The following is a 57,671-nucleotide window of genomic DNA, read 5'->3' on the forward strand; positions in this document are numbered from 1 at the left end:
CGCTGTTCGAAAGAACAGCGGCTTTTTTCATTTCACGTTTGTTTCACGCCGTTTTCCCCGCTCCTCCGCCAGCCGCGCGAGTTCTTCGCTCCATCGCGCCCGTGCGCCTCTTTTTATTCTTCGATACGCTCGCGCGTCACGCGCAGAAGCGCCGCCATCGCGGCGCGCGCGGCCCCCGCGTCGCCGCGCGCAATCGCCTCGAACACGGTCGTGTGGTCGGGCAAGGCGGCGTTGAACACGTCGGCGCGTTTCGCGTTCACGCGCAACTGCCCTTCGAGCGTGCGCTCGATCAGCGTGCCGAGCGGCACGAGCAATTCGTTGCGGCACGCGGCCAGCACCGCGAGATGAAAGCGCAAATCGGCACGCACCCATTCGTCCACGTTGCGCGCTTCGGCCATCGCGCCATGCGCGCCCGCGATCACGGCGAGCGAATCGGCGTCGTGCGCTTGCGCCGCGAGCCCGGCCGCGAACGGCTCGATCATCTCGCGCATTTCCTGCAACTTGAGCGCGAACGCGAGCGGCGGCGCCACGCGCGCGTACCAGTCGAGCACGTCGGCGTCGAGCAGATTCCATGCGTCGCGCGAACGCACGCGCGTGCCCACGCGCGGGCGCGACTCCACGAGCCCTTTCGAGGTGAGCGTGCGCAGCGCCTCGCGCAGCACGGTGCGACTCACGTCGAAGGCGTCCATCAGCTCGGCCTCGCGCGGCAACACCGTTGCCGGCGCAAAATCGCCGCGCAGGATTGCGCTGCCGAGTTCGAAAGCAACGGTGCCGTGCAGATCGCGCTGAATGCTCATCGTCCGTGGTGGTGGAATGCGTGGATGTGTGAATGCGGGAACGCGTGACGTGCCCAGATATTGGGAAGTCGCGCTAAATAATACTATTAATAGCACTTAAACGCGAATTTTGCAGTAGCATGTGCGCTGCTACGGGCCGCCGCGTTCGCTTTCCTTTGCACGCGCGCCCGCGTTTTTCACGGAGACATCGTATGAAAATCACGAGGATTGAAACCTTCATCGTTCCGCCGCGCTGGTGTTTCGTGAAGATCGAGACCGACGAAGGCATCGTCGGTTGGGGCGAACCCGTCGTCGAAGGCCGCGCGCATACCGTGGCCGCCGCCGTCGACGAACTCGCCGACTATCTGCTCGGCAAAGACCCACGCAACGTCGAGGACCACTGGCAGGTCATGTATCGCGCGGGTTTCTATCGCGGCGGCCCGATTTCCATGAGCGCGATCGCCGGCGTGGATCAGGCGCTCTGGGACATCAAGGGCAAATTCCACGGCGTGCCCGTACACACGCTGCTCGGCGGTCAGGTGCGCGATCGCATCAAGGTGTATTCGTGGATCGGCGGCGACCGCCCGAGCGACGTCGCGAACAACGCGCGCGCCGTGGTCGAGCGCGGCTTCCAGGCCGTGAAGATGAACGGCTCGGAAGAGTTGCAGATCATCGACACCTTCGACAAGGTGCAAGGCGTCATCAACAACGTCGCGGCCGTGCGCGAAGCGGTGGGACCGAACGTCGGCATCGGCGTGGACTTCCACGGCCGCGTCCACAAGCCGATGGCCAAGGTGCTCGCGAAGGAACTCGATCCGTACAAGCTGATGTTCATCGAGGAGCCGGTGCTCTCGGAAAACGTCGAGGCGCTGCGCGACATCGTCAATCAGACCAGCACGCCGATCGCGCTCGGCGAGCGCCTGTATTCGCGCTGGGACTTCAAGCACATTCTCGCGGGCGGTTACGTCGACATCATCCAGCCCGACGCCTCGCACGCGGGCGGCATTACCGAGTGCCGCAAGATCGCCTCGATGGCGGAAGCCTACGACGTCGCGCTCGCGCTGCACTGCCCGCTCGGCCCGATCGCGCTCGCGACCTGCCTGCAAATCGACGCCGTGAGCTACAACGCGTTCATCCAGGAGCAGAGCCTCGGCATTCACTACAACCAGGGCAACGATCTGCTCGACTACATCAAGAATCCGGAAGTCTTCAAGTACGAAGACGGCTTCGTGTCGATTCCGCAAGGCCCCGGCCTCGGCATCGAAGTGAACGAAGAAAAGGTACGCGAAATGGCGAAGGTCGGCCACCGCTGGCGCAATCCGGTGTGGCGTCACGCGGATGGCAGCGTCGCCGAGTGGTGAGTACACGGTGAACGCACGGTGAGCGCACGGTGAGCGCACTGCGATCGTGACGATCGCGGCTGTCGCTGCCCTCGCCGCGATCGCCACGGCTTCCGCGATTCACGTTCGATGATTCAAGTTTGAAGCGCGAACGCGCGGCCGCGAGCGTAACGTGACGCTCGCCGCGCCGCGCGTTTCAGCGGCGTAACGTTTCTGGCCGGTTTCGGGCCGCGTCCGCGCGACCGGGCGCACGATGCCAGCGACCTATGTCGGTTTCGCACACAAGGAACGCGCGCAAACCCGCGCCGCCCAAGGCTCGCGACTTTTTTCGGCCGCCGCGCGAGCGCCCAAGGCCGCGCTGGCCCGCGACTTGCTGAATCCCTTGCAACTCAAACAACAGGGCTGCAAGGGAGATACATGGGCGCGTCGCTTCCCGATTACCTGATTCGCGAACAAGCCGCCGTGGGTGCGCTTGTCGTGTTCGGCGTGCTGCGCGTGATCGCGGCGGCCGTCGCGCTGACGCACGGTTGGCGCATCGTCCGGATCGAGCATGCGGCGATCGGCGCGGCGGTGCTCTGGTGCGCGCCGCAGCTCGTCGAGCTGATGACGCAGGCCACGTCCGTCGCGGCGCTCGCCGAACTCGAAGGCAAGGCCGTGGGCTGCGCCATCGCCCTTTTCTTCGCACCGATCCTGAGTCATCGGCTCGGCTACGAATAGCCGAAGCCGAACCCGAGCCGGGGCGAAACCAAAGCGCAATCGAAGCGGAGCCGAACCGAAGCCGGCGTCCGCTCTCGCCATGTTTCAACCTTGCATCACATAGCCGGGCACGCTGTGCGCGAGCGCCGCGGCAATCACGAGCACGCCGATCATCACGATCGCTTCCAGGTGGATGACGTTGACGAAGCGGCGCGCCGCCGCCGTGGACGCGGCGCGCCGCAGTTCCGGCATCGCCACCATGCGGTTGAAGCCGCCGAGCAATAGCGCGAACACCACGAGCGCGAGCTTGAGCAGCAGCACGCGGCCCCAGGCGCTCCCGACGATGGCGTCGAGGGAGCCGCCGCTGCCGCGCACGGTGTTGAACACGCCCGTGGCGATCACGAAGCCCACGGCGAACATCGCGACGTTCGACACCTGGCCCGCCGTGCGGATCAGCACGCCGCGCGCCGTGGACGTGCCGAGCGCCGGCAGCACCGCCAGCCCGCCCGCCATCACGATGCCGCTCCAGGCGCTCGCGCTCAGCACGTGCAAGGTGTGCAGGCCGAGCGCGGCGGAGGCAAAACCGGCGTCGGCGGCATGGCCGAGACCCGCGCGCCCCGCCGCGATTGCGATGAGCGCGAGCCACAGCACGCCGTCGCGCGCGACGCTCGACGCCGCGAACGCGCAGCCGAGCAGCACGAGCGCGCCCGCGAACGCCACGGCCCATGCGTGGCCGACATGCGTTTGCGCGAGCACGGTGCCGAGCACGCCAAACGCGCCGGGCAGCGATGAACCGCTGATCGACGCGCCTTCGTAGAGCAGCCACATCGCGAGCGCCGCCACGAGCACGCAGGCGGCCGCGCGCAGCGAGCGTTGCGCGCGCAGCCACGCGAGCCGCGCGGGCGCAACCGCCGTGCGGCCGTCCTTGTCGAGCCACGCGCCATAGAACGCCGAGCCGAGCGCGAACGCGTACGCCACGTTCACGAGCGCCGCCATGGCGACCTGTCCGATCCAGAGCCAGTCAGCTTTCATCGGTGCGCGCTCTCGCGTGGGTCGGGAGCGCGGCGGGAACGGGAAGAACGGGTTTGCGGCAACGGTGGGGAAAGAGCAATTGGAGTCATCGAGACGAGTGGCAAGGAAACAACATGAAAACGGAGCGTCGGCGGTGGCGGCGCGAAGGGACTTCTTCGCGCGGGACTTCGTTGCGCGAAGGTGCCTCGTTCGATAACCGGCGCGCACATCGGTTCCATCGGTTCCATCGGCTCCATCGGTTCCACGCGCGCTTCGGAGCAGCACGCGGGCAGCACGCGGGCGGCAATCGGCGGCACGATGCGCACGCATCGGCACAAGACGCAATCGCGCGCAGCCGCACGAAACCCGCAAAGCGCCCGAAATCGCGCGAAGCGTCCCGCGATGCGCGCGGCATGAGCCTCGCGCGAGTGCGGGACAACCCCGTGTCACCGATCGGCGAACAGGTGCAGAATCATAACCGGCGAAGCCGCGACTCCGAGACGCGAACGCGGCGGGCCAGCAACCACGGCGGTTCGCGGCATCCGGCATGGCAAATGCGGCAAATAGTCGCAGCCAGGACCCGATGCTAGAATCGGCTGCGTTGCCGCAGCGCGCCCGGTCTTCTGCTTTCATCGCGCGCAGCCTGGGAGCCGGGCCGTTCGAAGCCTGGTCAGGTCTACGATAAAGATGGAGTCACGCGTGTCCCCAAGACGTATCTTCCGGCCGCTCATTCCGCTCGTCGCGCCTCTGGCAGCAGCACTTTTGCTCGGCACGACCGGTGCGTTCAACGCCGCGCTCGCCCAGAGCGCGAATCCTCCGCAACCTAAAGCTCCCGACACGATCGAAGCGCGCGTGCAGGGCTGCACCGCCTGCCACGGCTCGCACGGCCAGGGCACCGACAACGACTACTTCCCGCGTCTCGCCGGCAAGCCGGCCGAGTATCTCTACAACCAGTTGACGAATTTTCGCGATGGGCGCCGCAAGTACCCTCCGATGAATTATCTGGTCACCTATCTTTCGGACGACTACCTGCACGAGATCGCCACGTATTTCTCGCAGCAGCGGCCGCCCTATCCGCCGCCCGCGAAGCCGTCGGTCGGCGACGCCACGCTCGCGCGCGGCCAGAACATCGTGCTGCACGGCGATCCGGGCAAGCAGATTCCGGCCTGCGCGGCCTGCCACGGCGCGAAGCTCACGGGCATGGAGCCGGCCATTCCGGGCCTGGTCGGGCTGCATTCGGACTACATCAGCGCGCAGATCGGCGCCTGGCGTTCGGGCTCTCGCCATGCGAAGGCGCCCGACTGCATGCACGAGATCGCCACGCGCCTCACCGACGAAGACGTGAGCGCGGTCGCGGCCTGGCTCGCGATGCAAACCGCGCCGCAAAATCCCGTGCCGGCGCCGGCTGGCTCGTTGAAGACGCCGCTCGCGTGCGGCAGCGAACCGCAATAAGGCGCCGGGAGACAGCCAATATGAACCGCAAGTCCCTGTTCGCACTCTCCGCCGTCGTCGTGGCAGCCGCCGCGGCGCTCGTGCCGGTGCTCTGGTCCGGCGCCGACTATCTCCACAACGGCGCGGCGCAAGCCGCCACCACCGCCGATCAGGCGAGCCTCATCAAGAAGGGGGAATACCTCGCCCGCGCCGGCGACTGCATCGCCTGCCACACGGTGCGCGGCGGCAAGCAGTTCGGCGGCGGCCTGCCGATGGCCACGCCGTTCGGCACGCTCTACACGCCCAACATCACGCCCGACGATCAATACGGCATCGGCAAATGGAGCGCCGACGACTTCTATCGCGCGATGCACACGGGCCGCTCGAAGGACGGCAGCCTGCTCTATCCGGCCTTCCCGTTCGCGAGCTACACGAGGGTCTCGCGCGCCGACTCCGACGCGATCTACGCGTATCTGCGCTCGGTGCCGCCCTCGAACGTGCCGAGCCGGCCGCACGAGCTGCGCTTCCCGTTCAACAACCGCAATCTGCTGATCGGCTGGCGCACGCTGTTCTTCCGCGAAGGCGAGTACAAGCCCGATCCCACCAAGTCGGTGGAATGGAACCGCGGCGCGTATCTCGTCGAAGGTCTCGGCCACTGCGGCATGTGCCATACGTCGATCAACGCGGTGGGCGGTCCGGTCAATTCGGCGGCGTTCGCGGGCGGCCTGATCCCGTTGCAGAACTGGTACGCGCCCTCGCTCACCGGCAGCGAAGGCGGACTCGGCGACTGGGAAACGAAGGACATCGCGAGTCTCCTGAAAACGGGCGTATCGCAGCGCGGCGCCGTGTTCGGGCCGATGGCCGACGTGATCCACAACAGCCTGCAATACCTTTCGGACGACGACATCCACGCGATGGCGACGTATCTCAAGACCATCCCGCAGAAGAAGGAAGCGCCCGAAACCATGCAGATGGAGACGTCCGAAGCGTTCGGCGGCGAACTCTTACAGCAAGGTCAGAAGATTTACCATGACCAGTGTGCGAAGTGTCACGCGGAAAACGGTCTCGGCATGCCGCCGAATTTCCCGCCGTTGGCGAACAACCAGTCGATCCAGATGCATTCGGCCGTGAACCCGATCCGCATGGTGCTCAACGGCGGTTATCCGCCGAGTACGGGAGGCAACCCGCGCCCCTACGGCATGCCGCCGTTCGCGCAGTCGTTGTCGAACCAGGAAGTCGCGGCCGTGGTCACGTTCATCCGCATGTCCTGGGGCAACAAGGGCACGCCGGTCTCGCCGCAGCAGGTGGCCGATCTGCGCTCCGCGCCGCTCGATTGATGCGCGCCCCCATGCGCGGTCGCGCCGCCGCAACGGGGGCTTTCGCCCGCAGAGCGGTAGCGGGCCGCGGGTAACTGCTATAGTGACGTTTGCCTGACGAGGGCGCAGTTCGCGGAAAGCGGGCTGCGCCCTTCGCTATTTGGCGGCCCGGCGTGTCCTGCACCCGTCCCGGGCGCGCCGGAACACGAAAGGCGAACGGCGCGAGGCCGCGATGCGCCGAATGCGCGGTTGAATGCGCGGTTGAATGCGCGGCTGAAAGACGCGGTTGAAAGACGCAGTGAAAATCGCTTGAATGCAGTTGCAAGGCAAGGCGCGCGGCTGGCGGAGCCGCGGCGGCGCGCTGCGGGGCAAGAAGAACAAGGAGTGTCGTCATGCACGCCGGTGAGCGTCTGAACAGCATTACTCACCTCGTGGGCGCGATGTTGTCGATCGCGGGGCTCGTCTCGCTCGTGACGCTCGCCGCGTTCGACCACGACGCGTACAAGGTCGTGAGCTTCGCTGTCTACGGCGCGATGCTCTGCGCGCTCTACACGATTTCGACGCTCTATCACGGCGTTCGCGGCCCGCGTCTGAAGGCCGTGCTGCAAAAGTGCGACCACGCCGCCATCTATCTGCTGATTGCGGGCAGCTATACTCCGTTCACGCTCGTGACGCTGCGCGGCCCCTGGGGCTGGTCGCTGTTCGGCGTGAGCTGGGGGCTGGCCGCGCTCGGCATCGTGCAGGAACTCACGCTGGGCAAGCGCACGCGAGTGCTTTCGATGGTGCTCTACGTGGTGATGGGCTGGCTCGCGGTGGTGGCGGTCCGGCCGCTGCTCGAAGCGCTGCCGGCGGCGGGCACCGCGTGGCTTCTGGCCGGCGGCGTCATCTACAGCGCCGGCATTTATTTTTTCGTCAACGACGAACGCATCCGGCACGGACATGGAATCTGGCATCTGTTCGTGCTCGCCGGGAGCGTTTGTCAGTTCGTGAGCGTCGCGCGCTACGTCGCGTGACGCGTCAATGCGAAGCCATCGCGCAGCCGCCCCAGTGTTCGCGGCCGCGCGATGCAACTTAACGCCAGCCGACGGGTCTTGTTAGCTCCGTCCGGTCATGAAATCCGCGGCGCGCGCACTGGCGCGCCGTCCGAACAACGCGAAGGGCGGCCGATGGCCGGGCGCATGGCGTCCGGCAGGACCGTCCCGCCGCCTCGCGCCGCAGCGCGCCCATGGGCCGCGATGCGACGCCGGCGCCACTGCAATACACATAGGTATTTATGTCTTTCGATTCTCTCGGCTTGTCCGAACCGCTGGTCCGCGCTGTCAACGAACTCGGCTACACCACGCCCACGCCCATCCAGGCACAGGCGATTCCCGCAGTGCTCGCCGGCGGCGACCTGCTCGCGGGCGCGCAAACCGGCACGGGCAAGACCGCCGGCTTCACGCTGCCGATCCTCCAGCGCCTCACCGACATGCCGGCCGCCGCAAGCGGCAAGCGCGTCGTGCGCGCGCTGATCCTCACGCCCACGCGCGAACTCGCCGCGCAGGTCGAGGAAAGCGTGCGCGCCTACGGCAAGTACCTGAAGCTCAGATCCACGGTGATGTTCGGCGGCGTCGGCATCAACCCGCAGATCGACGCGCTCCGGCGCGGCGTCGACATCGTCGTGGCCACGCCCGGCCGCCTGCTCGATCACATGCAGCAGAAAACCATCGACCTCTCGCAGCTCGAGATTCTCGTGCTCGACGAAGCCGACCGCATGCTCGACATGGGTTTCATCCACGACATCAAGCGCGTGCTCGCGAAGCTGCCGCCCAAGCGCCAGAACCTGCTCTTTTCGGCCACTTTCGCCGACGAGATCAAGGCGCTCGCCGACAGCCTGCTCGACTCGCCCGCGCTGATCGAAGTCGCGCGCCGCAACACCACGGCCGAAACCGTCGCCCAGAAAATCTATCCCGTCGACCGCGACCGCAAGCGCGACCTGCTCACGCACCTGATCCGCCAGCACAACTGGTTTCAGGTGCTCGTGTTCACGCGCACCAAGCACGGCGCGAACCGTCTCGCCGAACAGCTCACGAAGGACGGCATCAGCGCGCTCGCGATTCACGGCAACAAGAGCCAGTCGGCGCGCACGCGCGCCTTGAGCGAGTTCAAGGACGGCACGCTCCAGGTGCTCGTGGCCACCGACATCGCCGCGCGCGGCATCGACATCGACCAGTTGCCGCACGTCGTCAACTACGATCTGCCGAACGTGCCGGAAGACTACGTACACCGCATCGGCCGCACGGGCCGCGCGGGTGCGACGGGCGAAGCGGTGTCGCTGGTTTGCGTCGACGAACACCAGTTGCTCAAGGACATCGAGAAGCTCATCAAGCGCGCGGTGCCGCAGGAAGTCATTGCAGGCTTCGAGCCGGACCCGAACGCCAGGCCCGAGCCGATCCAGCGCCGCAGCCAGCCGCAAGGCCGCTCGCCGCGCCAGGGTCAGGGGCAAGGTCAGCAAGCGCAAGGACAGGGGCAAGGACAGGGCCAGCGCGCGGGCCGCGAAGCCGCGCAAGGCGGCAAGCCTGGCGGCGCTCGTGCGGGCCAGGCGCGGGATTCCCGCGACTCGCGCGATGCTCGCGAAACACGCGAACCGCGTGAGGCCCGCGAGCCGCGCGGCAACAACGGCGCGCGCGGCGGCCGCACGGGCGGTCACGCCGCCAACGGCAACGGCGCGAACCCCAACGCCAATGCCGCCAACGCGAACGCCGGCCAGCGCCCGGGCAAGCCCGCCAATGGCGGCGCGCGTTCGGCCAAGCCGCAGGTCGCGGCGAACCACGGCGCGCAAGGCGCGCGCGGCGAACATACGCGCCGTGAAAGCCAGCGCGGCGTCTCGCACGAAAGCGCGCTCGGCCGCCCGCAGCAGCGCAAACCGCAGTCGAACCCCGGCGCGCTGCTCGGCGGCGGCCGCCCCGGCTCGCGACGCGACGGCAACGGCCAGCGCGACCGCTGAGCCAAAGATTGGCCGGCGATTTGCCGACGACTGGCCGACGACTGGCCGCCGGTAGACAGAAAGCAAAAAGCCGCGCGAAATGCGCGGCTTTTTTACGTCTGCGGCAAGCGTCGAGAGACGCCGCGCAGAGTCGGCGGAAGAATTAGCGGAAGAACACGTGCTGCGTAATCTTCGCGAGCGGGTAATGGACGCTCGGCTGGATCTTCGCGGGAATGTCGAGCGGCTTGAGCAGCATCTTCACGCACATGTCGGCCGACAGGTTGCGCCGCACGAGCTTGTTGACGCGCGCGGTCAGCTCGCGATTGTAGGCCGCGTCGCGCACGCGATCGGGATAACGCATCGCGAACACATGGCGCAGCGCGATCTCCGAATCCTCGTTCTTGATCTCCATCACGCGGCGCAAGAGCGCACCGAGCACGGCGAAGCGGCCGTGCCCTTCCTTCTGGTTGTACTTCTTGAAGTATCGGAAAAAGTGCTTGTAGTGACGCACTTCGTCGCTGCGTATATTGGCCGTGATTTCCTTGAGCACCGGCTCGTTCGAGCATTCGCCGATGGCGCGGTACAGGGTCGCGGTGCCCGTTTCCACCACGCAGCGCGCCACCATTTCCAGCGCGCGCGTTTTCTCGAACTCCTCGAACGAACACGTTTTGGAGTATTCGTCGATGAAATTCCGAAACGCCGTGTCCCAGTCGAATTCGGGCCAGACGTACTGGATGTAGGTTTTCAGCGCGCGGCCGTGCTGAAGCTCCTCGATTTCCCACTCCCGGTTGAGCCAGTCCGACACTTCCGGGTCGCCGTTGAAGAACGCGCTCAGGTTGCTCGTGTAGATGTCCGAGCCGCTTTCGATAAACGAAGAGGCGCAGAGCAGCAGCATGAGGTCTTCGTTGGCGCGTGCATGCTGAAGATCGATGCGGGTGAGATCGATGTCTTCGATACGCCACGGCATGACGTGGCGAGGCTCATTGTCGTTACGCATGGTCCGAACTCCCAAAGCGGCATCTGTGCTCACGTGGCGCGGAGCGGGCTCCCAGCCCGCGTATTGCACGTGTCACGCGCACACGCTTTCACCCACGGTGAAAGGCACCAGCCATCCCGATTCAATCTTAGCTGTTGTTTCGCGAAGCTGCAGTCATGGAGCACAGACCGATCCCGGCCCCCACAGTTCCAGGAAAAGACGACTTCCTATGATCCATTCGACCTTGCGGGCGGCGCGCCGACGTTTCCTTACAATTTCGGCATGCCGGTCCGATCCTATCGACGGCGCTTCGCTCGCCTCGCCGCGCGCGCCCGCGATTCACTGCGCATTGCGGCGGCGCGGCACGAACCTCAAGTGAATTCGCGAAACCGGCCGCCCCGCTCAACCGCTTTCCGCAAGCGGGAATGTCAAAGGGAATATTTTCGGCATGTGGTTTGTACAACGTAGCGGCGTTGACTACACTCCAGTTCCCCGCTGCCGATCGCGGGCTGAAAGCCGCTTTGCCGCGCTCGCCGCGCACGACGTTCATGCACGGCGCCGCGAGCGGCGCACCGCGCAGCCCCATGATCGACGCGCTTGCATGCTTTCGCTCACACCTACCGCATGACTGTCGCCGCGCCGCCGCACCCTTCGGCCGCGCACGACCTCTGATGCGGCAACACGGAGAGAACGATGCTGAGTCCGCATGAATTCGCCACGCTGCTGCTCGTGAAAGACGCCCCGAACCAGCTCGACATGGAACGGGAAGAACTCGACGCCCTCCTCGAACGGCAGCTTGTCCAACTGGAGCGCCTTGCTTCCGGCCTCCAGCAATGGCGATTGACCGAAATCGGCAACTCCGCCCTGCGCGCCATCAAACGGTGTTCGTAAGGCCGCGCACACCGCGCGGCAGGCTCATCCCAGATTAGCGCAACTCCAAACCTTCGCGGACGCAAGGACGTCCGCCAGCCCGCCGGTATGCGTTCGAACCCACGCGGGCACGTCCCCGATGCAGGCGCAACGCCTCTAACGCATGCGCCTGCAGTGCATGGTCACGCGGACCCGCGCGCTTCACGCCCGCGTGACCATCTTTTTTGCCCAGGGATTCAACCGGCGAGATCGCGCCGGCGAGCCCGTCACGGCCAAGGACGTCGCGGCCAGGACAGCATGCCCCGCCCGGCGGCGCCGTGCCGCCTACCCCGCCCGCAGCGTGGAATCGACGGCTGCGCGCCAGCTCAGCGCATTCGCGCGCTGGTCGTTAAGGAAGCTCACCCATTGATTGCGCGCCGCCGGATCGCTGCTCTGGCCGAATTCCGCATATTGCTTCGCGAGCGCCGCCTGGAAGCCGCAGAACTGCGTCTGCGGCAACTTGCCGTGACGCTGCGCCACCCAGGCGTCGAACACGGCCGAATAAACGGCTTGCGCGTCGTTGCCGTAATCCACCGTCTGGGCGCCGCACATCTGCTGCAACGCGGCGAACGAGGGCGCGCCCCAACCGCCATCGACACTGGTGGGCACCGCGCCCGCGCATCCCGCGAGCAGCGCGGCCGCGCCGATCATCGCCATTCCACGCATGATTGCCTCGTTTCCGGCTGGTTAGCCTGATAGTTTCGAACGCGGCCATTGTCGCACCGAGCGGCGCGCGCCACACCCTGGCCGTTCGGCCGAGGCGACTTGCGCGCGGCTTTCAGGCTATGCTGGCCTGCACCTCATCACCTTCACCCGGAGGAGACCGCACGATGGCCGAGTCGTACATCCTCGCGCTGGACCAGGGCACGACGAGTTCGCGCGCCCTGCTGCTCGATCGCGGCGGCGCCATCGTCGCGCTCGCGCAAAAGGAATTCGCGCAGCACTACCCGCGGCCCGGCTGGGTGGAGCACGATCCGCGCGACATCTGGTCGAGCCAGGCGGGCGTGGCGGCGGAGGCGCTCACGCGCGCGGGCGTGGGCAGCGCAGCGGTGTCGGCCATCGGCATCACGAACCAGCGCGAAACCACCATCGTCTGGGACCGCGAAACGGGTCAGCCCGTTTATAACGCCATCGTCTGGCAGGACCGCCGCACGGCCGGCTTCTGCGACGACCTCAAGCGGCAAGGCCACGAGTCGGCCGTGCGCGCGAAAACGGGCCTGCCGATCGACGCGTATTTTTCGGCCACCAAGATCCGCTGGATTCTCGATCACGTCGAGGGCGCGCGCGAGAAGGCGCGCGCGGGCAAGCTCGCGTTCGGCACCGTCGATAGCTGGCTCATGTGGCATCTCACGCGCGGCGCGCTGCACGCCACCGACGTCACCAACGCCGCACGCACCCTGCTGTTCGACATCCACGCGCTGCAATGGGACGACGACTTGCTCGCGCTGTTCGACATCCCGCGCGCGATGCTGCCGGAAGTGCGTTCGTCGTCGGAAATTTACGCGCGTACGGCGGGCGCGTTGTTCGCCAGCGAAATTCCGCTCGCGGGCGTGGCCGGCGACCAGCATGCGGCGCTGTTCGGGCAGATGTGCCTGCGTCCCGGCATGGCGAAGAACACCTACGGCACCGGCTGCTTTCTCGTGATGAACACCGGCGACGCGCCGATCGAGTCGCGCCACAACCTGGTCACCACCATTGCGTGGCAGGCGCTCGGCAAAACGCAGTACGCGCTCGAAGGCAGTATTTTCATCGCGGGCGCGGTGGTGCAGTGGCTGCGCGACGGCTTGGGCATCATCCGCAGCGTAAGCGAGATCGAAGCGCTCGCGGCCAGCGTGCCGCACAGCGACGGCGTGTATCTCGTGCCCGCGTTCGCGGGCCTCGGCGCGCCGCACTGGAACGCGCATGCGCGCGGCACGCTGTTCGGCGTCACGCGCGGCACGAGCGCGGCGCACATCGCGCGTGCGGCGCTCGACGCCATCGCGTACCAGTCGTACGACGTGCTCGCCGCGATGCAAGCCGATTCGGGCATGCGCGTGAAGGAGCTACGCGTAGACGGCGGCGCGTGCGCGAACAATCTGCTGATGCAGTTCCAGGCCGATCTGCTCGGCGCCGACGTGCTGCGCCCGCGCGCAAGCGAAAGCACGGCGCTTGGCGCGGGCTACCTTGCGGGGCTTGCCGTGGGTTTCTGGCGCGACATCGGCGAATTGCAGCAACAGTGGCAGCTAGACCGCCGCTTCACGCCCGCGCTGCCGCGCGCGGACGTCGCCCGCTCGCTGGCGGGCTGGCAGCGTGCGATCGGCGCGGCGAAGGCATGGGCCGACTCGGGCGAAGCCGCACGCGGCGGCGACGGTTGAATCGCCGGGCGCGCCGGTAAAAGCACGTATCATGTCGGGCTGGCGGCGGCTTGAGGGCTCTTGTGCCTGGTCCCTCGCCTCGCGCTCATTTCGTTTTTTGTCCCTTTCGTTTCACGCATGATCGACCATCTCATCTGCGACTGCGACGGCGTGCTCGTCGACAGCGAAGTCATCGCCGACCGCGTTCTTCTCGACACCCTCACGCAAACGTTTCCCGGCGTCGATTTCCACGCCGCCGTGCAGTCGGCGTTCGGCCAGCAAACCTCGCGCTTTCTCGCCGATCTCGCCGCGCGCATGAATCTCGTCATGCCGGAAGATTTTCTCGGGACGATCGAACACAATTGCGAAGCGGCCATCGCCCAGTCGGTAAGCCCGATCAACGGCGTGCGCGACGCGTTGCGCGGGGTGTCGCTGCCCGTGGCGGTGGTGTCGAACAGCCGGCTCACGCGCGTTCACGCCTCGGTGCGCCGCGCGGGACTCGACACGATCTTCGGCGAACGCGTTTTTAGCGCCGAAATGGTTGCGCGGCCGAAGCCCTATCCCGACGTCTATCTGCACGCGGCAAAAACGCTGGGCGTGGCCCCGGCGCGTTGTCTCGTGGTCGAAGACAGCATCTCGGGATTGAATGCCGCGCGCGCGGCAGGCATGAAAACCATCGCGTTCGTGGGCGCGAGCCACATTCCGTCCGGTTACGCCGACGTGCTGCGCGAGATGGGCATCACACGCATCATGACGCACATGGATGAATTGCCCGCGCTCGTGGAAGCGGGCATGCGCGGCGAATTCGGCGACGTGCAGTCCTGAATTTCACCTTCCACGGCCCGCGCCCAAATGAAAACGGCGCGCGAAATCTCGCGCGCCGTGCTTCGCTCGAACGGTCAAGCGCTCGAACATTTAAGCGCTCGAATGCTCAAGCGCTTGAACGCCGCTTGAACGTCGCTTGAACGCCGCTCGAAACGCAAATCAAGCCGGTTCGGCGCAACGCTCGCGCGCAGCCGCGATCGACTCGCGGAACGCCACGAGTTCGGCGATCGTCAGCATCGGCAGGCCGTGCAGTTTCGCGAAATCGTCGACCTGCTGGCCGCGCGCCATCGTGCCGTCCGGGTTCATCAACTCGCAAAGCACGCCGGCGGGCGCGAGGCCCGCGAGCGAGGCGAGATCGACGGTGCCTTCGGTGTGGCCGCGGCGCGCGAGCACGCCGCCCTTTTGCGCGCGCAGCGGAAACACGTGGCCGGGACGCACAATGTCGGCGGGCTGCGCGTTCGGGGCGATGGCGGCGCGGATCGTCGTCACGCGGTCGGCGGCGCTAACGCCGGTGCTCACGCCGTCGCGCGCCTCGATCGACACCGTGAACGCGGTGCGGTTGCGGCTTTCGTTGTGCGCGACCATTGGCGGCAATTCGAGCGCGCGCACTTTCTCGTCCGAAAGGCAGAGGCAAACAATGCCGCTGCACTCGCGGATAAAGAGCGCCATGGTTTCGGGCGTGAGCCGCTCGGCGGCGACGATCAGATCGGCTTCGTCCTCGCGGTCGTGATCGTCCTGGAGCACGACGGGCCGGCCCTCGCGCATGGCTTGCAGCGCGGCGGCGATGCGCGGCGGCACCGGTTCGGTTTCGAGGTACGGGATATCCGCAACGGCGTCGAGCAAATCGACGGCGGACGGGGCAAACGTGGAACTGGCGGTAACGGACATGTGAAACGCTCCTCGCGAGAGTGGGGCGAAAAACGTTTCAGGGCATTGCAAACAGACAGGCATCCCGGCACGCGCCGTCCGGCAAACGCGCCGCGCTCCGAAAAGAACGCGCGCATCGGCCGAACGCGGCGGCGGATGGACAACCGTGACCATCTGCACATCTTCTTCCATCCGGACTATGACCGTCGGCTCTGGCATCGCACCAGATCTGCTGACCCTCGCGCGGGCAAAAGCTCGCGCGAGGCGCTCGCGGGCTTGCCGGCGTTGCCTTGCGGCGCGGCCGGCATACCGCCGGTGGGGAATTTCACCCCGCCCTGAAGACGCACTGATTGCCGGAAAATCCGGCGGGCAAAGGATACAACAGGCCGCGCGATCGTGCAGCGCGGAAAAACGGCGACTCGGCCCGGACTTCAGCCGGTATCAGTCGATCACCGCCGGCTGCGGCGCCGCAGCTCCGGCGGCTTGCGCGGCGTGCAGCGATGTCGAAGCCGAAGCGGGCACGTCCCAGCGCGGCGGCGTTTCGGCATTGAGCGTGACGCGGAACACGCGCGCCTCGGTGTCGCCGGGATTGCGCAGGCTGTGCGGCTGGTCGGCGTCGAACACGATCGCGTCGCCGGTCGCGAGCAACTGGCGGCGCTCATGGACGCTCACTTCGAGCGTGCCTTCGCTCACGACGAGATTCACCGTGGTGCCGGGCGCGCGAAGCGTGCCGGGCTCGGTGTGCAGCGGCGCGATGCGCAACTCGTGGAATTCGGCGGCGGCCGGCTCGCTTTCCGGATAGAGCGCGCGCGCCGAAAAGCGGCCGTCGGCGGAAACGAGCCGCGTGGCGCGGTCGGCGGGCAAATGCTCGAAGCCGTTCACCGCGTGCTTGCGCAAGAACGCCGACACCGACACCTTGAGCGCCGCCGCGACCTTGCAGAGCACCTTGATCGACGGCACGCTGCGCGCCGATTCGACCTGCGCGAGCATCGCCCGCGAGACGCCCGAGGCGCGCGCGAGCGCATCGAGCGAAAGCTGGCGCTCGGCGCGCAGCCGCGCGAGATTCACGCCCACGAGGTATTCGAGCGCGTCGTACGGTCCTTCGTTGTGCGCAGCGGCGTGCTGGGCGTCGCGCACCAGCGCGAGGGGTGAATGCATGGCTGCCTCCCGGTATTGCCGCATGCGAAGCGGCGCAAGAGCCTGAATGGAGGCAAGACTAGCATCGCGATTTGCCGCGCCCAACGAAGTTATCTTCACACTGATATCAGCATTGCAGAGCGCGATTCCGGGAATGCTTTCGCGGCCTGCGCATAAGGCGCTCACCTGTTCTGCCGCGCCGCCCCACGCGCGGCGCGCCGGCGCGTGGCGCATGTCGAGCCGCACGGCAAGCATCGCGACAATGCCCATGCGAAGGCATCGGCGCGCGGTCCGCGAGTTTGCCGCCGGGCATGTTGCCGAGCATGAGCGGGCCTGCACGGTGCCGCCTGAAGCCGCGCCGGAATCGACGGATGGCGAAGCGGCGCGGCGATGGGCGCTGCGCGGTTATGAACGCACGGTAAAGTCGATGTGCGATGTCGCCGACGATCTTCGCGCCGGGCGGCTAGAGACGGCGATGCCCGAACGACGCTGCCCAACGCGCCGCTGCACGCGCGCTGTCACCGCAACCGTTTTTCCGCGCCGCGCGCAAGGGCGCCGCCGGATTTTCTCAGCCGGGCGTTTCGCCCGGACTTCGAGGGAATTCGAGGCGCCGGCGGCCCGCACCGGCCGCACCGGCCCGGCACGGCACGGCCAAAGCGGACGCAAAGCGCGAAGGCGCAAACGGATATAATGTTGGATTGCGCGCGCAGCGATTAGCACCGGTTTCATGCGCGACGAAAACAAGCCACAAGCAAGGCGGAGCGTCCCGAGCCGCCAAATGTGCATCAGCAGGTGCGCGTCGGCAGATACAGGTTGCCGGGATCGGTTCCGGCCGGTTCACCGCACCCCGATTCGGCCCTCTTAATTCAAAGAACCCGTAGTCCATCACATGCATCCCGTGCTCCGGCACGCGCATCAAGCGGACGACGCCCCCAGGTCAACCACTGTGAACGGCGAAACCCGATGACCAAGAAAGTTTATGTAAAGACCTTTGGCTGCCAGATGAACGAGTACGACTCCGACAAAATGGTCGACGTGCTCGGCGCCGCCGAAGGCCTCGTGAAGACGGACACGCCCGAAGACGCGGACGTCATCCTCTTCAACACCTGCTCGGTGCGCGAAAAGGCGCAGGAAAAGGTCTTTTCCGACCTCGGCCGCGTGCGCGAGCTGAAGGAAGCGAATCCGAACCTGCTGATCGGCGTGGGCGGCTGCGTGGCGAGCCAGGAAGGCGCGGCCATCGTGTCGCGCGCGCCGTATGTGGATCTCGTGTTCGGTCCGCAAACGCTGCACCGCCTGCCGCAGATGATCGACGCGCGCCGCGCCTCGGGCCGCGCGCAGGTCGACATCACCTTCCCCGAAATCGAGAAGTTCGACCATCTGCCGCCGGCGCGCGTGGAAGGCCCGAGCGCGTTCGTCTCGATCATGGAAGGCTGCTCGAAATATTGCAGCTACTGCGTCGTGCCCTATACGCGCGGCGAGGAAGTGTCGCGCCCGCTCGATGACGTGCTCACCGAAATCGCCGGTCTCGCCGACCAGGGCGTGCGCGAAGTCACGCTGCTCGGGCAGAACGTCAACGCTTATCGCGGGAAATTCGGCGGCGCGCTCGCCGACGGCGCTCATGACGTCGCCGATTTCGCCACGCTGATCGAATACGTGGCCGAAGTGCCGGGCATCGAGCGCATTCGCTACACCACGTCGCATCCGAAGGAGTTCACGCAGCGCCTGATCGACGCTTACGCGAAGGTGCCGAAGCTCGTTTCGCATCTGCATCTGCCGGTGCAGCACGGCTCGGACCGCGTGCTGATGGCGATGAAGCGGGGCTACACGGTGCTCGAATACAAGTCGGTGATCCGCAAGCTGCGCGCGATCCGCCCCGACCTGTCGCTGTCGACCGACATCATCGTCGGCTTTCCCGGCGAGACCGAGGACGACTTCGAGAAAACCATGAAGCTCGTCGAGGAGATGAGCTACGACACGAGCTTCTCGTTCATCTACAGCCCGCGCCCCGGCACGCCCGCGGCGAACCTGCACGACGACACGCCGCGCGAAGTGAAGCTCAAGCGTCTGCAACACTTGCAAGCCACGATCGAAGAGAACGTGCAGCGCATCAGCCAGTCGATGGTCGGCCGGGTCGAGCGCATTCTCGTGGAAGGCCCGTCGCGCAAGGACCCGGGCGAACTCGCCGGCCGCACCGAAAACAACCGCGTGGTGAACTTCCCGGCGCCGCTCGCTTCGCACGCGCGCCTGATCGGCCAGATGATCGACGTGAAGATCAATCACGCGTACCCGCACTCGCTGCGCGGCGAACTCGTGCTCGCGCACGAAGACGCCCCGGCGCTCGCACACTGACCGCATCCACGGTATTGAGGAGTTCAGAGACACCTTGAAGCCCAATCAGCAGCATCTGGAATTCACCGCGCCGCGCGACGACAACGCGCGCCTCGCCAACCTCTGCGGGCCGCTCGACGAAAACCTGCGGCAGATCGAGCAGGCGCTCGACGTGACGCTCGCGCGGCGCGGCCATCGCATCGGCATTCGCGGGCGCGGCGCCAAGCTCGCGCTCGCGGCGCTCGAAAACTTCTACAACCAGGCGCGCGATCCGCTTTCCGTCGACGACATCCAGCTCGCGCTCGTGGAGGCGCGTCATCCGGCGAACCTCGTGAGCGATCCGCGCGAGAGCGGCAACGGCGGGCTGCGCGGCAAGGCCGGCGCCGGCAAGGGCGGCGACGGCGACAACGGCGGCGGCGGCGGCGACGACGCGGCGCAAGCCGATCCGCGCTTTCGCGGCGACCCCGATCATCCGTTCGACGAACCCGCCGGCAACGGCATCGACGTCGAAGATCAAGGCCCGAAGCTCTACACGCGCCGCGCCGACCTGCGCGGCCGCACGCCCGCGCAGCGCGACTACCTCAAGCAGATCATTTCGCACGACGTGACCTTCGGCATCGGGCCGGCGGGCACGGGCAAGACCTATCTCGCGGTGGCCTGCGCCGTGGACGCGCTGGAGCGCGATCAGGTCAAGCGCATCGTGCTCACGCGTCCGGCGGTGGAAGCCGGCGAGCGCCTCGGCTTTCTGCCCGGCGATCTCGCGCAGAAGGTCGACCCGTATCTGCGCCCGCTTTACGACGCGCTCTACGATCTGCTCGGTTTCGACAAGACGGCGAAGATGTTCGAGCGCCAGATGATCGAAATCGCGCCGCTCGCGTACATGCGCGGCCGCACGCTCAATCACGCGTTCATCATTCTCGACGAGGCGCAGAACACCACGCCCGAGCAGATGAAGATGTTCCTCACGCGCATCGGCTTCGGCTCGAAGGCGGTCGTGACCGGCGACACCACGCAGGTCGACTTGCCGCGCGGCCACAAGAGCGGCCTGATCGAAGCGCAGCAGGTGTTGAAGAACGTGCGCGGCATCGCGCTCACGCACTTCACGAGCGCCGACGTGGTGCGCCATCCGCTCGTCGCGCGCATCGTCGAGGCTTACGACGCGCACGCGAAGAAGGACGAAGGCAACGGCGACAGCCGCTGACCCGCACGCAAGACACTCATGGCCCGCGCACCCAAACTCAAGCTGACCGTTCAGTTCCCGGCCGCGAAGGCGTTTCCCGAGCACAAGGCCGCGCTGCCGCGCGCGACCGTGGCGACGTGGCTCAAGGCCGCCCTCTTCGCCGACGCGGAACTGGCGGTGCGCTTCGTCGACGCCGAGGAAGGCCGCGCGCTCAACCGCGGCTATCGCGGCAAGGACTACGCGACCAACGTGCTCACCTTCGCCTACGCGGAAAGCGAGGACGACCCCGTGACCGGCGACTTGATCCTCTGCTGCCCCGTGGTCGAAAAGGAAGCCGCCGAGCAAGGCAAGACGCTCGCCGCGCATTACGCGCATTTGCTCGTCCACGGCGCGCTGCACGCGCAAGGCTACGATCACGAGAACGACGCCGAAGCCGAGGAAATGGAAGGCATCGAAACCGAGGTGCTCAATTCGCTCGGTTTTGCCGATCCGTACCAGTGATCCCGCGACCGACGTAGCGATCCCATGAACGACACGCGCACGCCCGACCCAAACGATCCGCCGCCAACGTTCGAAACGACCGAAACGCACGAGCAGCGCGTCGCGCAAACGCCGCCCGGCGCGCCGTGCCCCGGCTATCCGCCCACGCTGGGCGAATCGCGTCTGTTGAGCGAAGACGAGCTGCGCGCCTCGCTCGCCTGCATGCTCGCAAACTGGGACGGCCAAACCGATCTCTGGCTGTTCGGCTATGGCTCGCTGATCTGGAACCCCGGCCTGCCGACGGTCGAAAGCGTGCGCTCGCGCGTGCATGGCTACCATCGCGGGCTTTACCTGTGGTCGCGCGTGAATCGCGGCACGCCCGAGCAGCCCGGCCTCGTGCTCGCGCTCGATCGCGGCGGCTCGTGCGCCGGCGTGGCGTTCCGGCTCGCGGCCGAAGGCGTGATGCCGCATCTCGAAGCGCTCTGGCGCCGCGAGATGCCGATGGGTTCGTATCGCCCCGCGTGGCTGCCCTGCACGCTCGCCGACGGCCGCCGCGTGGCCGCGCTCGCGTTCGTCATGCGGCGCGACGTGGCGTCGTACACGGGCAAGCTTTCCGAAGCGACCGTGCGCACGGTGTTCGGCTGCGCGAGCGGCCGATATGGCACCACGCTCGACTACGTGCGCCGCACGGTGGAAGCGCTGCGCGAAAGCGGCATGCCGGATCGCGCGCTGGAGCGGTTGCTCGCGCGCTGCGCGTGATCTCGCGCGAGGGTGCGCGATGGTGCGCGATCACGCGCCATTTTCGCCGCGCGGCGGCGCTTTTTCTTCGGCCACGCGGCGCTGCCGCATCTGCGTTAGGATTGATCTGACGGCGACCCTACACGGACGCGCCACGGCCATGTTGTATCCTTAACGCTCCGCAACAGCGCGCCCCGCCAGCACACGGCGAAGGGCGCACCACCATGAACGACTCCTATCCCAGTCGACGCCAGACCGACAAACCGCAGGAAAAGCGCTCGCTGCTCGAGCGGCTGACCGACTTCATCTCGCCCGAGCCCGACTCGCGCAGCGAGCTTCTCGAAATTCTTCAGGATGCGCACGCACGCAACCTGATCGACGCCGATTCGCTTTCGATGATCGAAGGCGTGTTCCAGGTGTCGGATCTGAGCGCGCGCGACATCATGGTGCCGCGCGCCCAGATGGACGCGATCAACATCGCCGAAAGCCCGGACGCGTTCATCCCGTTCGTGCTGGAAAAGGCCCACTCGCGATATCCCGTCTACGAAGGCAACCGCGACAACGTGATCGGCGTGCTGCTCGCGAAAGACCTGCTGCGCTACTACGCCGAAGAGGAATTCGACGTGCGCGGCATGCTGCGCCCGGCCGTGTTCATTCCCGAATCGAAACGCCTGAACGTGCTGCTGCACGACTTTCGCGTGAATCGCAATCACATCGCCATCGTCGTCGACGAATATGGCGGCGTGGCGGGCCTCATCACGATCGAGGACGTGCTGGAGCAGATCGTCGGCGACATCGAGGACGAATACGACTTCGACGAGGAAAGCGGCAACATCATCGCCTCGCCCGACGGCCGCTACCGCGTGCGCGCGCTCACCGAAATCGAGCAGTTCAATGAGACGTTCGGCACCCATTTCTCCGACGAGGAAGTCGACACGATCGGCGGCTTCGTCACGCATCACTTCGGCCACGTGCCGCATCGCGGCGAAAAGGTGCGCATCGGCGACCTGATCTTCGAAGTGCTGCGCGCCGACGCGCGTCAGATGCACATGCTGCTCGTGCGCCGCGACCCGCTCGCGGGCCAGCGCGAGGCGGCCTTGCAGCCGCCGGCCTGATCGCGCGACGCTTCGGCGATTCGCATGGGACGCCAGCCTTCGGGCTGGCGTTTGCGTTTGCGGCGGTTTCGTTTGCGGCGATTTCGTTTGCGGCGTTTGCGCCGTTTCATCGCCGGACCGCGCGTGCGCGCCCTGACCTCGCACGGCCGCGACGCATGAAAATGCTATCGTTGCGCTCGCTCGCCCCTTCGCCGCCGTCCTTGCCCACTTAGCCGCCGTCACACCGCATCCCATGGCCGAACCGATCAATACCCGCGCGCCAGCCGCCACGCCCCCGCACCCGGCCGAACCCGCCGATACGGCGCGACGCCGCGCGCTGCCGTTCTGGCACTATCTCGCCGCGATCGCCCTCGGCGCGCTCAACACGCTTTCGTTCGCGCCGACGCCGCACGGCGGCTGGCTGGAAATCGCCCTGTTCGCGGCGTTTTACTTCTGGCTCACGCGCACGACGGGCTGGAAAAGCGCGCTGTTCACGGGCTGGGCGTTCGGCTTCGGCAATTTCGTCACGGGCGTCTGGTGGCTCTACGTGAGCATGCATTTTTACGGCGGCATGCCCGCGCCGCTCGCGGGCGCGGCGCTCGCGCTGTTTTCTGTCTATCTGGGCGTGTATCCGGCGCTCGCGGCGCTCGTCTGGTCGTTTTGCGCGGGACACGCGCGCCATGCCCGCGTGGGTCCGTTGCCGTTCGCGCCGACCTGGCACGGCGCGTTCGCGTTCGCGAGCGCCTGGGCGCTCGGCGAGTGGGCGCGCGGCTACGTGTTCACGGGCTTTCCGTGGCTTTCCAGCGGCTACGCGCAGGTGGACGGCCCGCTCGCCGGATTCGCGCCGGTCGCGGGCGTGTACGGCGTGGGCTGGGCGCTGGCACTCGTCGCGGCGCTGGTCGTGCAGGCCGGCGTGCGTGCGCGTGCAATCGAACCGGTGCCGGGCGTTGCGGCGGATTATGAGCCCGCTGCCCGGCGCGCGGCCGTGGCGATGCCCGCGCTGCTTGCCATCGCCGTGATCGCCGCCGGGCTCGTGCTGCCGCTCGTGCCGTGGACGCAGCCCTCGGGCGCGCCGTTGAACGTGCGCCTGCTGCAAGGCAACGTGAAGCAGGAAATGAAGTTTTCCGAATCCGGGACGATGGACGCGCTCGCCGAATTCCAGAAGCTCATCACCGAAAAGCCCGCCGATCTCGTCGTCACGCCCGAAACCGCGATTCCGGTCCTCGTGCAGGAAGTGCCGCAGAAGTTCGGCCGCGACATCCGCGATTTCGCGGACGCCACGCACACCGCGATCCTGTTCGGCGCCGTCGGCGGCACGATCACGCCGGAAGGCCGCGTCGTCGATTACACCAACAGCCTCTTCGGCGTGACGCCGGGCCAGCCGGGGCTGTATCGCTACGACAAGCATCACCTCGTGCCGTTCGGCGAGTTCGTGCCGTGGGGCTTCCGCTGGTTCGTGAACCTCATGAACATTCCGCTCGGCGACTTCGCGCGGGGCGCGCCCGTGCAGCCGCCGTTTCTCGTGCACGGCCAGCCCGTGGCCGCCGACATCTGCTACGAGGACATCTTCGGCGAGGAAATCGCGCGCACGGTGCGCGAGAACCCGGTATCGCCCGGCATTCTGATCAATTCGACGAATCTCGCATGGTTCGGCGACACCATCGCGCTCGACCAGCACTTGCAGATCGCGCGCATGCGCTCGCTCGAAACCGGCCGGCCGATGCTGCGCGCAACCAACACGGGCGCGACGGCGGCCATCGACGGCCACGGCCGCGTAATCGCGCGCCTGCCGACCTTCACGACGGGCTCGCTCGACGTGCGCGTGGAAGGCACGAGCGGCTTCACGCCCTACGTGACGAGCGGCAACAACACGGTGATCGCGGTTTCGCTCTTGCTGCTCGCATTCGGCTTTGCGTTCGGGCCCGCGTTCAAAAGCCGCAAGCCCCGCGCGCCATGACGCCGGAGCGCGCTTCGTGCGCGCTCGCGGCTGCGCGCATGGCTTTAGGCCTGGATCGCGGCTGAGTTGCGGCTGAATTGCGCCTCGGTTGCGGCTGAGTTGCGTCTCGATTGCGGCTGAGTTGCGCCTCAGTTGCGTCCCGATTGCAGCTAAATCGCGGCTGAATTGCGAATGCGCCGCGCTTGCGCCCCTTGAGCCGTGCCGAAGCGAAAACCCGTAAAGCGAGGCCGCGCCCAGGCGCCCGAGACCGGCCCAGGTCTCAAGGCATCGGCAATCCGGTAAAATTCAAGGTTTTAGCACCCGGCCGCCTTTCGGGCCCGTCACGTCGGCCCGCGTCGCGGCACGGCGGCCAACCGCCGCCTCCACGCGCGGCGGGCCCGCGTTTCGCCCGGAAAGATCGCCCCGAAGCTCCGAAAGACCGCACGACACTGCAGGCACACATGCTCACGTTTCAGCAAATCATCCTGACGCTCCAGTCTTACTGGGACAAGCAGGGCTGCGCGCTGCTCCAGCCGATCGACATGGAAGTCGGCGCCGGCACCTCGCACGTCCACACCTTCCTGCGCGCGATCGGCCCCGAGCCCTGGCGCGCGGCCTACGTGCAGCCGTCGCGCCGCCCGAAGGACGGCCGCTACGGCGAGAACCCGAACCGCCTTCAGCACTACTACCAGTACCAGGTGGTGCTCAAGCCCGCGCCCGAAAACATCCTGGAGCTGTATCTCGGCTCGCTCGAGGCGCTCGGCTTCGACCTGAAGCAGAACGACGTGCGCTTCGTCGAAGACGACTGGGAAAACCCCACGCTCGGCGCGTGGGGGCTCGGCTGGGAAGTGTGGCTCAACGGCATGGAAGTCACGCAGTTCACCTACTTCCAGCAAGTGGGCGGTCTCGACTGCAAGCCGGTGCTCGGCGAAATCACCTACGGTCTCGAGCGTCTCGCCATGTATCTGCAAAAGGTCGAGAACATCTACGACCTCGTGTGGACCGAGTGGGAAGAACAAGGCCCGAACGGCCCCGAGATGCGCCGCCTCACCTATGGCGACGTCTATCACCAGAACGAAGTCGAGCAATCGACCTACAACTTCGAGCACGCGAACGTCGACCTGCTGTTCACGTTCTTCAATGCGTACGAAAGCGAAGCGAAGCGCATGATGGAGCAGCAGCTCGCGCTGCCCGCCTACGAACTCGTGCTCAAGGCGGCGCACACCTTCAACCTGCTCGACGCGCGCGGCGCGATTTCCGTGACCGAGCGCGCGGCGTATATCGGCCGCATTCGCGCGCTCTCGCGCAGCGTCGCGCAGTCGTACTACGAGTCGCGCGAAAAGCTCGGCTTCCCGATGCTCGGCAATCCCGTACACGGCGTGCCGGGCCTGACCACCGACGAACAGGACGCCGCGATGCCCGCCTGGGCGCCGCCGTTGAAGGTCGAACGCAAGTTCGGCGAGGCATGACCGGATCTCCAGAACAATGACGCAAGCTCATCACGCCACTCTCCTCGTCGAACTGCTGACCGAGGAACTGCCGCCGAAAGCCCTCGCGCGCCTCGGCGACGCCTTTGCCGAAGGCATCGCGCAGCGCCTCGCCGCGCGCGACCTGATCGAAGGCGACCTGTCGTTCGAACGCTTCGCCACGCCGCGCCGCCTCGCGGTGACGATCAAGAACGTGCGCGGCGTCGCGCCCGAAAAGCAGGTGCGCGAAAAAGTGCTGCCGGTTTCGGTCGCGCTCGACGCCAACGGCCAGCCCACCGCGCCGCTCGCGAAGAAGCTCGCGGCGCTGGGCTTCCCCGAATTCCCGGTGAGCGATCTCGAACGCGCGAGCGACGGCAAGAACGAAGCGTTCTTCCTGCGCTATTCCGCGCCCGGCGCGACCCTCGCCGACGGCCTCCAGGCCGTGCTCGACGAAGCACTCACGAAACTGCCGATCCCGAAGGTCATGACGTATCAGCGCCCGGACGGCAGCAACGTGCAGTTCGTGCGCCCCGTGCATCGCCTCACCGCGCTGCACGGCGACCAGATCGTGCCCGTCACCGCCTTCGGCATCGACGCCGACGACACCACGCGCGGCCATCGCTTTCTCTCCGAAGGCCTGATCGCCATCACCCATGCCGACGACTACGCCCACACGCTCCAGCACAAGGGCTTCGTGATCGCGAGCTACGCCGATCGCCGCGAGTCGATTCGCGCGCAACTGATCGAAGCGGCGGGCGGCAACCAGGTGGTGATGCCCGACGCGCTGCTCGACGAAGTGAATTCGCTGGTCGAATGGCCAGTGGTCTATGCGTGCAAGTTCGAGGACGAATTCCTGCAAGTGCCGCAGGAATGCCTGATCCTCACGATGCAGACGAACCAAAAGTATTTCGCGCTCACCGACGCGCAAGGCCGCCTGCGCTCGCGCTTCCTGATCGTCTCGAACCTTGCCACGCCCACGCCCGAAGAAATCATCGAAGGCAACGAGCGCGTGGTGCGTCCGCGTCTTGCCGACGCGAAATTCTTCTTCGAGCAGGACAAGAAGAAGCCGCTCGCCGAGCGCGTGCCGCTGCTTGCGAACGTCGTTTATCACAACAAGCTCGGCTCGCAATTGCAGCGCGTGGAGCGCCTCGAAGCGCTCGCCGGTCTGATCGCCGAACGCGCGGGCGCCGACGTCGCGCTCGCGAAGCGCGGCGCGCGGCTCGCGAAGGCCGACCTGCTCACCGACATGGTGGGCGAATTCCCCGAGCTGCAAGGCACGATGGGCACCTACTACGCGCGCCACGACGGCGAAGCGGAGGAAGTGGCGATCGCGTGCTCGGAGCACTATCAGCCGCGCTTTTCCGGTGACGCGCTGCCGGCTACGGCAACGGGCACGATCGTCGCGCTCGCGGACAAGCTGGAAACGCTCGTCGGCATCTGGGGCATCGGCCTCGCGCCGACGGGCGAGAAAGACCCGTTCGCGCTGCGCCGTCACGCGCTGGGCGTGCTGCGCATTCTCGTCGAGAAACAGTTGCCGCTCGATCTCGTCGATCTGCTGCGCGCGGCTCACGCGCAATTCGCGGGCAACGCGGCCGTGACGGAGTCGACGCAAGCGATCTACGAATTCTGCCTCGACCGTTTGCGCGGCATGCTGCGCGAGCGCGGCTTTGCAGCGCAGGAAATCGACGCGGTGCTCGCGCTGAACCCCACGCGCCTCGACGACATCGTCGCGCGCCTCGACGCCGTGCGCGAATTCGCGGCGCTCAACGAAGCGGCATCGCTCGCGGCGGCCAACAAGCGCATTTCGAACATCCTCAAGAAGTCCGAGGGCACGGAAGACGCCGGCGTGCAAATCGCGCTGTTCGTGGAAGCGGCCGAGAAGGCGCTCTACGCGCAACTCGAACAGGTGGCGCCGCGCGTGGAAACGCAGCTCGCCGCGCGCGAATACACGGGCGCGCTCACGGCGCTCGCGGCGCTGCGCGAAACCGTCGACACGTTCTTCAACGACGTGATGGTCAACGCCGAAGACCCGGCGCTGCGCGCGAACCGCCTGGCGTTGCTCAAGGCGCTGCATCGCCAGATGAACCGCGTCGCCGACATCTCGCGGCTCGCCGCCTAACGCCCGCCACGAACGCCTCATGCCGACCAACACTCCCCGCAAGCTCGTGGTTCTCGACCGCGACGGCGTGATCAACCTCGACTCCGACACGTACATCAAGTCGCCGGACGAATGGGTTGCGATTCCCGGCAGCCTCGAAGCGATCGCGCGCCTGAACCAGGCGGGCTATCGCGTCGCGGTGGCGACCAACCAGTCGGGCATCGGGCGCGGCTTGTTCGACATGGCGGCGCTCAACGCGATGCACATGAAGATGCACCGGCTCGCGGCCTCCGTGGGCGGACGTATCGACGGCGTGTTTTTCTGCCCGCACACGGCGCAGGATCATTGCGATTGCCGCAAGCCCAAGCCCGGCATGCTCAAGATGATTGCGGAGCGCTTCGAGATCGAACCGGCGGATACGCCTATCGTCGGCGACGCGCTGCGCGACCTGCAAGCCGGCGTGGCGCTCGGGTTTCGCCCGCATCTCGTGCGCACGGGCAAGGGCGAAAAAACGCTCGCGGCCGGCGGCCTGCCCGAAGGCACGAAGGTACACGACGATCTGCGCGCCTTCGTGTTCGACTTTCTCGCCAACGAACCCGCTTGAAAACGATCCCGCTCGAGAACGATCCGCTTACGAACGAACCTGCATGAGCGCGGCGAACCGGCCGACGGTTTTTCGCGCATTCCCCTAACCCGCTCGCCGCTCCTCCGATGCGCTTCCTTCGCTCCCTGCTGCTGTTCATCTACTTCATCGTCTACACGATGCCGTACGCAACGGCGTGCTTCATCGCGTTTCCGTTCCTGAACGCGACGCGGCGCTACTGGATGGCCGTGGGCTGGTGCCGTTCGACGCTGTTCGCCGCACGCGTGCTCACCGGCATTCGCTATCGCATCGAAGGCATGGAGAATCTGCCGAATGGGCCGGCCGTGCTGCTTTCGAAGCATCAATCGGCGTGGGAAACACTGGCGTTTCCGGCGCTCATGCCGCGGCCGCTGTGCTACGTGTTCAAGCGCGAACTGCTGTATGTGCCGTTCTTCGGCTGGGCGCTCGGCATGCTGAAGATGGTCCACATCAACCGCAAGGAAGGCAAGAACGCGTTCAGCTCGGTCACGCGCCAGGGCAAGGCGCGCATGGCCGAAGGCGCGTGGGTCATCATGTTCCCCGAAGGCACGCGCACGCCCACGGGCAAGCAGGGCAAGTACAAGACCGGCGGGCCGCGCTTCGCGATCGAAACGGGTGCGCCCGTGGTGCCGATCGCGCACAACGCGGGCCGCGTCTGGCCCCGAAACTCGTTCATCAAATATCCGGGTATAGTCACGGTGTCGATCGGCACGCCGATCGACACGGCGGGACTCACGCCCGACGAAGTGAACATGCGCGTGCAAACGTGGATCGAAGCGGAAATGCGCCGGATCGACCCCGATGCGTACCGGGACGCGGGCGATGCCGCAGCACAAAGCGCGACGCAAGGCTGACACGCCGACTTTGCCGCGTTCGCCGCTTAAGCCGCTTACCTCGCTTATGCCGGTTCGGCGGTTGTGGGCGCGGGCTGTGCGAGCAGGCGCGCTGCTTATGGCGTTTCTCGCACCCGACACCGCCGCGCGCCGCACACCTACTGCGCCGAACGACGAGCGCCCACGCCGCGCGCGCCGAACCGCACCAGGCTTGACGATGCAGAAGTCCACCACGCCGCGCCCCAACGCGGCACTCGACAACCGACAACTCGATCTGCCGCTCTTTGCCGAGCCGGCGCCCTCGTCTCGCCTCGATCCTGCTTCGCCCGCTTTGCCCGATTCGCCCGATACGCCGCGTACGCCCGGCAAGGCACCGCTCGCGCCGGACGGCACGCGGCTGCGCACCCTCGTGCTTGGCGCCCAGACGCTGCATTACCGGCTCAAGCGGTCGTCGCGCAAGTCGATTGGGTTTGTTATCGACGGAAGCGGGCTTTCGATCACCGCGCCGCGCTGGGTGACGATCGCCGATATTGAAACGGCCATCGGCGAGAAGCAACGCTGGATTTTTGCGAAGCTGGCCGAGTGGCAGACGCGCGTGGAACAGCGCGCTTTGCCCCGTGTGAAATGGGGCGATGGCGCGGAGTTGCCGTATCTAGGTAAGCCGATCACGTTGAAGCTGGGCGCCGGCTCGCTCGCCTTCGATGACGAGACGCGTGTGCTGGCGCTACCGCTGCCGCCGCATGCGGATTCGCAGCAGATCAAGGATCGCGTAACGGGATGGTTGCAGGGCGAGGCGAAGCGGATTTTTGGCGAGCGGCTTGCGGTGTATGCGCCGAAGCTGGGCGTCACGTTCCGGTCTTATGCGCTTTCTTCGGCGGCTACGCGCTGGGGCAGTTGTTCAAGCGAAGGGCGAATTCGCTTGAACTGGCGGTTGGTGCATTTTCCTCTTTCCGTGGTGGACTATGTGGTCGCGCATGAGCTTTCGCATCTGCGCGAGATGAATCACAGTCCGCGGTTTTGGGAGACGGTGGAATCGGTGTTTCCGGAGTTTCGGGAAGCGCGGAAGCAGCTTAAGGAGCATCCGCCGGAGATGTGAAGGGGATGTTATTCGTTGGGTTTACAAATTCTCGCCGGAACGCCCACTGCGATTGAACCAGCCGGTACATCGGCGAGCACGACGGCATTCGCTCCTATCTTCGCGCCGCGTCCAATGCGAATTGGCCCCAACACCGAAGCACCCGCTCCGATCAATACATCGTCTTCGATTAGGGGAGCCCCAGCTTTCCCGCTCCTCCCACCGATGACAACATTCGGTGAAATAATGACATTGTTACCGATAACCGCGTGACGATGTACCACAATACCCAAACCTTGGTAACCGAAGATCACGTTCCTTCCAACTTTTGCGGAGGGCGGAACCGATACCGAAAAAAGAATCCGATTTACGACCTTAAGAACCCATGGTACAAACGGAATATGAAGTAAATAGAAAAATCTCGAAATTCTATAGAAGTAAAGCATATATCTTCTGTGAAAGCCGTTAAACGGCAAATTATTCATTGCTTGTCAAAAGCAATTTCCGGCTTATTGCGGCGTTCAAACCAACCGAACGTCGCGTTAAGTGAAACCCAACTAACGTGCTTGGCTACGCGACGTGCGCAAAATGGTCTTGAGCAGCAAGCCAGCAAATTGCAGATTTGTAGTTAGATATCTGCGCCACATACGGCCCGGCTCCTGGATCACACGATAGAACCATTCCAAGCCGTAGCGCTGCATCCAAACCGGCGCTCTGCGCACCTTCCCCGCAACGACATCAAACGTGCCACCCACGCCCATGACAAAGTCCACGCCAAGTTGCGCCTGCCAGCGATTGATGAAGTTCTCCTTCTTGGGCGACGTAATCGCAACAAACAAGAGCCGTGCGCCTGACGAGCCGATCTTCTCGACTACCGCACGCTCGTCTTCCCAGAAATAACCATGGTGATAGCCCGCTACGATTAGGCGCGGATGGCGTTTGCCAATTATTTCCGCAGTCGCCTGCACGACTTCAGGCGTTGCTCCAAGCAGAAAGACGGGAAAGCCGCGCTCGGCCGCCATCACGAGCAGGTCTTCAAAGAGATCAACGCCAGCAACTCGTTCGGGCACGTCGATGCCAAGCATACGTGCCGCCCATACGACGCCCATGCCGTCGATATTGATTATATGGCACGCACGGATCGAGGCAGCAAGCAGGCTATCGCGCTGCATATGCACGATCTTTGCTACGTTGATGACCACGTGTTGGGTGAACTGTCTGGCCATCACCCGCCTACCGATCAGTTCGACAGTCTCACGCGCCGTCGCCACATCCATCGGACAGGAAAACAACTCTACTCTTTCCATTGGGAATCTCGTGTTCGCCGATTTTTTCGACACAGTAGAAAATCGAGGCAGAAAGATCACCACGCTGCCATTCACCAAAAATTAAGGAAATTTCGATTTTCTTAATTTTCGATCATTTAAGTCCCGTCATCGCCTTGATATTGAGACAGGCCCATAGAGCAAGGTTTGAACTTCCGCATCAGACGGTTCTTTCTTCCAACCTGCTTTATATAAGCCGATTTTCAGATAAGCATGTTGATCGCCGACATAGGCGTTGGCAACGTGATCGGAGCGAAAAACTGACCTCCCATTCTTCCAAAGTTGCGTAAGTGACCGCCGGCCAGTGTCATCGGGAATATAACGAAGTGTCCAGTTGACCCACTTCCCTTGGTCGCTATCGGCACAGCATAGCTTCGCTCCCGCGGTTGTTTTTTGCACATTTACACCACCGCGCGTCGAGATGTAATAGTCGGTTCCAAGCAAAGTGAGCGCGACCGTCGGTCCGTGCCCCCCCACCGTCGCCGACGTTAGGATCTGCGAGACGATCACCATTTGCTTACTATCAAATTCGAAGTCGCGAGGAATGAACGTGCTCCATTTCACAAGGTAGTCAACGCCTTGAGCGAATGTCGCCGGCTCGTGAAACAGTACCTCGGCCCGCGGAACACCATTTGCGACGTGGGTGTAGTCTTCTCCGCGCGCAATTGTTACCCGAAGAACCTGGCGCGACGAGTCGATCGGATCGGAGACAAACGTAATGCTTCCCGGATTCGCCTGCGGTGACACCATCCTGTCCAACCCATCGCGCCAGTTCGCTTCAACCATACTCGTCCCGAACGAGTTGTCCGACGGTGCTCCCTGCTGCCCGGCATTCGCTAAAAGCGGCGTCATCAATGCAGTAACGGCCAGCATCAAGCCACCCACGTAGGAAGGAAACAATTTCAGCCATACAGAGTTCATAACTTTCCTGATTAGCAGGAGATCTGATCGCTCACGATCGCAATTCGCGATAGCACTTTACGTACTGATCGCACACACTTTCTACGGAATAGCGTTCCAGCCCATACCGGCGCCCCGCCTCACCCATTTGCCAAGCTAGGCCAGAATCCTCGCAAACTCGCTCGATTGCGTCAGCAAGTTGGTCTGCGTCACACGGGTCAACCAGATATCCCGTTTCTCCTTGCTTAACAAGATCCAGGAATCCGCCATTTCTCGTGCCGATAACCGCAAGTCCGCAAAACATTGCCTCCAGGGTAGCGATACCAAAGGGCTCTCGATAACTGGGCAAGCAGAACGCCTGAGCATTGCGGTAAAAATCCATCAGTTCATCGCCGCGCAGCCAGCCAGTGAAAGTAATGCAATCCGTTATGTCAAACTTCGCGGCAAGTCCGCGCCAGGCGTCCGTGTTGCCCGTGCCCGCGAGCTTTACGTGAACATGGCATTGCCTCTTCTTAAGAATTGCAATCGCGGCAAATAGCTCAGACAAGCCCTTTTCCTCAACGAACCGACCAGAGAATGCGATGTATGGCTTCGAAGCGCGCATGTTCATCGCCCTCGCCGGTCCAAGCGACGCGACACGCTCCGCGCGGAGTGCACAATTTCCAATGACGCGAACATCCGCCCCGTTCCGAAACTGGCGAATATCCGCAGCCATTTCCGTAGATACACCGATCGCGGCACTAGACGACTCGATAAATTCCAGAAACGCAGATCTGATCCAGACTGTTTGTTCCTCAATGCAATCAGCGAGATTGTTCGAGTGCCAGTGAAAAATCACCTTGCGACCCAGCACACGCGTCGCACGATAAAGCATCAGCTTTCTGAGCGCCGAACCACGCGCCGATACGTGAAAATGAATTACATCAACATCGGTCAATACACGCAGAAAAAATCGCGGCAGATCCAACACGAAGAACGAGAGCCTGTCCCTTACAGTCTTGAATCCACGTGTCTCAAAGAAATCGAATCTAACCGCACGCTCCTCGAACGATGATTTCGCGGATCGCAATTCGTCAAGCACGGAAGCGACGCCCCCGCGTTGGCCGAATCCCGGTCCCACGTGGAGCACGCGGAGTGTTTTACCCATGATGTCGGAACTCGTTTCCATAAATTCATTGCCCACTCTCAATCTTCCTACGCTCCTCTTGGGACCATCGTCGCACTAGCTCCGAGATCACAGCAAGATAGGGTGCAACGATCGCGGACGTCAGCACATGTCCTGCCGTGCAGGCAATGAAAATTAGCAGGATGAAGAAGTATTTCCCGTAATTCGTGATGCGCCCTTTACCCGGTTGCGCGTACAACCGAAAGAGAGCCCGCAGGTACAAACACGACACGGGAATTCCCATAATCAACGTGAGATCGGGGCCGTCCATCTCAACGGGATAGCGAACTGTCGGATAACCACCAATTAACAGAGGCAGGAAGTCGCGACGAACAAGCTCGTCCCATACGTTCGAAAACTTCACATTTCGACCGGACATAAGCACCGTGGCAACCCTTTCACTGCCAGCGCGATCGCCTTGGTAACTGAAGTACTGGATGCTGAGATCAACCGCCTGACGTATGGTCGGCACAAAAAAATAAACGGCAATGGCAACCGCCGACATCACCGCGATAACACTACCAAGGCGGACACTCGCCTTGATGACGCCGTATCGTGCATAGGAGTACGCCGCGATAACGCCAAAACCGGCAACCAACGCGCCCTTGGTGCCCAACAGGAATGCCGCCGTGAATAGTGTTACGACTAGCCCAACATGCGTGGCGCGCCAGCCGCTCCGAGCGACATGCAGATAGACGAGCGCCAAGGCCGAAAGTAGCAACGCCGACGCCTCGTTCTGAGCATAGATGATGCCTTTGTAGCCAGCGCGGATCTGCGTGTCTCCACGATAGCTTCGGAAGATATCGATAGAGAAAGCAGCTCCCACGAGAATTGCAATCGCATAGACGAACAACGTCATGCGTATAAGCGCTTCAACTCTTTCCAGCTGACCGTCCTTAAGCTCGGAGAATGCCGCAACATACACGAACAGCGAAAAGACTTTCGCAATGGCGATGACTTCCTCGACAAATTCCCCGCTGGTCATCCCATCGAATGCCAACGAGGCGCACGACATGGCGACCGCGGCAACAGCCAGAAGGCCGATGCACAAGCTAGAGAGCCGCACCCGTCCACGAAAAGACAGCGCGGTAACCAGACCAAAGACCATCACGCCTCGAACAAACAGCGAATAGCGCGCGCCCATGTCACCGCCCGCCTGCCCTTTCAACGCATAAACGGAGAGAAAATCCGCGAGCGGCGACAGTGCGATGCCCCCGAGAAGCACGAACCAAACCATCGCACCGAACGAATTGTCCCATTTGCTCCGACGCGACACCCGCACCTGGGCGGCCAAGTCAATCATTACGCACAGTCCTTCTGCTTCTGGTTGCTCCCGCCGACCATTCCGCAACGCGAATCACGGCCGCGATGCTCCAGCGGACAACCAGCCGTCCGACCCGAATGGGCTCAAGCAGGTAGTCGCGCCAAGGAACTCGTGCTGGTGCATGTTGGCTGCGTTCGCCTTCAAGGTCGCTGGCCAAGGATTCAAATGCCTCCCACACCACATAGGGCCGCAGTTCCTTAATGATCATTCCACCGTCATCGCGATGCCATGGCCAGTCGTCAAGCAGTGCTCGGACAGGTCCTTCCGTGTGCTCCAGTGCGAGCTTCGCGCCGCGGGGGGAAATCCAGTAACCGACGGCACCCGACGTCCATTGCTTGAACGGCGTGCCGATGCGCATGCCATCGATGCAATCAAAGCGCTTAAGCGGCTCATATAGGTACTCCCGAGCTTCCCTCGAGCGGCTCAGTTTCGACTGCCCTAGCAGTACGACGTCAGCGAAGTGTGCCAGCACATCTTCGCGCCAAGTCAGCGCCTTCGCGAAGAACTCACGATCCAGCAACGCGTCGTCTTCGAGCACGATCACGCTCCTGCCACCACTCACGACGCGCTGCCATAGCAGCCTGTGACTGAGAAAGCACGCGACCTCGCCCTTCGTCAGCGACCGCCCGTAGCGCGCGCGCACTGCCGAGTCATCATAGAGACGAACCAGTTCGCCACTATCGATACCTTGTGCGTCGATTGCATCAATGAACGAGAAATCCACATCGTTTTTCGACATCACCTCTGCGATGCGCTCGCGCCGCCCCGAGCGCACGAGCGAAACGATCATTACCGGAAATCTTGTTGACATTCATGCCCTCAGCAATTGGGTGAAATGCGCTCGCATGCGAGGCGATCCCCAAACGACCGCAACGAACACAGTAAAAATCACTACTTCCGCGACCAGGAACGACCATGCGGCACCGCGCGCACCGAAATGCGGAATCAATACGAACGACAATCCAATGTTGAGAAAACCCGCGACCAGCATGACGATCGACCTCAGCCGTCCGTTCTTGAACGGCACCAGCACCTGGAGACCGAGCAGATAAGCGAGATTGCCGAACACCGTCGCGAGGCATAGCAACGTCAACACCGGCGCAGCCTCGCCGAAGCCGCGCCCGAGAATGACGTTCGTCACGTAGCCAGAAAGCATTGAGACGACCAAAACGCCCACGCCTGTGATGGCGAGCGTTGCGACGGCTCCCAGTGCAGTAAGTTTCGCCCCGGCCCTCGGCCTGTCCAGCATTAGCGCCGACACCCGCGGATAAAGGACAGTATTGATCTGGGCGGGGACCATATTTCCCACGGTCTTAATGCGATCGGCGGCTACATACAATCCCACCTGATAAGGATTGCCAAGCGCTGCTAGTAGCACCGTATTGGTCACGCCAAACAGGCTGACCGAGATCGTGGACAAGAACATGTCGACACCCTGCCTGAGACGCCGCCACGCCTGGCGCCACGCTAACGTCGGACGACCCAGCAAGCCAAGCTTGCGTACCATCAAGAGCGAAAAAAAGCCCGTTAGGAACGGCGCGGAAGCCTGGATCGCTGCTGCGATCGCGATGTCGTCAACAGACTTTACGAACACAAAGATCAGCGGTAGCGTCGCGAGGCGTCCGAGCAGCGACACCGTCGCGAACAGCGAGAATCGCTCGAGCCCCTGTAGTACCCAGTTGAGCGTGAATACATTGCTGACAACGGCGATCCACGACGTCAGTACAACAGGTAGCACCGCGGCAGCATGTTTGTCGAAGCGAATCGTAACGCCCAACGCCAGCAGCGAAACAAGACAAAGCAGCGCCTTCGCGAACATGACGGACCAGATCAGTTCGTTAATGGCGGTCTTGTCACCCCGGCATTCGACGACTGCGCGCGGCCCACTCAGATTAAATCCCCAGTCCGTCCACATCACACCATAAACAGCAATGGCTGATGCGTAGCCGAGGATGCCGAAATTCGTCGGCCCAAGCATGCGCGTGAGGTAGGGGAACGTCGCCAGCGGCACGAGATAATTGCCGATCTGCCAGGCGATCATTGCGAATAAGTTGCGCCCCAGGCGTGGCGCTTGCACCATCTGGCTAGCCGTCCCTGCAATTCGCTGCGACCTCTGAGCCTTATTCATGAAAAGCCCAAACGCGTGGAAAGCACTGCCGCTCCGATCAAGCTAAAACCCCTCGCGTATCAATCACCACCTTCGTCTGCATCCGAATCGGATCAACCTGCTTGAATTGTGCGTGATCCACGAGAATCACAATCACGTCGGCCTCAGCCAACGCCGTACGCAAATCGCAAAGGTGCAGCGCGCCTTGCAGCCCCGCCGGCAATTCACGAATATTCGGCTCAACGGCCACCACCTGCCCCGCGAAACGCTGAGCCAGTTCCTTCGCGATCTCCACCGCCGGGCTCTCACGAAGATCATCGATATTTGCCTTGAACGCGAGACCCAGACACGCGATCACCGGCTCGCGGAAGCGCTTCGCGGCCCGCTCCACACGCTCGACCACCCAATTTGGCTTTTCGTCGTTCACGTTGCGAGCGGCACGAATCAAACGTGCCTGCTCCGGCGCGGAATCGACAATGAACCACGGGTCCACCGCGATGCAGTGACCGCCCACGCCCGGGCCAGGCTGCAAAATGTTCACGCGTGGGTGGCGATTTGCCAGCTTGATCAGTTCCCACACATTGATGTCGAGGCGGTCGCATATCAGCGAAAGTTCGTTGGCGAACGCGATGTTCACATCGCGGAATGAGTTCTCGGTGAGCTTGCACATCTCAGCCGTGCGCGCGTCCGTGATGATGCATTCCCCGCGCACGAACACCTGATAGAGTTCTCGCGCGGCTTCACTGCAACGGCTCGTCATTCCGCCGATCACCCGGTCGTTCTCGACCAGTTCGCGAATGACGTGGCCGGGCAGCACGCGCTCCGGGCAATGCGCCACGCGAATGTCCGACGCCTCGCCCATCTGCTGCGGGAACGTGAGGTCGGGGCGCATTTCCGCCATCCACTCGGCCATCTTCGCAGTCGCCCCCACCGGCGAGGTCGATTCAAGCACGATCAAATCGCCTTTCTTGAGTACCGGTGCCACCGCGCGGCTAGCCGCTTCGATATAGGAAAGGTCAGGCTTGTGCCCTTCGGAGAACGGTGTCGGGACAGCAATCAGGAAAGCATCAGCGGGTTCCGGCACAGTCGTCGCGCGCAGGTAACCTTGGGTCACTGCCGCATGCACCAGCATGTCCAGTTCGGGTTCGACGATATGGATAGCACCGCGATTGATGGTTTCCACCGCATGCTGATTCACGTCCACGCCGACCACTTTCCTGCGGCGCGCCGCAAATGCCGCCGCCGTAGGCAAGCCGATGTAGCCAAGCCCAACCACCGAGATCGTTTCGAAGTTCATGATATTGATGCCTTGAGAGTCGTTGGCTTCACGCTGCGCGCAAAGCGGATTTCCAGCGCGCATTCAGCACGTCAGCAATGTGGTCGCAAGCATGGCCGTCGCCGTAAGGGTTATCGCCGCGGCTCATCGTGGTGTACAAGGCGTCGTTTTCCAGCAACTGCGAAACGCCATCCACAATCGCGCGCACATCGGTGCCGACCAGTTTTACGACGCCGGCATCAATTGCCTCCTGTCGCTCCGTTGTGTCGCGCATCACGAGCACGGGCTTGCGCAGCGACGGCGCTTCTTCCTGAATGCCCCCCGAATCGGTCAAAATCAGGTGTGCGCGATCCATCAGGCTCACGAACGGCAAGTAGTCGAGCGGCTCGATCAAATAAATGTTGGCAATACCGGTAAGCAGGCGATTTACCGGTTCGCGCACGCTGGGGTTCAGATGCACGGGGTAGACGATGTCGACATTGGGATACGCATGGGCAAGCTGAGCCAATGCCGTGCAAATGCGCTCAAAGCCATCGCCAAAGCTCTCTCGCCGATGGCCCGTGACCAGCACGATACGTCGGTCTGAGGCGAAATCGGGCAGCAGGCGCTGCGCCTCCTCGCGCAGGGTCGAGTCGCTGGCAAGGCGCTCGCGCACGTGCAATAGCGCATCGATAACCGTGTTGCCCGTCACCACAATCGAGGCGTCGCTCACACCTTCCGCGAGCAGATTCTCACGTGCGCGCTCCGTGGGCGCGAAATGCAACGTTGCAAGCGCACCCGTGAGTTTTCGATTCGCTTCTTCGGGCCACGGCGAAAGCAGGTTGCCGGTGCGCAGCCCCGCTTCCACGTGACCGACGGGAATACGCTTGTAGAACGCCGCAAGCGTCGCTGCCATGGTGGTGGTCGTATCGCCATGCACGAGCACCATGTCCGACTTCGCTTCATCGAGTACCGCGCGCATGCCGGACAAAATCGATGTCGTCACATCGTAAAGATCCTGACCGTGCTTCATGATGTTCAGATCGAAGTCCGGCGCAATATCAAAAAGCGCGAGTACCTGGTCCAGCATTTCCCGGTGTTGCCCGGTCACGCATACCTTGCAGTCGATACCCGGATCGGATTTCAGGCGCCGGACGAGCGGCGCCATCTTGATCGCCTCGGGACGTGTTCCGAACGTTAGTAGTACTTTTTGTTTCATCGTCGTGAGCTTTCGCGGACAAGCCGCATAGTTCCAGATCCCGCGTCAGTCGACTTTCTTTCGGTAGTCGGAGTAAGCGCCGTACGCAGCGCCCCGCTGCGGAACATCCGTCAGCAGCACGCCATCCACACCAACGCCCGCATTGGAAAGATGACGGGTCGTCTCGCGCAGTTCGGCGGCGGAGTGGCGGCCATAACGCACGACCATCAGCGTCGCGCCCGCAAGCTTGCCGATCAGCATCGGATCGGTCACTGCGAGGACTGGCGGCGAATCGACGATCACCATGTCATAGGACGTGGCAAGCGACGTGAGCATCGCGGAAAAACGCTCGCGCAACAGCAGCTCCGATGGTCGATCAGGCGCCGCGCCGGCCATCATCACGTCGAGGTTCGGCAGCGCCTGGCGATGAATCACGGAATCGGGCTCGCGTCCCATCAGCACGTCGGAGAGACCGGGTTTGCCGTTGATCGAAAAGTACGCGTGAACATCGCCGCGCCGCATGTCGGCATCAATCAGCAGGATTCGCTTGCCGGTCGCCGCGAGCACCGTCGCGAGGTTCACGGAGACGAACGATTTGCCTACACCGGGACGTGGCCCGGTGATCATCACAATGTTGTTCTCAGGCTTGAGTACGCCGAACTGAAGGGCTGTGCGCAAGCTGCGCAGCCCTTCGACCGCAACGTCGTCCGGGAACACTGCGGCAAGCACGCCCGGTTTGGTCGGATTGCGGCGCGCCGATTGTTCGAGTGCGATCTGCTTTTCGCTGTGCGAGATGATGGCGTAGACCGGCACTTCGACGGCATGCTCGATTTCAGCCGGGCTTTCCAGACCACGGTGTAGCATGCGTCGGCCGAGTGCGACGACGCAACCGATCAGCAGTCCGAACGCAGCGGCAAGCGGAATCACCAGCACCTTCTTCGGTCGTACCGGCTCCTCAGGCACGACCGCAAAGTCCACCGTGCGCACGTTGCCGAGCTGGCCAGCCTTCAGCACGCGCAACTGTTGCGTGCTGTCGAGCAGCTTCATGTAGAGGTCGGTATTGACCTTCACGTCGCGCATCAAGCGCAACGCTTCCTGCTGTGTCTGCGGCAGGTCGGTCACCTGACGCTCGTATAGGTCCTGTTGGTGTTCCAGCTCGGCAATGCGTGCGTCGATGGCCGCGACCATCGGATGAGAAGGGGTGTAGCGCTGAACCAGCTCGGCACGCTGCTGTTGCAAATCGACAAGATGAGATTTGGCATCGACAACGGATTGGAGCAGAAGCTTGCCCTGTGCATCCAGGTCGATGGCGCCAGATTTTTCTCTGAATGCGTTGTAGCGCGCCTCCGACTGATCAAGATCCGAGCGGAGTTGCGGAAGCTGGTCGCCGAGAAAGCCGAGCATCTGTTGCGCCTGCGCCGACTTTCGATCAACGTTACGCTGCACATACAGGCTCGCGATCATGTTGATCGTGGCCGTGATTCGTTGCGCGTCCTCGCCATCGAGCTTGACGCCAATGATTCCAGACTGTTTGGTTTTCTCCGCAATATCGAGCTTATTTTGCAACTCTTCCACGGTTTGCTGCGTCGAATAACGCATCAAGTCAAAGTGCGTTCCGGGTCGCGCCACGAGCGACGACACCGCTATGCGCACAGCACCTTTCGCCATCATGCCGGTTGCGACTTCGCCAACCTTCGCTCGAATAAAGACGTCGCCGTCGGGATCGGATAACTCATAGCGCTGATCGTCGAGCGCGCGCAGCTTGAAGCGCTTCTGGTAAGAATCGGCCGGCACGTCGAATACCGAAACGCCAATGCGCTCGCCACCCCATGCATAGCTACCCAAACCCAGCAAAGGCTTGGCCAGACCGCTTTCTCCCTGCGAGCGCCGTGCAATCGCGGCGCCGATCAACGGAAAATAATGAGGTTTTGCGCTGATATCCAGATGCAGGCGACTGACGGTCTCGCTCACCACCAGACGCGAGCGAATCAATTCGATTTCCGCGTCTGCCGTGGCTTTGCTCTGAAACAACGATGCAAGATCGCCCAACTTGTCGTTGATCGACCCAGTGCCCGAATCGTCATCCACCTGAATCATCGCGTCGGCGCGATAGACCGGTGTACCCAACACTGCGTAAATCGCACCGAGCAGCAGCACGCAAACCATCACGATGGCGATCTGCTTCCAACTTTCGCGCAACGCGCCAAAGATCTCGGAAAGGTCGATTTCATCGTCGTCCGCCTGCTCGGCCGAACGGTTTTGCTTAAGAAGAGTCATGATTCAGTGAGCCAGTCCTGCCAATACACCGCGCCAATGCGCAACGCCGTGCTCGATTTGCGCAAACGCCAGTTCGAATGCCGCGCGGTGCCGGCGATACGGGTCCACGACGTCGATGCCTTCGTTTTCGCCTAACCGATAGACCTTTCCACGCGCGTACGGCCATGCCATTTCGATCTGCTCACGTTGCGCCTTCGTCATCGTGAGGATGAAATCGGCGCTGCGTACCCGCTCCGCCGTAAGCGCCGTGGCGACATGATCCTTGAGTGGTACGCCGCGCTCCTGCGCCATTTCGAGCACGAGCGGGTCCGCACCCTCTCCCACCAACGCATGCGTGCCGGCCGAACTGAAACCGATATCCGGCAACTCTTTTGCCAGCATCGCGCAAGCCAGAGGGCTGCGGCAGATGTTGCCTTCACACACCACCAGAACGCGGTCGATCATTTCGCCAGTACCCCAGCGGTCAAGCCTGCGTTAATGGCGGGAATGAGCAACGACAGCACGCGATTGAAGCGGACAAGACCATTGCCGTCGACATAAACGACATCCTTCGGCTGCAAGTCGAATTCTTTCGCCACCAGCATTGCCACCGGCGAGCGGCCATCGAGATGGAACACCTGCGGCGAGCCGCTCAGAGAGCCGCGAATTACAAACATCTGCGCCGCGTCTGCCGTCGAGGCGTTCACGCTGCCGGCCTGCGCAATGGCGTCGGCCAGCGTGATTCGGCCCGTGCGACGCGGAATTGCCGAAATAGGCTTGTTGACCTCGCCCATCACATAGACATCGTTCTCGTCACGCGCAACCACGCGCAGAAGATCGCCGGGGCGCAGGTAGAGCCGCGAGGGGCTCACGCCGTTCGCCAGCATCTGCGTGAGGTCGATGCGATGCGAAGCGCCGTCGCGGACCAGCACGACGTCGCTCTGGTCCGCGGTATCCGCGAATCCGCCGGCGCGTGCAACTGCTTCGTACAGCGACATCGGAACATCGTTCACCGCGACGACGCCGGGACTGCGCACCTCGCCGTCAACGTACACTTCGTGCGCGCGGTACGACGCCATGCGGACCGTGACCTGTGGCTTGACGAAATACTTGCCAAGCGCCGCGGTCAGCCGTCGCTGCACTTCTTCCGGGCGCAGACCCGCCACGTGCAGGGCGCCGGCATAGGGAAACTGCAAATCGCCGGTCTGGTCGACGGTGAAGCCGGAAAACGGATCGCCGGGACGCGACGAGGCCTGCGAACCGCCCGTGCCCATGGCGGCGGCGATCTCCGGGTGATCCCATACGACGATCTGCAACACGTCGCCGGCACCAATCGCGTATGGCTTCGGCGCGCCGGAAAGCAGCTTGACCTGTTCCTGCTGCTTCGCGAGACGCTCGGCCTGCATGCGTTGCACGGCCGCGACGTCGAGTTCCGTGATGGGAATTTCGGGCGTTGCACCAGTGGCACTCGCCACCTTGGCGGAGGCTGCGCCATCGGTTGCCGTTGCGGAGGCGGAGGTGGACGTCGTCATGCGCATGCCGGGCGCAATCGCGCATGCGCCCATCGTCAAGCAAAGGACGAGCGTAGCGCTCAAAGTCGACATCCGATGGACGCTTTCGCGGCTCTGACTTCGCGAAGGGGGGCGGGACAGCACTCTCGTTCGTTTCAACACTTCTGCGTTCCAGCTGATCAATAGGCGTTGCTGTGTACCAGTCCTTTGAACACCGTTGCGACAACGATGCGCATGTCGAACGCAAAGGACCAGTTGCTTAGATAAAAAAGATCGTGTTCGACACGTCCCTGCATCTTTTCGATGCGATCGGTCTCGCCACGAAAGCCGTTGACCTGCGCCCAACCGGTAATGCCCGGCTTGATGCGATAACGGTGGATATAGTTATCAACGATGTTCTGATAGAGCCTGTCGTGCTCGATGGCATGCGGGCGCGGCCCCACGACCGACATTTCGCCGCGTAGCACGTTGAAGAACTGCGGAAGCTCGTCGAGACTCGTGCGGCGCAAAAAGGCGCCGACGCGCGTGATGCGCGGATCGTTGCGCGTGGCCTGCTTGACGACACCTTCGGCGGCGTCATGTACCCGCATGCTGCGGAATTTGTAGATGTCGAAAACCTTGCCGTTCGCGCCCTTGCGCTTTTGTGTGAAAAGCACCGGCCCGCGCGACGACAGCTTTACCGCGAGCGCAATGGCGGCGAGCAATGGCGAGAGCGCCACGACCGCGCAAAACGCGAAAATGCGGTCGAAGATTTCTTTCGCCGCCAGCGCGTCCGAAGACAACGGCGAGCCGACAAGATTGATCGCCGAGGTGCCGGCCAGATCGACCATCTCGCCGTCGAAAAGCGCCATTCCGCTGACGTCGGGGATAAAGCGAATATCCACGAGGTCGGTACGGAACAACTCGATGAATTCGAGGATTGTCTTTTCTTCCGACAGCGGCAGCGCAAGCCAGACTTCCTTCACCTGGTAACGGCGCACATAGTCGGCGAATGCCAGTCGGTCGCGGAATGCGGGCGTTGAACCCGTAGCGCTCTCTTCGGCGACACCGGTATCGAAGGTCGTCGAGACGAGATACATCGAACCGGGTGTGGACTCGACCTTGTACAAGAGTTGCCGGCAGCGCTCCCCGCTGCCGACAATCGCCACCGCGCGCGTTCCCTGCTCCGCGCGGCGGCGCGCCAGTTCGGCGCAAACGTGCCGCCGCACCGTGATGCCGATGCCGGAGAGCAACGCCCAGCGCAACATCCAGCCGGTGTCGGGCCGGTATGGCTCGCAGACGAAGAGTGCGGCCAGCAGCGCGCCGGCCAGCGCAAACACCCATGCGAACACGGGCGCCAGAACGCAGCGCAGCAAATACGGCCTGTACACAGCCTGATACAAACCGAACGCGGGGAACAGCAGCACAGAAAGAAGCAAAGCAAAAGCGACGAGTGCATTGTCGTAACCCGGACTCACCGCCGTCGCTGCCGCGCGCGCACTGATCAGTGCGCTCAGCGCGATCAGGAAGATATCCGATGCGCGCGCCAATGCGTTGCCATGACGAGGCGACGTATTGGCGTAGCTCTGTGCAGGCAGGTGCATGAAATTCCCCATGAATGAATCGTTGCTTGCGTCGTTGCGAGCCCGCTTCCTCACCGTTGGCACTCCGAAGGCCCTCTTTCCCGAAGGATTCGTTCGCAAAGAATCGGCCTCGCGGCGTGATCGGGAAAATGAAACGGGAAGCGGTAAATATCAGCCGGGGAAAGCAAGCATGTGTACGCCCACGCTATTTCTGCTACGCGCGAGGCTGCCACGCAACGGTTCCGGTAACCGTTTTTCCCGCTGCGGACGCCGAGCCGATCGTCTTTCATAAGCGGCTTTTACGACTAAAGACTAAGGGAGAAAGTCTCGTCGGCGCGGTCACTCCCGTATATAGGAAGAGTCCGAAATAGCTAGTCCTGCTAATCACACCTTCGCCATTTCTCCATGGAAATGGGCCGCTAATCCCGTAATACATTGAAATATACGTGCGTCATTTAGATTAATTTCGCACTACGAATTAAATTTTTCACGAACCTGCCTTGCTGAGAAGGCACTTGCTCATGGCCCCTTTAAAGAAGGGGTTTCGAAAAATTGGAAAGCGGGGGATTCGAAATTATTAGATGCCCAGCGCAAATTTACAACGGACTTTTAAATTTAATTGACCAGATTTGCTATTTTATTAATCTTTGATAAATCTAGTTAAATCACAATATAGATTTTCATTCGAAACACCAGCATCAGAATATTCTGATGCTGGACAAGATAACTCCTACTTACTTCCGCTGAATAAACTCAATCTTGTACCCATCCGGGTCCGTCACGAACGCGATCACCGTCGTGCCGTGCTTCATCGGGCCGGCTTCGCGCACCACCGTCCCGCCCTGCTCCTTGATCTTCGCGCAGGCCGCATACGCGTCATCCACTTCAACCGCCAGGTGCCCGAAGCCGGTGCCGAGATCGTAGGAAGGCGTATCCCAGTTGTGCGTGAGTTCGATCACCGTGCCGTCGCGCTCGTCCGTGTAGCCGACGAAAGCCAGCGTGAACTTGCCGTCCGGGTAGTCTTCGCGGCGCAGCAGTTTCATGCCGAGCAACTCGGTGTAGAACTGGATCGAGCGGTCGAGGTCGCCGACCCGAATCATCGTGTGCAAGAGGCGCATGGGGAACTCCGTTATGCCATCGTGAAAAGCGCGACTGTACCAAAATCCCGTTGCGCCTGTCGTGGCGGCAAAATCCGCCGATTTGCACTAGCATGATCGCCATCCCGAAATGGCCGCGACACCCATCGAGGCCATTTCGCTGACTGAACGTAAGCAACAAGCAAGGAGCGAGACATGCGGATTCTGGTTGTCGGTGCGGGCGCGACAGGCGGCTACTTTGGCGGTCGCCTCGCCGCTGCCGGGCGGAACGTGACGTTTCTGGTGCGCGAGGCGCGCGCCGCGCAGTTGCGCGACAACGGCCTCGTGATCCGCAGCAAGGCCGGCGGCGATCTCACCCTGCGCGACGTCAAGACTGTTACCGAAGCCACGCTCCAAACCCCGTTCGACCTGATCCTGCTCAGTTGCAAGGCCTACGACCTCGAGAACGCCATCGACTCGTTCGCGTCCGCCGTCGGTCCCGGCACGCTGATCCTGCCGCTGCTCAACGGCATGCGTCATCTCGAAGTCCTGCAAGCGCGTTTCGGCACCCAAGCCGTGCTCGGCGGCGTGTGCCTGATCGCGTCGACGCTCAACGAACAGCGCGAAATCGTGCATCTGAACGATTCCCAGGCGATTACCTTCGGCGAACTCGGCGGCGGCATCTCGCCGCGCGTGGCAGCCGTGGCCGACGCGTTCGGCAACGCCGGCTTCACCATCAAGGCGAGCGAGCACATCCTGCTGGACATGTGGGAAAAGTGGGTGTTTCTCGCAACGCTCGCGGGCAGCACGTGCCTCTTTCGCGCGCCCGTCGGCGCGATTCTGGCGACCCCCGACGGCGCCGCGACCATCGAGCGCCTGTTCGCCGAATGCCGTGCAATCGCGGCCGAACACGGCCACGCGGTGCGCGACAGCTTCCTCGAACGCTCGCGCGCGATGCTGTTCGCAACGGGCTCGCCGCTCACGGCTTCGATGCTGCGCGACGTGCAGAACGGTTCGCGCATCGAGGCCGATCACGTGCTCGGCGACCTGATCCGTCGCGGCGGCGCGGCGCAGCGCTCGGCGAGCGAGCTTTCGGTGCTGCGTATCGTCTATAGCCAGCTCAAGGCGTACGAAGCGCTGCGCGATAGCGCCGGCTAACGCCGCATTCCGTTCTCGCGCGCGCGAGCGGCGTGGGGATTTTCGTCGGCCGGCAGTAAGGTTTTTGCTATCGTTACGCTCCAGCCTTCTTCGCCGAGCGTCCTTCGATGAGCACCGTCGCCTTGCCCGCGCGCCGCGCGCCCGACACCCAGGCCGTCGTCCTCATGGTCGCGTTGTGCGCGATCTGGGGCTTTCAGCAAGTCGCGATCAAAAGCGCGAACGCTTCGGTGCCGCCGGTGCTCCAGGCGGGCGTGCGCTCCGCCATCGCCGCATTGCTCGTGTGGGGTTGGACGCGCGCTCGCGGCGTGCCGCTCTTTCGCGCCGACGGCACGCTGGCCGCGGGCCTTCTCGCAGGCGGCCTGTTCGCGGCGGAATTCGTCTGCATCTTCGTCGGGCTGACGATGACGAGCGCCACGCGCATGGCCGTGTTTCTCTACACCGCGCCCTGTTTCACCGCACTCGGCCTGCACTGGTTCGCGCCCGGCGAGCGCATGCGCCGCACGCAATGGCTTGGCATCTCGGTCGCTTTCGCGGGCATGGCGCTCGCCTTCGCCGACGGTTTCTCGCACCGCGGTCCTGCCGCCGATACGCACGCGATGCTCGTCGGTCTTGCCGGGGACGCGCTCGGCGTGCTGGGCGGCGTGGCGTGGGCCGCGACCACGGTCGTCGTGCGTTCGAGCACGCTTGCGCACGTCAGTGCGAGCAAGGCGCTCTTTTATCAGCTTGCGGTGTCGGCGGTCGTGCTGCTCGCGCTCGCGGCAGGTATCGGCCAGATCGGCCAGTTGGAGCTACGCGCGATCACGCCGCTCGCGGTGATGAGTCTCGGCTATCAGGCCGTGGTGGTCGCGTTCGTGAGCTATCTGACGTGGTTCTGGCTGCTCACGCGCTATATGGCGTCGCGGCTTTCGGTGTTTTCGTTTCTCACGCCGCTCTTTGGCGTGACCTTCGGCGTGCTGCTTCTCGGCGAATCGTTCAGCAGCCGCTTTCTGGCGGCCGCCTTGCTCGTGCTCGCGGGCATCGCGCTCGTGAACGCGCCGGCCAAACGTCGCGTTTGAGCGTTTCGAGCGCGGTTCAGGCGGCCCGATTCAAGCGATTCAAGCGATTCAAGCGATTCAAGCAATCGACGCAATCGGTGCAATCCAATCGGCGAGGATCAACCCCGGCGATCAACCCGCGCTTTCGAGCGCCTGCGCAAGACGCACATATTCGTCGACGGGCACTTCCTCGGCGCGGCGCGCGAGATCGAAGCCCAGCGCGTCGAAATCGAGCCGATCGCGGTAATCGCCGAGCGTATTGCGCAGCATCTTGCGCCGCTGAGAGAACGCCGCCGTCACGAGTTCGCCGAGCACGGCGCCGTTCACCTTCGGCAGTTCGTGCGGCGCATACGGGATCATGCGCACGATCGCCGAATCCACCTTGGGTGGCGGCTGGAACGACTCGGGCGGCACGTCGATCAACTTGTCGATCACGTAGCGATACTGGAGCATCACCGTGAGCCGCCCGAACGCCTTGCTGCCCGGCTCGGCCACCATGCGCTCGACCACTTCGTTTTGCAGCATGAAATGCTGGTCGATCACGCGCTCCGCGAACGTCACGAGATGAAACAGCAGCGGACTCGAAATGTTGTACGGCAAATTGCCGACGATGCGCAGCGACGGCTTCTCGCCCTCGGCCGCCAGCGCGCCGAAGTCGAACGCGAGCGCATCGCCCGCGTGCAGTTCGAGCAGCGCGCCGAACTTCTTCTTCAGCCGCGCGATGAGATCGCGGTCGAGTTCCACCGCATGCAGCGGCGCTTCGGGCGTGGCGAGGCGTTCGATCAGCGGCTCGGTGAGCGCGCCCAGACCCGGCCCGATCTCGACCATGCGTTCGCCGCGCTGCGGCCGAATGACGTCGACGATCGAGTCGATCACGCCCGTGTCGACGAGGAAGTTCTGGCCGAAGCGCTTGCGCGCGAAGTGGCCCTGGTGCTGTCTGCTGCTATTGGACATCGTTTCTGGATCTGTCAGAGGCCGCGCCGGTGACGCGCCATTGATACTGCCGTGTCGAGGGCTGCGACCAGGCTGCCCGCGTCGGCACGTCCGGTGCCGGCGAGGTCGAGCGCGGTGCCGTGGTCGACCGAGGTGCGCACGATCGGCAAGCCGAGCGTCACGTTGATGCCCTCGCCGAACGTCGCGTATTTGAGGACCGGCAAGCCCTGGTCGTGGAACATGGCCAGCACGCAGTCGGCGTCCTTGAGGTAACGCGGCTGGAACAGCGTGTCGGCGGGATAGGGGCCGCGCGCGTCGATGCCTTCGGCCGTGGCCCTGGCAAGCGCGGGCGCGATGGTGTCGATTTCCTCGCGGCCGAGATAGCCGTTCTCGCCCGCGTGCGGATTGAGGCCGGTGACGAGAATGCGCGGCAGCGGCACGCCGAAGTGCTGACGCAAGTCCTGATGAACGATGCGCAGCGTTTCGACGAGGCTGTCGACGGTAATGGCCGCCGACACGTCCCTGAGCGGCAGGTGCGTGGTCGCGAGCGCCACGCGCAGCGGTCGCGCGCCGGTGCCCGAGAGCATCATCACGACACGCGGCGTGCGCGTGCGCTCGGCGAGGTATTCGGTGTGGCCGGTGAACGGTACGCCGGCGTCGTTGATCGTGCTCTTTTGCAGCGGCGCGGTGACGATGGCGTCGAACTCGCCCGCCATCGCGCCGTCGATCGCGCGATCGAGCAGCGCGAGCACATAGCGGCCGTTGGCGGCGTCGAGCTTGCCGGCCTGAACCGGCACGCCCAGCGCGACGTGTTCGATTTCGACGGGCTGGTTCGCGAGCAGCGCGGCCCAGTCGACGCTCACCGCTTTCGCGCGCGCTTCGAGCAGCGCCCGGTCGCCGAGCACGACGAACTGCGCGTTCGGCCAGTGCGCGGCCGCGCCCGCGAGCGCGGCGGCGGTGAGTTCGGGGCCGACGCCGGCCGGCTCGCCCGTGGTGACGGCAATGCGGATCGGGCCCGCCTTCCGCGGAGCCGGAGCCGGCGAGATTGCGGAGGCGTTCATGGCTCGATTTCCTCGTTCCGTTAGTTGTGCGGCGGCGCCATGCCCGGGATCTTGTAATCCACGTAGGCCGTGTCGCGCAACTGGCGCAGCCAGTCGGCGTAAGCCTGCTCCGCCTTGCGCTGGCCGATGGCCTGGCGCGCGAGATCCATCTGCTGCGACACCGAGCCTTCCGCGTCGCGGCGGCCCAGCACCTGGATCAGGTGATAACCGTACTCCGTGCGCACCGGCTCGCTCAGTTGCCCGTCCTGGAGCGTGTTCATGGCGCGCTCGAACTCGGGCACGGTTTCGCCGGGGCTGATCCAGCCGAGGTCGCCGCCCTGCGAGGCCGAGCCGTCCTGCGAATAGGTGCGCGCGAATTTCGCGAAGTCGCCGCCCTGCGCGATTTCCTGACGGATTTCCAGCAGCTTCTGGCGCGCCTGCGGCTCGGACATGCCGTCGCCGACGCGCAGCAGGATGTGGCGCACGTGCGTTTGCACGAGCTTCGGCGCATCGGCGCTCGTGCCCTGGCCTTGACGGCGGTCAACGAGACGCACGATTTGAAAGCCGTCGCTGGTGCGGATCAGCGTGGGATTCACCTCGCCCGGACGCAGCGTGGACGAAGCCGTCACGAACTCGGGCGGCAGCTTCGACGGCGGCAGGTAGCCCATGTCGCCGCCCTTGCTGGCGTCGCTGGCCTGCGAATTCGACTTCGCGAGGCTCGAGAACTTGCTGCCCGACTGCGCTTCCTTGAGCAGCGCGTTGGCCTTCGCCTGCGCGGCTTCGATGTCGGTTTCCGAGGCGTTCAGCGGCGCCTTGATGAAAATGTGCTCGAAGTGCAGGTCGTTGGTCTGGCCCGCGTTCGGCCCGCGCTGGCTCGCGATGTAGTTCGCGACTTCGGCGTCCGACACGGAAATCTTGCTGTCGACTTCCTTCTCGCGCAGGCGCGAGAGCGTGAGTTCGGTGCGCGCGTCGCTCGTGAACGTGCTCCACGGCACGCCGGCCGCCTCGATGCGCCCGCGGTAGGTGGCGAGATCCATGCCGTTCGCCTGTGCGAGGCGTTCGAGCGTGCGGTTCACGGCGGCGTCGTCGATCGTGATGCCGTCTTCCTTGGCCTTCTGGAGCTGGATGCGCTCGAGCACCATCTGGTTGAGCACCTGCGCGCGCAACTGGTCGCTCGGCGGCACCGGCGCGTTTTGCTGCTGGAGGCGGCGCGCGATGAGATTCACGCGCTCGTCGAGTTCGCGCTGCGTGATCACGCCGTCGTTGACGATGGCCGCGATCGTGTCGACGGTTTGACCGCTCGTGCCCGGGAGCCCCTGAGCTTGCGCCGGCGCGGCCGGCAGGATGCCTGCGATGGCGAAGAGACTCGCAGCGTACGCTGCCAGGCGAAGCTTTTTCATGATTCCCACAGATACTCCAAAGTTGGCGGGCACGCTTCGCCCGTCTCTATGCAACCGACATCGCGTTGCCCCAAGGCGCTTTCGCGTGAAAAGCGCGCCGGATCACGCGTTATTGATAATCCGTGAAACGCGACGGCAACGGTCCCGAGCTTGGCACCGGGACATAGCCCGGCACGCTGGCCTTGAACGCGGCAACGAGCCCGTTGTCGACGTTCGAGAAGCCCTTGAGCGTGAGCTGCGCGAGAAAACGCGTGGCCGAATTCTGGCCGCCCGTGGTGTTGATGCCGTTGGCGTAACGTTGCAGGCCCACGCCGAGCACCCAGCAATCCGCGTCGTACTGCATGCCCACGAGGCCGTCGACGACCCGGTGACCGCTGAGATCGTAATTGAAGCGCCCCACGGCGAACACCCGGTGCGAGAACGGCCATTGAGCCGAGACCAGGATCTGGTTGATCGGCTGATTGTCGAGCGTGGTGTTCGCGCGCGTGTAGCGGTAAGCGATGTTCAGCACGCGGCTCGGTCCCGGGCTGTAGCCAAAGCCGACGCTCGCCTTCGTGAGCTGGTTGTTGTCGGCATTATATTGGAACGCCGTTTCCGAAGCGAAACCGCGCCCGATCTTGAGCGACGCGCCCGCGATGAGGTCCGAATGGGTCGCGTCGGTGGTCGAGACCGCCGCGCCGTTGCCCTCGTTCAGCGTGACGCGCTGATCCTGGAAGTAATACTGCTGCGCGAGCACGAAGCGCGCGCGTTCGTCGCCGGAAGCCGGGTCGATGAAGCGCGTGGTGATCGCGGCGGTCAGGCGGTTCGCGTCGGCGATGCGGTCGTTGCCGACGAACGTGTTCGGCGTGAAGATTTCGGCGAGACCGAAGTCCGATTCGGCCGTGTCGAAAAGGGGCGCGAACTGCTGGTTGCGATACGGCGTGTACACGTAGTACAGGCGCGGCTCGAGCGTCTGGATGTAATCCTGGCCGAACAGATGCACCGAGCGGTCGAACACGAGGCCCGTGTCGAAGCTGAAGGTGGGAACCGACTCGGTGAAGCTCTTGGGCGCGCCCACGTCGTCCGTGCCGATATTGCTCAGGTTGTAGTCGGCGAAGTGCCACTGCACCTTCGGCGTGACGAAGTAGCCCGGCCCGGTGAGCGAATACGACACATACGGATTGAAGACGACGCGGTCGCCCTCGGTCGCGTCGGCGGTGGTAATGCGAAAACGCGAGTAGTCGGCTTCCATGCCGTAGTCGAAGCCGCCCACGTTGTACTTGGCGTACTTCACGTTCAGCTCCGGCTCGCGGCCGTATGGCGCGATGGAAGGCGCGAGCGTCTGCCAGTGCTGCCAGCGCGTGAGCACGGACCACGGACCGTTGCTGTACGTGAGGCCGGCTTCCTGCTGATACAAGGTCTGCGTGCCATTCAGGAACTGGTTGGCCGCCGACTGGAGGTCTTCGGGATAGGTGTTGTCCGAGACCTTGTTGTAGTAGATGTAGCCGCCGAACCCGTTGCCGAAGTTCTGGTTGTGCTGCACGAACAGCGCGTAGCGGTTCGTCTTGGTGATCGCGTCGTCGGGCAGGAAAGTGCCGGTGATCGAGCCCGAGTAATTGGTCGAAAGATACCGGTAGTTGCCTTGCAGGAACACGCCGCGCTTCGAGATGATCTCGGGCGTGAACGTGAAGTCGCGGTTCGGCGCGATGTTGAAGTAGTACGGCAGCGAGACTTCGTAGCCGTTGGTCGAGCTGATCGAGAACGTGGGCGGCAACAGGCCGCTCTTGCGGTCGCCCGAAAGCGGGAACGAGAGCCACGGGCTCGCGAAGATCGGCACGTTCTGGAAGAACAGCACGGCGTTGTGCGCGACGCCTTCCTCGCTGCCGGTGTCGAAGTCGAACTCGCTGCCCTTGATGTACCAGGCCGGGTTGGTGGCGCACTGGCACGCGGTGTAGGTGCCGCTCGTGAGCACCGAGCGCTCGCTGTCGAGCAGGTCGGCGCGCGCGGCGCTGCCGGAGCCGCCCGTGACCGAGAAGTGATACTTCGGCGTGGGCATGAAGCCTTCGTTCGCCTCGACCTTCAGGTGCGCCTCCGGCCCCGCGAACGACGTGCCGTTCTGCACGACCACCACGTTGCCGTATGCGTCGGCCGTGTCGGTGTCCTGGTCGTAGTGCAGCGCGTCGGCCTTGACGACGTTCGTGCCCTGGCGCAGCTCGGCCGCGCCCTTGACGGCGAGGTCGGTGTCGGTCGTGCCCGTGGTGGAATCGCCGAGCACGAAGGTGGCCGGATGCCGGCCCTGCACGTTGGGATGATCTTCGAGCTGCGGCGCGAGACGCAGGCTCCACGGGCCGTCCAGCGGCACGGGCTGGGCGGCGTCGCCCGCCAGCTGCGCGTGCGCGAACGCCGGCATCAGACCGGGCACGGCCATGAGCGCCGCGATGAGCCGCCGCTTGACCGGCACGCCGTCGTCACTGTTTGAGATCGTCTGAAAAAACTGTCTGGGCGGCATGTATGGTTTTGGCGTATCGGCCCGGCCGCCTGCCCGCTTTCGGTGGTGGCCCGCCGGCGCGGCCAGCCTCCCGGCGAACGGTTCGAGGCTGGACTGCATGCAATTGTTTACATTTCATCGGACGAAGAAACCGGCGACGAATGCGGCGAGCGAACCGTCATGCGGGCTTTGGCGCGAGTCGCGTCAAAAAAGTCGTGGGGTATTATATGGCAAGACGTTGTTCCACTGATTTTGCCTCCGGTTTTCATGACCTCCACCGCCGCGCCCTCCTCCCCCAACGCCCCCGCCGACCGTCGCCGCGACCTGCTTGCCGCCTGGCTCGGCGGCCATGCCGGCCGCTACGCGCTCGACCTCGCCACGCTCGTCCCGGCCTCGGCCGACGCAAGCTTTCGCCGCTATTTCCGCCTCGCGAGCGCCGGTGCGCACGGCGCGACGCTCGTCGCCGTGGACGCCCCGCCGCCGGAAAAATGCCGCGAGTTCGCGCAGATCGCCGCTTTGCTCGAAGCGGCCGGCGTACACGTGCCGCGCGTGCTGGAAGTCGACTTCGACGCGGGCTTCATGCTCGTCACGGATCTGGGCACCGCGCCGTACCTGCAAGCGCTCGAGGAAGCCGGCCCCGGCCCGCGCTCGCGCGAACTGATGCGCGACGCGCTCGACGCGCTGGTGCGCTGGCAGCTTGCCTCGCGCGAGGACGTGCTGCCCGAGTTCGACGAGGCGTTCCTGCGCCGCGAAATGGAGCTGATGCCCGAGTGGTATCTGGAGCGCCATCTCGGCCGCAAGGTGGACGACGCCACGCGCGGCGTGCTCGATCGCACCTTCGCACTGCTTGTCGCGAGCGCGCGCGCGCAGCCGCAAGGCTTCATGCTGCGCGACTTCATGCCCCGCAACCTGATGATCGCCACGCCGAACCCCGGCGTGCTCGACTTCCAGGACGCCGTGTACGGCCCGCTCACCTACGACGTCGTCTCGCTGCTGCGCGACGCCTTCCTGAGCTGGGACGAGGAATTCGAGCTGGATTGCTTCGCCTACTACTGGGAGCGTGCAAAAAAGGCCGGCCTGCCCGTCGATGCCGATTTCGGCGAGTTCTACCGTCAGCTCGAATGGATGGGCCTGCAACGCCACATCAAGGTGCTGGGCCTTTTCTGCCGCATCCACTACCGCGATGACAAGCCGCACTACATGAACGACCTGCCGCGCTTTCTCGGCTATGCGAGCAAGGTCGCGCACCGCTACCGCCCGCTCGCACCGTTCGCGCGGCTCATCGACGAACTGCAAGGCACCGCGGTCGAAACCGGCTACACGTTCTGAGCGGCGCGCCATGACCGAATCGACCTCCACGGCAACGCGCACCGCGATGATCTTCGCCGCCGGTCGCGGCGAGCGCATGCGCCCGCTCACCGACACCTGCCCTAAACCGCTGCTCGAAGCGGGCGGCAAGCCGCTCATCGTCTGGCAGATCGAGCGCCTCGCGGCGGCGGGCTATACGCGCATCGTCGTCAATCACGCATGGCTTGGCGCGCGGATCGAAAGCGCGCTCGGCGACGGTTCGCGCTTCGGCGTCACGCTTCTTTATTCGCCCGAGAACGAGGCGCTCGAAACCGCGGGCGGCATTGCCCAGGCGCTGCCGCTGATCGAAGCGAACGGCGCGCCCACCGTGTTTCTCGCGGTGAGCGGCGACGTGTACAGCGACTTCGACTTCACGACGCTCGATGCGCACGCGAAAGCGCTGGCCGCGCGCCGCGAGCCCGGCCTGCATCTCGTGATGGTGCCGAACCCGCCGTTTCATCCGGACGGCGACTTCGCGTTGACGGCCGAAGGCGCGCTCGCGCTCGAAGGCGCGCCGCGCTACACGTTCGGCAATATCGGCCTTTACGATACGCGCATGTTCCGCGACCTCGCGCACGGCACGAAGCGCGCGCTCGGGCCGTACTATCGCGCAGCCATCGCGCAAGGGCGTGCGAGCGGCGAGCTTTACGAAGGCGTGTGGGAGAACGTCGGCACGCCCGCGCAGCTTGCGGCGCTCGACGCGCATTTGCGGGCCCGAGTTTGAGTTGAGTGCCTGATTTGCGGGCTTAGTTGAGCGCCTGATTTGCGCGCCTGGTTCGTGCCTGGTTCGTGCCTGGTTCGTGCGCAAAATTGCGCGCTCAGGCAACGTGCCCGATCGCATCGCGAATCGAGCGGTGAATCGCGGCCCGATCGCGGTGCGAATCACGCATCGAATCGCCACTCCAAGCCGCCGTTTTCAAGCCGCTATTTTCAAGCCGATCAGCGCCGCGCGCGCTTCAACGCGCGACCGGCGCTTCCGAAGGCGGCGGCGCCGCAACCTCGCCGGAATCGCTCGCGCGCTGCTGCTGCAACGCCCACATCTGCGCATAAAGGCCGCCCGCGCGCAGCAGCTCCGCGTGCGTGCCGCGCTCGACGATGCGCCCGTGATCCATCACGATGATCTGCTCCGCATGCACCACGGTCGACAGCCGGTGCGCGATCACGAGCGTCGTGCGCTCGCGCGCGATCTGCTCCAGTTCGTGCTGGATCGCGCGCTCCGAGCGCGAATCGAGCGCCGAAGTCGCTTCGTCGAACAGCAGGATGGGCGGATTCTTCAGCACCGTGCGCGCAATCGCCACGCGTTGTTTCTCGCCGCCCGAAAGCTTGAGCCCGCGCTCGCCCACGGGCGTGTCGTAGCCCTTGGGCAAGCTCTCGATGAACGCGTGAATGTGCGCCGCGCGCGCCGCCGCGATCACTTCCTCGCGCGTGGCCGCGGGCCGCCCGTAGGCGATGTTGTAGTAGATCGAATCGTTGAACAGCACCGTGTCCTGCGGCACGATGCCGATCGCCGCGCGCAGCGAAGCCTGCTTGACCTCGCGAATGTCCTGGCCGTCGATGGTGATCGCGCCGCCCGCCGTTTTATCCAGATCGTAGAAGCGGAACAGGAGCCGCGCGAGCGTCGACTTGCCCGAGCCGCTGTGCCCCACCACCGCCGTGGTCGTGCCCGCCGCGATCGTGAAGCTCACGTCGTGCAGGATCTGCCGCGAAGGCTCGTAAGCGAAATTCACGTGCGAGAACCGCACTTCGCCGCCGCGCACCGCGAGCGGCGGCGCGTTAGGCGCGTCGGCCACTTCGCGCTCGACGTTCATCAGCGTGAACATGCGGTCCATGTCGGTGAGGCTTTGCTTCAGCTCGCGATACACCACGCCCAGAAAGTTGAGCGGAATGTAGAGCTGCAACATGAACGTGTTGATGAGCACCAGATCGCCGAGCGTGAGCCGCCCCGCCATCACGCCTTCCGTCGCGCGCCACAGAATGAACACGAGACCCGTGCCGATGATCGCCTGCTGCCCGAAATTGAGCGCCGAAAGCGAGTGCTGCGACTTGATCGCGGCTTGCCGGTAACGATGCAGGTTTTCGTCGTAACGCTGCGTCTCCCACTCTTCGTTGCCGAAATACTTCACCGTTTCGTAGTTGAGCAGCGAGTCGATCGCGCGCGAATTGGCGCGCGAATCGAGGTCG

Annotated in this window: 50 protein-coding genes and 1 riboswitch (1 of these 51 running past the window's edge); of the genes, 25 read left to right on the top strand and 25 right to left on the bottom strand. The window is 64.1% G+C overall.

The genetic code is table 11. The annotated features are described in order from the left end of the window. Window positions 1-113: 113 nt before the first annotated feature. Window positions 114-797 carry a FadR/GntR family transcriptional regulator gene (locus tag U5805_RS22290; RefSeq protein WP_322105668.1) on the bottom strand — a complete coding sequence of 228 codons (684 nt, stop codon included), beginning with the start codon at window positions 795-797 and terminating at the stop codon, window positions 114-116. 191 nt (window positions 798-988) lie between these two features. Here U5805_RS22290 and dgoD point away from each other — a divergent pair, with 191 nt between their 5' ends. Both dgoD and U5805_RS22300 read left to right on the top strand, forming a co-directional pair. Then, window positions 989-2,137: a galactonate dehydratase gene (dgoD, locus tag U5805_RS22295; protein WP_322105669.1), complete on the top strand. Its 1,149-nt coding sequence runs from the start codon at window positions 989-991 to the stop codon at window positions 2,135-2,137. Between the two features lie 396 nt (window positions 2,138-2,533). Continuing rightward, window positions 2,534-2,833 (top strand): hypothetical protein, encoded by a 300-nt coding sequence (locus U5805_RS22300; protein ID WP_322105670.1) that lies wholly within the window; start codon window positions 2,534-2,536, stop codon window positions 2,831-2,833. Window positions 2,834-2,917: 84 nt separating this feature from the next. On the opposite strand, the gene U5805_RS22305 is transcribed toward U5805_RS22300, so the two are convergent. After that, the gene (locus U5805_RS22305; protein WP_322105671.1) at window positions 2,918-3,844 is read right to left on the bottom strand and encodes a CopD family protein; all 927 of its coding nucleotides are present in this window, start codon (window positions 3,842-3,844) and stop codon (window positions 2,918-2,920) included. Between the two features lie 666 nt (window positions 3,845-4,510). On the opposite strand from U5805_RS22305, the gene U5805_RS22310 reads away from it, so the two are divergent. From U5805_RS22310 to U5805_RS22325, 4 genes are all read left to right on the top strand, one after another. Further along, a complete protein-coding gene (locus U5805_RS22310; RefSeq protein ID WP_322105672.1) occupies window positions 4,511-5,275 on the top strand; it encodes a c-type cytochrome in 765 nt (254 codons plus the stop codon). Window positions 5,276-5,295: 20 nt separating this feature from the next. Then, a complete protein-coding gene (locus tag U5805_RS22315) occupies window positions 5,296-6,591 on the top strand; it encodes a cytochrome c (RefSeq protein ID WP_322105673.1) in 1,296 nt (431 codons plus the stop codon). A gap of 371 nt (window positions 6,592-6,962) precedes the next feature. Next, window positions 6,963-7,583: a PAQR family membrane homeostasis protein TrhA gene (trhA, locus tag U5805_RS22320; protein ID WP_322105674.1), complete on the top strand. Its 621-nt coding sequence runs from the start codon at window positions 6,963-6,965 to the stop codon at window positions 7,581-7,583. A 260-nt stretch (window positions 7,584-7,843) separates the two neighbouring features. Continuing rightward, on the top strand, window positions 7,844-9,556 hold the full coding sequence (locus tag U5805_RS22325) for a DEAD/DEAH box helicase (protein ID WP_322105675.1): 1,713 nt from the start codon (window positions 7,844-7,846) through the stop codon (window positions 9,554-9,556). 142 nt (window positions 9,557-9,698) lie between these two features. Here the strand turns inward: U5805_RS22325 and U5805_RS22330 are convergent, their stop codons facing one another. Next, a complete protein-coding gene (locus U5805_RS22330) occupies window positions 9,699-10,532 on the bottom strand; it encodes a ferritin-like domain-containing protein (RefSeq protein WP_322105676.1) in 834 nt (277 codons plus the stop codon). Window positions 10,533-11,204: 672 nt separating this feature from the next. Here U5805_RS22330 and U5805_RS22335 point away from each other — a divergent pair. Next, complete coding sequence (locus tag U5805_RS22335) at window positions 11,205-11,402, top strand: hypothetical protein (RefSeq protein ID WP_322105677.1); 198 nt, start codon at window positions 11,205-11,207, stop codon at window positions 11,400-11,402. A gap of 303 nt (window positions 11,403-11,705) precedes the next feature. Here the strand turns inward: U5805_RS22335 and U5805_RS22340 are convergent, their stop codons facing one another. Next, window positions 11,706-12,086, bottom strand: a complete 381-nt coding sequence (locus U5805_RS22340; protein ID WP_322105678.1) for a hypothetical protein — start codon at window positions 12,084-12,086, stop codon at window positions 11,706-11,708. 164 nt (window positions 12,087-12,250) lie between these two features. Here U5805_RS22340 and glpK point away from each other — a divergent pair, with 164 nt between their 5' ends. Together glpK and U5805_RS22350 are read left to right on the top strand one after the other, a co-directional pair. Then, window positions 12,251-13,774 (top strand): glycerol kinase GlpK, encoded by a 1,524-nt coding sequence (gene glpK, locus U5805_RS22345; RefSeq protein WP_322105679.1) that lies wholly within the window; start codon window positions 12,251-12,253, stop codon window positions 13,772-13,774. A gap of 117 nt (window positions 13,775-13,891) precedes the next feature. Beyond that, on the top strand, window positions 13,892-14,578 hold the full coding sequence (locus tag U5805_RS22350) for an HAD family hydrolase (RefSeq protein WP_322105680.1): 687 nt from the start codon (window positions 13,892-13,894) through the stop codon (window positions 14,576-14,578). A 159-nt stretch (window positions 14,579-14,737) separates the two neighbouring features. Here the strand turns inward: U5805_RS22350 and ribB are convergent, their stop codons facing one another. Together ribB and U5805_RS22360 are read right to left on the bottom strand one after the other, a co-directional pair. Continuing rightward, complete coding sequence (gene ribB / locus U5805_RS22355; protein ID WP_322105681.1) at window positions 14,738-15,466, bottom strand: 3,4-dihydroxy-2-butanone-4-phosphate synthase; 729 nt, start codon at window positions 15,464-15,466, stop codon at window positions 14,738-14,740. A 155-nt stretch (window positions 15,467-15,621) separates the two neighbouring features. Continuing rightward, window positions 15,622-15,792, bottom strand: a riboswitch (FMN riboswitch). Between the two features lie 94 nt (window positions 15,793-15,886). Further along, window positions 15,887-16,603, bottom strand: a complete 717-nt coding sequence (locus U5805_RS22360) for an XRE family transcriptional regulator (RefSeq protein WP_322105682.1) — start codon at window positions 16,601-16,603, stop codon at window positions 15,887-15,889. A 46-nt stretch (window positions 16,604-16,649) separates the two neighbouring features. On the opposite strand from U5805_RS22360, the gene U5805_RS22365 reads away from it, so the two are divergent. From U5805_RS22365 to U5805_RS22420, 12 genes are all read left to right on the top strand, one after another. Beyond that, window positions 16,650-17,273 carry a hypothetical protein gene (locus tag U5805_RS22365; protein WP_322105683.1) on the top strand — a complete coding sequence of 208 codons (624 nt, stop codon included), beginning with the start codon at window positions 16,650-16,652 and terminating at the stop codon, window positions 17,271-17,273. Between the two features lie 272 nt (window positions 17,274-17,545). Then, entirely contained in the window at window positions 17,546-18,931 is a 1,386-nt protein-coding gene (gene miaB / locus U5805_RS22370) for a tRNA (N6-isopentenyl adenosine(37)-C2)-methylthiotransferase MiaB (protein ID WP_322105684.1), read from the top strand. 34 nt (window positions 18,932-18,965) lie between these two features. Continuing rightward, a complete protein-coding gene (locus tag U5805_RS22375) occupies window positions 18,966-20,111 on the top strand; it encodes a PhoH family protein (protein WP_322105685.1) in 1,146 nt (381 codons plus the stop codon). Window positions 20,112-20,129: 18 nt separating this feature from the next. Beyond that, window positions 20,130-20,591, top strand: a complete 462-nt coding sequence (gene ybeY, locus U5805_RS22380) for an rRNA maturation RNase YbeY (RefSeq protein ID WP_322105686.1) — start codon at window positions 20,130-20,132, stop codon at window positions 20,589-20,591. Window positions 20,592-20,615: 24 nt separating this feature from the next. Further along, window positions 20,616-21,329 (top strand): gamma-glutamylcyclotransferase, encoded by a 714-nt coding sequence (locus U5805_RS22385; RefSeq protein WP_322105687.1) that lies wholly within the window; start codon window positions 20,616-20,618, stop codon window positions 21,327-21,329. A gap of 203 nt (window positions 21,330-21,532) precedes the next feature. Beyond that, window positions 21,533-22,423 carry an HlyC/CorC family transporter gene (locus U5805_RS22390; RefSeq protein ID WP_322105688.1) on the top strand — a complete coding sequence of 297 codons (891 nt, stop codon included), beginning with the start codon at window positions 21,533-21,535 and terminating at the stop codon, window positions 22,421-22,423. 232 nt (window positions 22,424-22,655) lie between these two features. Then, entirely contained in the window at window positions 22,656-24,359 is a 1,704-nt protein-coding gene (gene lnt, locus U5805_RS22395; protein ID WP_322105689.1) for an apolipoprotein N-acyltransferase, read from the top strand. Between the two features lie 440 nt (window positions 24,360-24,799). Beyond that, window positions 24,800-25,807 (top strand): glycine--tRNA ligase subunit alpha, encoded by a 1,008-nt coding sequence (gene glyQ, locus U5805_RS22400; RefSeq protein ID WP_322105690.1) that lies wholly within the window; start codon window positions 24,800-24,802, stop codon window positions 25,805-25,807. 16 nt (window positions 25,808-25,823) lie between these two features. Then, complete coding sequence (gene glyS, locus U5805_RS22405; RefSeq protein WP_322105691.1) at window positions 25,824-27,923, top strand: glycine--tRNA ligase subunit beta; 2,100 nt, start codon at window positions 25,824-25,826, stop codon at window positions 27,921-27,923. A gap of 19 nt (window positions 27,924-27,942) precedes the next feature. Further along, entirely contained in the window at window positions 27,943-28,506 is a 564-nt protein-coding gene (gene gmhB / locus U5805_RS22410) for a D-glycero-beta-D-manno-heptose 1,7-bisphosphate 7-phosphatase (protein ID WP_322105692.1), read from the top strand. A 107-nt stretch (window positions 28,507-28,613) separates the two neighbouring features. Then, window positions 28,614-29,378, top strand: coding sequence for a lysophospholipid acyltransferase family protein (locus U5805_RS22415; protein ID WP_322105693.1), 765 nt, complete (start codon window positions 28,614-28,616; stop codon window positions 29,376-29,378). A 196-nt stretch (window positions 29,379-29,574) separates the two neighbouring features. Then, on the top strand, window positions 29,575-30,453 hold the full coding sequence (locus tag U5805_RS22420) for a SprT family zinc-dependent metalloprotease (RefSeq protein ID WP_322105694.1): 879 nt from the start codon (window positions 29,575-29,577) through the stop codon (window positions 30,451-30,453). A gap of 8 nt (window positions 30,454-30,461) precedes the next feature. Here U5805_RS22420 and U5805_RS22425 read toward each other — a convergent pair whose 3' ends face one another. The 14 genes from U5805_RS22425 to gloA all read right to left on the bottom strand — a co-directional run bounded on the left by U5805_RS22425 (window position 30,462) and on the right by gloA (window position 46,153). After that, entirely contained in the window at window positions 30,462-30,878 is a 417-nt protein-coding gene (locus tag U5805_RS22425) for a serine O-acetyltransferase (protein WP_322105695.1), read from the bottom strand. Between the two features lie 111 nt (window positions 30,879-30,989). Then, a complete protein-coding gene (locus U5805_RS22430) occupies window positions 30,990-31,739 on the bottom strand; it encodes a WecB/TagA/CpsF family glycosyltransferase (RefSeq protein ID WP_322105696.1) in 750 nt (249 codons plus the stop codon). Between the two features lie 126 nt (window positions 31,740-31,865). Further along, entirely contained in the window at window positions 31,866-32,678 is an 813-nt protein-coding gene (locus U5805_RS22435; RefSeq protein ID WP_322105697.1) for a heparin lyase I family protein, read from the bottom strand. 31 nt (window positions 32,679-32,709) lie between these two features. After that, window positions 32,710-33,840 (bottom strand): glycosyltransferase family 4 protein, encoded by a 1,131-nt coding sequence (locus U5805_RS22440; RefSeq protein ID WP_322105698.1) that lies wholly within the window; start codon window positions 33,838-33,840, stop codon window positions 32,710-32,712. Beyond that, a complete protein-coding gene (locus U5805_RS22445) occupies window positions 33,830-35,125 on the bottom strand; it encodes an O-antigen ligase family protein (protein WP_322105699.1) in 1,296 nt (431 codons plus the stop codon). The genes U5805_RS22440 and U5805_RS22445 overlap by 11 nt, the downstream gene beginning before the upstream one ends. Continuing rightward, window positions 35,118-35,936 (bottom strand): glycosyltransferase family 25 protein, encoded by an 819-nt coding sequence (locus tag U5805_RS22450; protein ID WP_322105700.1) that lies wholly within the window; start codon window positions 35,934-35,936, stop codon window positions 35,118-35,120. The genes U5805_RS22445 and U5805_RS22450 overlap by 8 nt, the downstream gene beginning before the upstream one ends. A 21-nt stretch (window positions 35,937-35,957) precedes the next feature. Then, on the bottom strand, window positions 35,958-37,274 hold the full coding sequence (locus U5805_RS22455) for a flippase (RefSeq protein WP_322105701.1): 1,317 nt from the start codon (window positions 37,272-37,274) through the stop codon (window positions 35,958-35,960). Between the two features lie 37 nt (window positions 37,275-37,311). Then, on the bottom strand, window positions 37,312-38,550 hold the full coding sequence (gene wecC, locus U5805_RS22460) for a UDP-N-acetyl-D-mannosamine dehydrogenase (protein ID WP_322105702.1): 1,239 nt from the start codon (window positions 38,548-38,550) through the stop codon (window positions 37,312-37,314). A 28-nt stretch (window positions 38,551-38,578) separates the two neighbouring features. Then, entirely contained in the window at window positions 38,579-39,727 is a 1,149-nt protein-coding gene (wecB, locus tag U5805_RS22465; protein ID WP_322105703.1) for a non-hydrolyzing UDP-N-acetylglucosamine 2-epimerase, read from the bottom strand. Window positions 39,728-39,772: 45 nt separating this feature from the next. After that, window positions 39,773-41,983 carry a polysaccharide biosynthesis tyrosine autokinase gene (locus U5805_RS22470; RefSeq protein ID WP_322105704.1) on the bottom strand — a complete coding sequence of 737 codons (2,211 nt, stop codon included), beginning with the start codon at window positions 41,981-41,983 and terminating at the stop codon, window positions 39,773-39,775. Window positions 41,984-41,986: 3 nt separating this feature from the next. Further along, window positions 41,987-42,427: a low molecular weight protein-tyrosine-phosphatase gene (locus U5805_RS22475; RefSeq protein WP_322105705.1), complete on the bottom strand. Its 441-nt coding sequence runs from the start codon at window positions 42,425-42,427 to the stop codon at window positions 41,987-41,989. Then, entirely contained in the window at window positions 42,424-43,500 is a 1,077-nt protein-coding gene (locus U5805_RS22480) for a polysaccharide biosynthesis/export family protein (protein ID WP_322105706.1), read from the bottom strand. The genes U5805_RS22475 and U5805_RS22480 overlap by 4 nt, the downstream gene beginning before the upstream one ends. Window positions 43,501-43,652: 152 nt before the next feature. Then, window positions 43,653-45,056 (bottom strand): undecaprenyl-phosphate glucose phosphotransferase, encoded by a 1,404-nt coding sequence (locus U5805_RS22485; protein WP_322105738.1) that lies wholly within the window; start codon window positions 45,054-45,056, stop codon window positions 43,653-43,655. 713 nt (window positions 45,057-45,769) lie between these two features. Next, entirely contained in the window at window positions 45,770-46,153 is a 384-nt protein-coding gene (gene gloA, locus U5805_RS22490; RefSeq protein ID WP_322105707.1) for a lactoylglutathione lyase, read from the bottom strand. Between the two features lie 174 nt (window positions 46,154-46,327). Between gloA and panE the strand changes: the two genes are divergently transcribed. Next, on the top strand, window positions 46,328-47,269 hold the full coding sequence (panE, locus tag U5805_RS22495; protein WP_322105708.1) for a 2-dehydropantoate 2-reductase: 942 nt from the start codon (window positions 46,328-46,330) through the stop codon (window positions 47,267-47,269). 107 nt (window positions 47,270-47,376) lie between these two features. Then, window positions 47,377-48,324 carry a DMT family transporter gene (locus tag U5805_RS22500; protein ID WP_322105709.1) on the top strand — a complete coding sequence of 316 codons (948 nt, stop codon included), beginning with the start codon at window positions 47,377-47,379 and terminating at the stop codon, window positions 48,322-48,324. Window positions 48,325-48,435: 111 nt separating this feature from the next. Here U5805_RS22500 and rsmA read toward each other — a convergent pair whose 3' ends face one another. The 4 genes from rsmA to U5805_RS22520 form a co-directional block, all read right to left on the bottom strand. Further along, window positions 48,436-49,257, bottom strand: a complete 822-nt coding sequence (rsmA, locus tag U5805_RS22505; protein WP_322105710.1) for a 16S rRNA (adenine(1518)-N(6)/adenine(1519)-N(6))-dimethyltransferase RsmA — start codon at window positions 49,255-49,257, stop codon at window positions 48,436-48,438. Window positions 49,258-49,271: 14 nt separating this feature from the next. After that, window positions 49,272-50,297, bottom strand: a complete 1,026-nt coding sequence (pdxA, locus tag U5805_RS22510) for a 4-hydroxythreonine-4-phosphate dehydrogenase PdxA (RefSeq protein WP_322105711.1) — start codon at window positions 50,295-50,297, stop codon at window positions 49,272-49,274. Between the two features lie 20 nt (window positions 50,298-50,317). After that, entirely contained in the window at window positions 50,318-51,685 is a 1,368-nt protein-coding gene (locus U5805_RS22515) for a peptidylprolyl isomerase (protein ID WP_322105712.1), read from the bottom strand. Window positions 51,686-51,785: 100 nt separating this feature from the next. After that, window positions 51,786-54,164, bottom strand: a complete 2,379-nt coding sequence (locus U5805_RS22520) for an LPS-assembly protein LptD (protein WP_322105713.1) — start codon at window positions 54,162-54,164, stop codon at window positions 51,786-51,788. 246 nt (window positions 54,165-54,410) lie between these two features. Here U5805_RS22520 and U5805_RS22525 point away from each other — a divergent pair, with 246 nt between their 5' ends. Both U5805_RS22525 and murU read left to right on the top strand, forming a co-directional pair. Continuing rightward, window positions 54,411-55,472, top strand: coding sequence for an aminoglycoside phosphotransferase family protein (locus U5805_RS22525; protein ID WP_322105714.1), 1,062 nt, complete (start codon window positions 54,411-54,413; stop codon window positions 55,470-55,472). Between the two features lie 10 nt (window positions 55,473-55,482). After that, complete coding sequence (gene murU, locus U5805_RS22530; protein ID WP_415914647.1) at window positions 55,483-56,214, top strand: N-acetylmuramate alpha-1-phosphate uridylyltransferase MurU; 732 nt, start codon at window positions 55,483-55,485, stop codon at window positions 56,212-56,214. A 232-nt stretch (window positions 56,215-56,446) separates the two neighbouring features. On the opposite strand, the gene U5805_RS22535 is transcribed toward murU, so the two are convergent. After that, window positions 56,447-57,671: the 3' portion of an ABC transporter ATP-binding protein/permease gene (locus tag U5805_RS22535; RefSeq protein ID WP_322105715.1), read on the bottom strand. It continues 680 nt past the right edge of the window; the window shows 1,225 of its 1,905 coding nt (coding positions 681-1,905); its start codon lies off the right edge, out of view — the gene reads right to left on this strand; its stop codon occupies window positions 56,447-56,449.

The organism is Paraburkholderia sp. J41, from assembly GCF_905220235.1.
Classification (GTDB): Bacteria; Pseudomonadota; Gammaproteobacteria; order Burkholderiales; family Burkholderiaceae; genus Paraburkholderia.

Bases quoted from the DNA above. Each gene is read 5' to 3' on its own strand.
- U5805_RS22350 (WP_322105680.1), top strand. From the start codon at position 13,892: ATGATCGACCATCTCATCTGCGACTGCGACGGCGTGCTCGTCGACAGC.
- U5805_RS22450 (WP_322105700.1), bottom strand. From the start codon at position 35,936: ATGATCGTTTCGCTCGTGCGCTCGGGGCGGCGCGAGCGCATCGCAGAG.
- U5805_RS22290 (WP_322105668.1), bottom strand. From the start codon at position 797: ATGAGCATTCAGCGCGATCTGCACGGCACCGTTGCTTTCGAACTCGGC.
- murU (WP_415914647.1), top strand. From the start codon at position 55,483: ATGACCGAATCGACCTCCACGGCAACGCGCACCGCGATGATCTTCGCC.
- U5805_RS22305 (WP_322105671.1), bottom strand. From the start codon at position 3,844: ATGAAAGCTGACTGGCTCTGGATCGGACAGGTCGCCATGGCGGCGCTC.
- miaB (WP_322105684.1), top strand. From the start codon at position 17,546: ATGACCAAGAAAGTTTATGTAAAGACCTTTGGCTGCCAGATGAACGAG.
- wecB (WP_322105703.1), bottom strand. From the start codon at position 39,727: ATGAAACAAAAAGTACTACTAACGTTCGGAACACGTCCCGAGGCGATC.
- U5805_RS22325 (WP_322105675.1), top strand. From the start codon at position 7,844: ATGTCTTTCGATTCTCTCGGCTTGTCCGAACCGCTGGTCCGCGCTGTC.
- U5805_RS22300 (WP_322105670.1), top strand. From the start codon at position 2,534: ATGGGCGCGTCGCTTCCCGATTACCTGATTCGCGAACAAGCCGCCGTG.
- glyQ (WP_322105690.1), top strand. From the start codon at position 24,800: ATGCTCACGTTTCAGCAAATCATCCTGACGCTCCAGTCTTACTGGGAC.
- ribB (WP_322105681.1), bottom strand. From the start codon at position 15,466: ATGTCCGTTACCGCCAGTTCCACGTTTGCCCCGTCCGCCGTCGATTTG.
- U5805_RS22475 (WP_322105705.1), bottom strand. From the start codon at position 42,427: ATGATCGACCGCGTTCTGGTGGTGTGTGAAGGCAACATCTGCCGCAGC.
- U5805_RS22365 (WP_322105683.1), top strand. From the start codon at position 16,650: ATGGAGGCAAGACTAGCATCGCGATTTGCCGCGCCCAACGAAGTTATC.
- U5805_RS22430 (WP_322105696.1), bottom strand. From the start codon at position 31,739: ATGGAAAGAGTAGAGTTGTTTTCCTGTCCGATGGATGTGGCGACGGCG.
- panE (WP_322105708.1), top strand. From the start codon at position 46,328: ATGCGGATTCTGGTTGTCGGTGCGGGCGCGACAGGCGGCTACTTTGGC.
- U5805_RS22335 (WP_322105677.1), top strand. From the start codon at position 11,205: ATGCTGAGTCCGCATGAATTCGCCACGCTGCTGCTCGTGAAAGACGCC.
- ybeY (WP_322105686.1), top strand. From the start codon at position 20,130: ATGGCCCGCGCACCCAAACTCAAGCTGACCGTTCAGTTCCCGGCCGCG.
- lnt (WP_322105689.1), top strand. From the start codon at position 22,656: ATGGCCGAACCGATCAATACCCGCGCGCCAGCCGCCACGCCCCCGCAC.
- U5805_RS22445 (WP_322105699.1), bottom strand. From the start codon at position 35,125: ATGATTGACTTGGCCGCCCAGGTGCGGGTGTCGCGTCGGAGCAAATGG.
- U5805_RS22330 (WP_322105676.1), bottom strand. From the start codon at position 10,532: ATGCGTAACGACAATGAGCCTCGCCACGTCATGCCGTGGCGTATCGAA.
- U5805_RS22425 (WP_322105695.1), bottom strand. From the start codon at position 30,878: ATGCTTTACTTCTATAGAATTTCGAGATTTTTCTATTTACTTCATATT.
- U5805_RS22390 (WP_322105688.1), top strand. From the start codon at position 21,533: ATGAACGACTCCTATCCCAGTCGACGCCAGACCGACAAACCGCAGGAA.
- trhA (WP_322105674.1), top strand. From the start codon at position 6,963: ATGCACGCCGGTGAGCGTCTGAACAGCATTACTCACCTCGTGGGCGCG.
- glpK (WP_322105679.1), top strand. From the start codon at position 12,251: ATGGCCGAGTCGTACATCCTCGCGCTGGACCAGGGCACGACGAGTTCG.
- U5805_RS22360 (WP_322105682.1), bottom strand. From the start codon at position 16,603: ATGCATTCACCCCTCGCGCTGGTGCGCGACGCCCAGCACGCCGCTGCG.
- U5805_RS22385 (WP_322105687.1), top strand. From the start codon at position 20,616: ATGAACGACACGCGCACGCCCGACCCAAACGATCCGCCGCCAACGTTC.
- U5805_RS22455 (WP_322105701.1), bottom strand. From the start codon at position 37,274: ATGAATAAGGCTCAGAGGTCGCAGCGAATTGCAGGGACGGCTAGCCAG.
- gmhB (WP_322105692.1), top strand. From the start codon at position 27,943: ATGCCGACCAACACTCCCCGCAAGCTCGTGGTTCTCGACCGCGACGGC.
- gloA (WP_322105707.1), bottom strand. From the start codon at position 46,153: ATGCGCCTCTTGCACACGATGATTCGGGTCGGCGACCTCGACCGCTCG.
- U5805_RS22310 (WP_322105672.1), top strand. From the start codon at position 4,511: ATGGAGTCACGCGTGTCCCCAAGACGTATCTTCCGGCCGCTCATTCCG.
- rsmA (WP_322105710.1), bottom strand. From the start codon at position 49,257: ATGTCCAATAGCAGCAGACAGCACCAGGGCCACTTCGCGCGCAAGCGC.
- glyS (WP_322105691.1), top strand. From the start codon at position 25,824: ATGACGCAAGCTCATCACGCCACTCTCCTCGTCGAACTGCTGACCGAG.
- U5805_RS22520 (WP_322105713.1), bottom strand. From the start codon at position 54,164: ATGCCGCCCAGACAGTTTTTTCAGACGATCTCAAACAGTGACGACGGC.
- U5805_RS22435 (WP_322105697.1), bottom strand. From the start codon at position 32,678: ATGAACTCTGTATGGCTGAAATTGTTTCCTTCCTACGTGGGTGGCTTG.
- wecC (WP_322105702.1), bottom strand. From the start codon at position 38,550: ATGAACTTCGAAACGATCTCGGTGGTTGGGCTTGGCTACATCGGCTTG.
- dgoD (WP_322105669.1), top strand. From the start codon at position 989: ATGAAAATCACGAGGATTGAAACCTTCATCGTTCCGCCGCGCTGGTGT.
- pdxA (WP_322105711.1), bottom strand. From the start codon at position 50,297: ATGAACGCCTCCGCAATCTCGCCGGCTCCGGCTCCGCGGAAGGCGGGC.
- U5805_RS22415 (WP_322105693.1), top strand. From the start codon at position 28,614: ATGCGCTTCCTTCGCTCCCTGCTGCTGTTCATCTACTTCATCGTCTAC.
- U5805_RS22480 (WP_322105706.1), bottom strand. From the start codon at position 43,500: ATGCGCATGACGACGTCCACCTCCGCCTCCGCAACGGCAACCGATGGC.
- U5805_RS22470 (WP_322105704.1), bottom strand. From the start codon at position 41,983: ATGACTCTTCTTAAGCAAAACCGTTCGGCCGAGCAGGCGGACGACGAT.
- U5805_RS22420 (WP_322105694.1), top strand. From the start codon at position 29,575: ATGCAGAAGTCCACCACGCCGCGCCCCAACGCGGCACTCGACAACCGA.
- U5805_RS22340 (WP_322105678.1), bottom strand. From the start codon at position 12,086: ATGCGTGGAATGGCGATGATCGGCGCGGCCGCGCTGCTCGCGGGATGC.
- U5805_RS22485 (WP_322105738.1), bottom strand. From the start codon at position 45,056: ATGCACCTGCCTGCACAGAGCTACGCCAATACGTCGCCTCGTCATGGC.
- U5805_RS22500 (WP_322105709.1), top strand. From the start codon at position 47,377: ATGAGCACCGTCGCCTTGCCCGCGCGCCGCGCGCCCGACACCCAGGCC.
- U5805_RS22315 (WP_322105673.1), top strand. From the start codon at position 5,296: ATGAACCGCAAGTCCCTGTTCGCACTCTCCGCCGTCGTCGTGGCAGCC.
- U5805_RS22525 (WP_322105714.1), top strand. From the start codon at position 54,411: ATGACCTCCACCGCCGCGCCCTCCTCCCCCAACGCCCCCGCCGACCGT.